Below are 57,174 nucleotides of genomic sequence, written 5' to 3'. Positions count from 1 at the left end.
ACACGTACCAGTCGGTGATCAGGCAGAGCTCCTCGGCGTCGCAGTCGGGATGCGTGTACGCGCACAACAGCGCGTAGTCGTGGGCGTCGAGGTCGGCCTCCTCCCAGATGCCAGACCCTTCGGACATGCCCAGCTCGCGCGCCCACCGTTTGGAATGCGCGCGAGCCTCTTCGAGATGCGGGTTCAGCCGCGCCGGGTACGGCATGTAGAAGTCCGGCAGCTCGAACGGCTGACTCATGGCAACTCCTTCACGTGCGTAGCAGGCCGGCACCGCGCGCACCGGTCAGTGGGCGCGGTGCCGGCCGTCCGGTTCCTCGCTCAGCCGTTCCTGCCGAGCTCGACGTCCTCCAGCACGCCGAGCGCGTCAGGCACGAGCACCGCCAGCGAGTAGTACGCACTCACCAGGTAGGAGATGACCGCCTTCTCGTTGATGTTCATGAACCGGACCGACAGGCTCGGCTGGTACTCGTCGGGGATGCCGGTCTGGTGCAGGCCGACGACGCCCTGGTTCTCCTGGCCGGTCCGCATGAGCAGGAACGACGTCGTGTGCGTGGAGGAGATCGGGATCTTGTTGCACGGGAAGATCGGGATGCCCCGCCAGGACGGCACCTTGTGCCCGAAGGCCTCGATGGACTGCGGGTAGACGCCGCGCTTGCTGCACTCCCGGCCGAAGGCCGCGATGGCCTGCGGGTGCGCCAGGAAGAACGCCGGGTCCTTCCACACCGTCGACAGCAGGTCGTCGAGGTCGTCGGGGGTGGGGCGGCCGGCGCGGGTGCGGATGCGCTGGCCGAAGTCGGCGTTGTGGAGCAGGCCGAACTCCTTGTTGTTGACCATCTCGTGTTCCTGCCGCTCGCGCAGGGCCTCGATGGTGAGGCGGAGCTGCTGGTCGAGCTGGCTCATCGGCTGGTTGTACAGGTCGGAGACGCGGGTGTGCACCCGCAGGACCGTCTGCGCCACGCTCAGCTCGTACTCGCGCGGGCTCTGCTCGTAGTCCACGAACGTGCCGGGCAGCACCGGCTCGCCGCTGTGGCCCGCCGAAAGGTCGATCGCCGCCTCGCCATAGTCGTTCTGGGCGTGCTCCCCACTGGCCGTAAGCCAGCGGTCCAGGTGCTCGCGCAGGCCGGGAGCCTGGTCGGCCAGTTGCTCGAAGTCCTGCCGGGACAGCGTGAGAACGGTGGTCTTGGTCTTGGCCCGCGCGGTGAAGTCGAACTGGCCACCACTCGTCAGTGTCGCCTCGCCGAGATAGTCGCCGTCGGCCAGGACGCCGAGGTTCTGCTCGTCGCCGTACGCGCCGCGGCTCACCTTGGCCACCCGGCCGTGGGCGATCAGCACCAGCCGGTCAACGGGGCGGCCCTCGGAGACGATCTCCTCGCCCGCCTCCACCTCACGCTGGGCGAAGCGGTCGGCCAGCGCCCCGAGCACCTCCGAATCGTCGAAGCCGCGCAGCATGGGCAGCTCGGTCAGCTCCGCGGGGATGACCCGCACGTCCGAACCGGTCGTGCTGAACGTGATGCGGCCGTCACCCAGCTCATACGTCAGCCGACGGTTGACCCGGAACACACCGCCCGAGCACTGCACCCACGGCAGCAGCTTCAGCAACCAGCGGGAGGTGATCTCCTGCATCTGCGGCGGCGTCTTGGTCGTGGTCGCGAGCTGTCTGGCGGCGTCGGTGCTGAGGCTGAGCTGTCCGTTGCCGTTGACGGCCTCGGGCGTGCTCGAGTTGGTCGTTTCGGTCATCGTGCTGCACCACCAATCTGGGTTTGGGACCTAGCCGGGGTTGCGGGTGGATCGGAATTCGAGCGGCAGGGAGAACGTGAGCGTCTCCTTGGCCACGGTCACCGGCTCCACGTCGTCGTATCCGTGGGCGGCGAGCCAGCCGAGTAACTCCTCGACCAGCCGCTCGGGGACGGACGCGCCGGAGCTGACCCCGACGGTCCGCACGCCGTCGAGCCAGCGCTCGTCGGCGTCGTCGGCCCTGTCGACCAGGTACGCCGCGCCCGCGCCGGCGCTCAGGGCCACCTCCACCAGCCGGCGCGAGTTCGACGAGTTGGCCGAGCCGACGACGATGACCAGCTCGCACCGCGGGGCGATCCTGGTGATCGCCTCCTGGCGGTTCTGGCTGGCGTAGCAGATGTCGTCGCTGGGCGGGTCGACCATCTGGGGGAAGCGTTTGCGCAGCTCGGCGACGGCCTGCATGGTCTCGTCCACGGCCAGCGTGGTCTGCGACAGCCAGCTCATCGGGCGCGTGCCGCTCGCCGTCACCTCGTCGGCTCTGGCCGGGTCCACGACGTGGATGCGGTCGGGGGCCTCGCCGAACGTGCCCTCGACCTCCTCGTGCTCGGCGTGGCCGATGAGGACGATCTCGTAGCCGGCCTCGGCCATGCGTACGGCCTCCTTGTGGACCTTCGTGACCAGCGGGCAGGTGGCGTCGATCGCCCGCAGGCCGCGCAGCCCCGCCTCGTCCTTCACCGCCGGCGCGACGCCATGGGCGGAGAAGACGACCAGCGAGCCGTCGGGGACCTCGTCGAGTTCCTCGACGAAGATCGCGCCGCGCCGGGTGAGGTCGTCGACCACGTACGTGTTGTGGACGATCTGTTTGCGCACGTAGACCGGTGGGCCGAAGCGGCTCAACGCCTCTTCGACGGTGCTGATCGCGCGCTCGACACCCGCGCAGAAGCCGCGCGGGGCCGCGAGAAGTACCTGTCCCATTGTGGGGAACCCCCTACTTGGTGCGGTGCGCGAGCTGGTCGGCCAGCACGGCCAGCGCTCTCGCCGTCTCCGGCTCGATCGGCGCCGCGGCCAGCGCGGTCACGGCCTCGCGCACCCGGTCTTCGATCATTTCCTCGACCTCGTCCAGCGCTCCCGTGTCGCGCAGGATCTGCCGCACCTCCTCGGCGCGCTCCTCGGTCAGCTCCGGGTTGCCGTGCCAGTTCTTGAGATGGGCGAGCTGGCCGGCTGTGGCCCGCCGCACGGCATGCGCGACGAGCACGGTGTGCTTGCCCTCGCGCAGGTCATCCAGCGCCGACTTGCCGGTCTCCGACTCCTGGCCGAACGTCCCGAGCACGTCGTCGCGCAGCTGGAACGCCTCGCCCAGCGGCAGGCCGAAGCGCGAGTACGACTCCAGCAGCTCCATCGAGGCCCCGGCCAGCGCGCCCCCGATCTGCAGCGGCCGCTCGACGGTGTACTTGGCGGTCTTGAACCGGATCACCGTGAGCGCCTCTTCCACGCTCGCGCCCGAGCGGAGCTGGGCCAGGACGTCGAGGTACTGGCCGCTGATGACCTCGGTGCGCATGGTGTCGAACACGTGGTGCGCGGCCCGCAGCCGGTGCGGCTCCACCCCGCACGACGACAACATGGTGTCGGACCAGGCCAGGCTCAGCGTGCCGAGCAGGATGCCGCCCGCCTGCCCGAACGCGTCCGAGCCCGGGCCGCGGTGCAGCCCGGCCAGGCTCCTGTGCACGGTGGCCCGGCCGCGCCGCAGCTCGCTGCCGTCCATGATGTCGTCGTGGATGAGCAGGCCGGCGTGGCACAGCTCCAAGGACGCGGCTGCGGTGATGATCTCCTCGCCGTCGCCTCCGCCGGCCCCCCGCCAGCCCCAGTAGCACAGCTGCGGCCTGACGCGCTTGCCGCCGTTGAGGACGAACTCGGTGAGCAACTGGTACGCCGCCTCGACGTCGGGGTCGTCGACGGGAGCTCGCCAGGTCTCGAGAAAACCGGCCAGGCGTCGGTCTATGCGTGATCCAACGTTGTGCTGAGTGAAGCTCACCGGCATGCGCGCGGCTCCTTCGGTCGGCGTCAGCTACCAATAGTTACTCACCCAATACAGAGCGTGTAAAGCACTTTGGCGTGGAGCGTTCGGCCTTTGCTGGACCGGTCCCCGAATCTGGGCGTGTCGGGATGCCACCCGGAGCAGATGCCGATTTGATGGCTTATGTGGGGGTATGCGGCATTTGTGCCTATTCCGAAGGAGACACCATGAAGGCAGTCACCTGGCACGGCAAGCGCGACATACGGGTCGAAGAGGTCCCAGACCCGGCCATCAAGGAGCCGAACGACGCGGTCATCAGGGTGACCAGCACCGGAATCTGCGGCTCCGACCTTCACCTGTACGAAGTGCTCGGGCCGTTCATGGCCGAGGGCGACATCCTGGGGCACGAGTCCATGGGCGTCGTCGAAGAGGTCGGCTCCGCGATCGACAACATCAAGCCGGGTGACCGCGTGGTCATCCCGTTCAACATCTCCTGCGGCCACTGCCACATGTGCGGCATGGAGCTCTACGCGCAGTGCGAGACCACGCAGGTGCGCGAGCAGGGCACGGGAGCGGCCCAGTTCGGCTACACCAAGCTCTACGGCCAGGTGCCCGGCGGGCAGGCCCAGTACCTGCGGGTGCCCGAGGCCCAGTTCGGCCCGATCAAGGTGCCGGAGGGGCCGGCGGACGAGCGCTTCATCTACCTGTCCGACGTGCTGCCGACCGCCTGGCAGGCCGTCGCGTACGCGCACATCCCCGAGGGCGGCAGCGTCACCGTCTTCGGCCTCGGCCCCATCGGCCAGATGTGCTGCCGCATCGCCCGCCACCTCGGCTACCGGGTGATCGGCGTGGACGGCGTCACGCAGCGCCTGGAGATGGCCCGCCGCCACGGCGTCGAGGTCATCGACGCGAGCGAGGTCACCGACGTCCCCGACGAGATCCGCCGGTGGACCTCGGGACGCGGCACCGACTCGGTCATCGACGCGGTCGGCATGGAGGCCCACGGCTCCCCGGCCGCCAAGCTGGCCCAGACGCTCACCACGATGCTGCCCGGCGCGGTGGCCGCGCCGCTCATGTCCCACACGGGCGTCGACCGCCTCGCCGCGTTCAACCAGGCCATCGACTCCGTACGGCGCGGCGGCGTCATCTCCGTCGTGGGCACGTACGGCGGCATGACGGACCCCATGCCCATGCTGCGCATGTTCGACAAGGGCATCACGGTGCGCATGGGGCAGGCCCACGTACGGCGGTGGACCGGCGCGCTGATGCCGCTGGTGACCGACGAGTCGGATCCGCTCGGCGTGATGGACCTCGCCACCCATCGGCTGCCCCTGGAGCAGGCGCCCATGGCGTACGAGATGTTCCAGAAGAAGTCCGACGGAGCCGTCAAGATCCTGCTCCAGCCGTAATCCGGCAGGTCAGAGGGGTTTCGCTGCCCGGTGGGCGGGCAGCGAAGCACCCATGAGAGTTGTCGTGGTGGGGGCAACCGGGAACGTCGGCACCAGCGTGGTTCGCGCGCTGGCCGCCGACGACGGGGTGACCTCGGTCGTCGGGGTCGCTCGTCGGCTGCCCGGTTGGCGGATCGACCGCACCGACTGGCGGCAGGCGGACGTCGCGACCGCGGATCTCACGCGGATCTTCGACGGGGCGGACGCGGTCGTCCATCTCGCGTGGCTGTTCCAGCCCACCAGAGACCCGGCGACGACCTGGCGGGCGAACGTCCTGGGCAGCATGCGCGTCTTCCGCGCCGTCGCCGAGGCGGGGGTGCCCGCGCTCGTCCACGCCTCGTCCGTGGGCGCGTACTCGCCCGGGCCCAAGGACCGGCCGGTGGACGAGAGCTGGCCCACGCACGGCTGGCCGGGGGCCGCGTACGGGCGGGAGAAGGCCTACGTCGAGCGGGTGCTCGACGTCTTCGAGCACGATCACCCGGGCATCCGGGTGGTGCGGATGCGGCCGGGGTTCGTCTTCCAGCGGGTGGCCGCCACCGAGCAGCGCAGGCTGTTCGGCGGGCCGTTCCTGCCGGGGCGGCTGATCAAGGAGGGGCGGATCCCTTTCGTGCCGGACATCCCGGGCCTGCGGCTGCAGGCGCTGCACGCGGAGGACGCGGCGGAGGCGTACCGGCTGGCCGTCACCAAGGAGGTGCGGGGCCCGTTCAACCTCGCCGCCGCGCCCGTGCTCGACCCGCCCGACCTGGCCAGGCTGCTCGGCACCCGAACGGTCGCGGTCTCGCCCACCGTGGCCAGGGCGGTCATGGCGGCGGCCTGGCACCTGCGGCTCCTGCCGGCCGCACCCGGCCTGCTGGACCTGGTCCTGCGGGTTCCGATCATGAAGACCGACCGCGCCAGGGAGGTGCTGGGGTGGGCGCCGCGGCACCCGTCGTGGGAGGCCGTGCGGGAGCTGTTCGAGGGGCTGCACGACGGGGCCGGCATGGACACCGCCCCGCTGGCCCCCGACGGCGGGCCCGTAGGCCGCGTCAAGGAGCTCGCCGCCGGTGTCGGTGGGGCGTCCGGGGTGTAAGTCGTCTCCTCCGGGGGAACGTGACACACGACGCGAGGTCCTGAAGCGCGACCGTCATCCTGTCGGAGGACACGGAGGGAGCGCATGCGGACCCTGATGGCCCAGCCCTTCACTCTCGACGACGTCACCAGGCTGCGCCGCACCGTGGCCGAGTGCGCCAGGAGTTGCGGGCTGAGCAGCCCTCGGCTGGACGACTTCGTCCTGGCCGTGCACGAGAGCGTCGTCAACGCCGTGGAGCACGGGGGTGGGCATGGGTACTTCAAGTTGTGGACGGTGAACGGCCTCATCCGCTCCGAGACCTCCGACGCGGGGACGGGCATCCCCGACGGCTACGTCAACGGCGGCATCAGCCCGCTCGACCTCGCCCAGGGCGGCAGGGGGATCTACCTCATCCAGCGGCTGTGCGACACGGCCGACTTCGACACCGGGCCCGGCGGGACGACGGTCCTGCTCACCATGCGGCTGCCGAGCGGGCCTGATCGCGTCACCCACGAGGCCATGAAACGCATCCGGGTCATGGCCGGCTGCCGCCCCTTCGGCCGCTTCACCGCCTGACAGCCCTTCGCGTCGGCTGTGCGGGTGTGCGGGTAGGCTCGCCACGTGAGCGGCGAAGCGCTTTCCTCCGGGATCATCTCGCCCGTCCGGCGCATCGGCCGGCGGGAGTTCGATTTCGCGCGTCAGGTCGCCATCATGGCCATCATCAACAGGACGCCCAACTCCTTCCACGACCAGGGCCGCACCTACGAGCTCGACAGCGCCGTCGCCGCCGCGTGCCGGGCCGTGGACGACGGGGCCGACTGGGTGGACATCGGCGGGTTCGCCTTCAGCGCGGCTCAGGCGCAGATCGGCGCGAACGAGGAGATCGACCGGGTCGCTCCGGTCATCGCGGAGGTCAGGAAGGCCACCGACGCCGTCATCTCCGTCGACACCCACCGGCCCGAGGTGGCGCGGGCGGCCGTCGAGGCCGGCGCGGACGTGATCAACGACACCAACGGCCTGCGCGAGCCCGGCATGGCGGAGTTCGCCGCCGGGTCGGGGGCCAGCGTGATCGTCACGCACAGCCTCGGCGGCCCCGGCAGGCGCGTGTTCCGGCCGAGCTACGCCGACGTCGTCGCCGAGGTGGCCGGCTACCTGCGCGAGCGGGTCGCGTACGCGCTGGCAGCGGGCATCGCCCCCGACAAGATCATTATCGACCCCGGCCACGACCTCAACAAGAACACCTTCCACTCCCTGGAGATCACCCGGCGACTGGAGGAGGTCACCGCGATCGGCTACCCGACGCTGGTGGCCCTGTCCAACAAGGACTTCATCGGCGAGACGCTCGACCGGCCCCAGGGGGAGCGGAAGGAGGGCACGATCGCCGCCAACGTCTTCGCCATCGTCAAGGGCGCCCGGATCCTGCGGGTGCACGACGTGGCCGCCACCGTCGCGTCCGTACGCATGACCGAGGCCATGCTCGGCTGGCGTGGCCCGCTGACCCCGAGTCACAATCTGGCCTGAGGAGGTCGTTTTGACCGAACGGAAACCTCTGGGCATGCCGTTCGATGTCGACGAGATCGTTTCGGAGTGGCGCGGCACTCAGAGGTGAAGGGGCCCCGACATGCGGGGCCCCTTCGGGTGGTCGAGGGACCCGGGTCAGGCGGGTCCCTCCGAGAGACCCGGGTCAGGCGGGTCGCTCGGGCTCGGGCCGGGGGCGAGGGCCCCCGGCGGTGACGGTGGTCAGTTGACGGGCGGGTAGGCGTTCCTCAGCAGCTCCTGGAACTGCGCCGAGAACCAGCGCCCCGACAGCGGCGCGTTGGGCAGCGCGCCCGTCAGGTTGTTGCCGTTGAGGTTGTTGCCGTGGTACGTCGGGTCGCACATCCGGTCGAACTTCTTGCCCTCGTCGTTCGGGATGTCCGAGCTGGCGCCGTCCGACTCGCCCGGAGGCTTGATCCAGACGTAGGCGTCGAACCCGGCCGCCGGGTTGGCGGTCGGCCGCGCGCCCATGCCCGCGCCGCTCTGGTTGCACCAGTTGCCGGCGTGGATGCGGCGGTCGGTGCGCGACTGGTTGACGAAGTCGTCCAGGACGGTCGAGGTGCTCGGCCCGCTCGGACGGGCGGTGCCGCCCCAGCCGTTGCGCGAGGTGTCGACCAGCATGCCGAGCCCGTTCCTGAAGCCCTTGGAGATGAGGGCGCTGCGCAGGGCCGTGGCGAACGTCGCCTCGTCCACGTACCAGTTCCAGTCCACCCACTTGGACTGCCGGACCGACGTGCCGTTCACGGTCGAGTTGATCGTGAAGTACGGCTCGGTGGTCGCGGAGGTGTTGGCGGTGTTGACGATGAAGCCGTCCACGCTGTCCACACCGGCGGTGGCGCCGGCGACGGTGTTGTAGAAGATGTTGACCGACGGGTTGAAGTTCGAGTCCCAGCCGAGCCAGGCGTGGTGGGCGGCGTCGACGTAGGTGTAGACGTTGGTGATGGCGTGCAGCTTGTTCAGCGCGTAGCGGACGCCGTCGACGTAGGCACCGGTCGAGTTGGCCTCGGCGCACTTGGCGAAGCTGAGGTTGGTGACCAGGTTGGGCAGCGAGTCGGGCTCGATGATCGTGACGATCCGCAGGTTCGAGTACGCGGAGTCGCTCATGATCGCCGAGATCGGGTCGATGTACTCGGTCTTGTAGCGGTTGAGCCCGTTCTCGGCGATGAGCAGCTCGCCGTTGGAGGCCAGCGCCGAGCAGTCGCGGTTGGGCAGGTCGTAGATGACGAACTGGACGGTCAGCGGCGCGGAGCCGTTGGCGGCGTCCTGCCTGACGGCCTCGTCCAGGTGGGCGCGCAGGCCCATGGCGGAGGAGGAGCCGGCGATGGCCGCGATGCGGTCCAGCCAGACGGCGGTGGAGGTGTTGGCCACCGCGGAGCCGCCGGGCTCGGCCTGGGCCTTGGCCCTCCAGTCAGGGTTGACGTAGCCGGTGGCGCCGGCGTAGGGGTTCTCGACGTGGCCGCCGGGGGTGGTGCCGCCGTCGTTGTCGGCCTCGGTGGCGGTGACCGTCCTGGAGGTCAGGCCGGTGGAGGCGACGGTGATGGTGCGGCTGCCGTTGGCCGTGTCGGAGTCCTCGGCGGCGGCCAGGGTGACCGTCTGCGCCGTGCTCCAGTTGGACGGCGTGAAGGTGAGGCTGCCGCCGCTGGAGACGGTGATGTTGGTGTCGCCGGTGCCCGCCGTCGAGGTGACGGTCACGTTCGAGGTCGGCGCGGCGGCCAGGCGCACGGTGTACGAGGCGGTGGCGCCCTCGGGCACGGTCACCGCGGCCGGCGTCACGATGATCGACTGCTCCACCACGGCGTCGTCGTCCACCTCGGTGGCGGAGACCGTGGCCGGGGTGACGCCGGTGCCGCCGACGGTGAAGGAGGCGGTGCCCGCGGTCGTGTCGGAGTCCTGGGCCGCGGCCAGGGTGACGGTCTGGGCGGTGTTCCAGTTGGCCGGGGTGAAGGTCAGCGAGCCGCCCGAGCTGACGGACAGGTCGGTGTCACCGCTGGTCCGCGTGGTGGTGACGGTCACGTTGGCGGACGGGGCCGAGGAGAGCCTGGCCGTGAACGTGGCCGTGCCGCCCTCGTTCACCGCGACCGCGCTGGCCGAGGTGACCACCGACGGGGTGGTCGGGTTCCCGCCGCCACCGCAGGTGACCCCGTTCACGCTGAACGTGGTCGGGTTCGGGTTGCTGCCGGTCCAGGTGCCGTTGAAGCCGATGGACACGGACCCACCGGTGCTCAGGCTGCCGTTGTACGGCATGTTCGTGCCCGTCACGCGGGTGCCTGACTGGCTCCAGTTGGCGCCCCAGCCGGTGGGGGTGTACTTCTGACCGGTGGTCGGGAAGTCGAAGCCCAGATTCCACGACGTAATCGGGTCGCCGGTGTTCTTCAACGTGATGCTCGCGGTGAAACCGCCCTGGCCGGGGCTGCTCGTCCACGAGTTGGCAGAGTAGGTCACGTCGCAGGAGACGGCGGCGTTGGCGGCCGTGCTCTGGCCTACGACGAGCCCTAAGGCCGCGACACTCGCGGCGGTCACGGTCACGGCCCATTTGCGGAGGCCGCGTTGGAGTCTCACGAGCGATCATCTCCAGTATTAGAGGGCTGGGAGCGCTCCCATGGTCTGTCGTGGTTCCATCCATGTACAGAGGGCGATGCTCGCGGAGGTGTCCGCCGCCCCGCATGCTCGTTGAATGCCCCGGAACGCGGATGAAACTTTCATCCCGGGCAGCCTGGTGAGAGGAAACACGGGGGTTACCGAACCGCCATTCCGTTGACATACGCGTGAGGTCACCCACAATCCCGTTTGGGAGCGCTCCCACTCCTCTACTCCCATGGAGACCCCGTGAAGTACAGACCTCCTTCCCTCCTCTCCCGCTTATCACGGCGGCTGGCCGTGGCCGCGACCCTTGTTCTCGTGGCGGGTGTGACCTCGGCCGTGGCGGCCGGGCCCGCGCAGGCTGCCGTGGCGTGCGATGTGACGTACACGGCCAATCAATGGACGAGCAGCCCCGGCCAGGGCGGTTTCACCGCGAGCATCACGTTGAAGAACACCGGTGACCCCATCACCTCGTGGAATCTGGGCTTCGACTTCCCGACCACGGGGCAGAAGTACACCCCCACCGGCTGGGGCGCCAACTGGAGCCAGTCAGGCACCCGCGTGACCGGGACCAACATGCCGTACAACGGCAGCCTGAGCACCGGCGGCTCGGTCTCCATCGGCTTCAACGGCACCTGGACCGGCAGCAACCCGAACCCGACCACGTTCAGCGTGAACGGGGTCACCTGCGGCGGCGCCAACGCCGCGCCGACGGTGTCGCTGACCTCGCCGACCGCGGGGCAGACGTTCACCGCCCCGGCCACCGTGCCGATCGCGGCGAACGCCGCCGACTCCGACGGCACGATCTCGAAGGTCGACTTCTACCAGGGCACCACGCTGCTCGGCACCGACACCTCCGCGCCGTACAGCTACAGCTGGACGAACGTGGCCGCGGGCAGCTACTCGATCACCGCCCGGGCGACCGACAACGGCGGCGCGACAACCACCTCGGCTCCGGTCGGGATCACGGTCTCGCAGAACACGGGCCCCGCGCTCGTGGTGAGCCCGACGACCCTGTCCGTGCCGGAGGCGGGGACCGCGAGCTTCAGCGTGAAGCTGTCGCAGGCTCCCTCGGCCAACGTCACCGTCACCACGGCCCGCGCCGGCGGCGACACCGACCTGACCGTCTCGGGCGGCGCCGGCCTGACCTTCACGCCGTCCAACTGGAACACCGCGCAGAACGTCACGCTCGCGGCGGCCAACGACTCCGACACGACCGCCGGTTCCGGCGTGTTCCGGGTGAGCGCCACCGGCTACACCGCGGTCGACGTGACCGCCACCGAGGCGGACGACGACGTCGGCGGCAACAACCCCTACGTCCAGCGCTTCGTCGAGATGTACAACGAGCTCCACGACCCGGCGAACGGCTACTTCTCGCCCGAGGGCGTGCCGTACCACTCGATCGAGACCTTCATGGTCGAGGCGCCGGACCACGGGCACGAGACCACGTCCGAGGCCTACAGCTACTACCTGTGGCTGGAGGCGGTCTACGGGCAGGTCACCGGTGACTGGTCGAAGTTCAACAACGCGTGGACCTCGATGGAGAAGTACATCATCCCGGCCACGGCGGACCAGCCGACGAACTCCTTCTACACGCCGAACAAGCCGGCCACGTACGCGCCGGAGTGGAACCAGATCAGCAACTACCCGACCGCGCTCGACTCCGGCGTCACCCCCGGCGTCGACCCGATCGCGAGCGAGCTGCAGAGCGCGTACGGCACCCGCGACATCTACGGCATGCACTGGCTGCTCGACGTCGACAACACCTACGGCTTCGGCCGCTGCGGCGACGGCACCACCAAGCCCGCCTACATCAACACCTACCAGCGCGGCCCGGAGGAGTCGGTCTTCGAGACGATCCCGCAGCCGTCCTGCGACACCTTCAAGCACGGCGGCACCAACGGCTACCTGGACCTGTTCATCAAGGACAGCTCCTACGCCAAGCAGTGGAAGTACACCAACGCCCCCGACGCCGACGCGCGCGCCGTGCAGGCCGCGTACTGGGCGCAGACGTGGGCCAAGGCGCAGGGCAAGGAGTCGCAGATCTCCGGGTCGGTCGCCAAGGCCGCGAAGATGGGCGACTACCTGCGCTACGCGATGTACGACAAGTACTTCAAGAAGCCCGGCTGCACGAGCCCGCAGTGCGCGGCCGGCACCGGCAAGGACGCCTCCAACTACCTGATGAGCTGGTACTACGCCTGGGGCGGCGCGACCGACTCCAGCGCCGGCTGGGCGTGGCGCATCGGCTCCAGCCACAACCACTCCGGCTACCAGAACCCGCTCGCGGCCTGGGCGCTGGCGAACGTGACCGAGCTGAAGCCCAAGAGCAGCACCGGCGTGGCCGACTGGAGCACCAGCCTCACCCGGCAGCTGCAGTTCTACGGCTGGCTGCAGTCGGCCGAGGGCGCCATCGCCGGCGGTGCGACCAACAGCTGGGAGGGCCACTACGCGTCGCCGCCGAGCGGCCTGCCGAAGTTCCACGGCCTGACCTATGACTGGCAGCCCGTCTACCACGACCCGCCGTCGAACCAGTGGTTCGGCTTCCAGGCGTGGACGATGGAGCGGGTGGCCGAGCTGTACTACGCCTCGGGCAACGCCGACGCCAAGGCGCTGCTCGACAAGTGGGTCACCTGGGCGATGGCCAACACCACGATCAACGCGGACGGCTCGTACCAGATCCCGTCCACGTTGCGGTGGACCGGTCAGCCCGTGGGCAACTTCACCGCCACCTCCGGGATGCCGCCGGCCAACCCCGGCCTGCACGTGACGATCGCCGACTACACGAACGACGTGGGCGTGGCCGGCGCGTACGCCAAGACGCTCATGTACTACGCGGCCAAGGCGAACAACACGGCGGCCAAGAACATGGCCAAGGCGCTGCTCGACGGCGTGTGGAAGAACCGTGACGCCAAGGGCGTGTCGGTCCCCGAGACCAAGACCGACTACAACCGCGTGGACGACCCGGTCTACGTGCCGTCCGGCTGGAGCGGCACGATGCCCAACGGCGACGCCATCAACTCCAGCTCGACGTTCATCTCGATCAGGTCCTTCTACAAGAACGACCCGGACTGGCCGAAGGTCGACGCCTTCCTGAAGGGCACGGGCCCCGCGCCGGTCTTCAACTACCACCGGTTCTGGGCGCAGGTGGACGTCGCCGTCGCCCTGGGCGAGTACGGACGGCTCTTCCCGTGAGAAAGGCACTGATCGCCGTGGCGTCGCTGGTCCTGCCCCTGTGTCTCGCAGGGGCCGGGCCGGCGGCCCACGCCGCCGCGCCCGCGTTCGCGTACGGCGAGGCGCTGCAGAAGGCGCTGTGGTTCTACGAGGCCCAGCAGTCGGGCGACCTGCCGAGCTGGAACCGCGTCGGCTGGCGCGGCGACTCCGGCATGAACGACGGCAAGGACGTGGGCGTGGACCTCACGGGCGGCTGGTACGACGCGGGCGACCACGTCAAGTTCGGCTTCCCGATGGCGTTCTCCACCACGATGCTGGCCTGGGGCGCGGCTGAGTACCGCGACGCGTACGCGGGCTCCGGCCAGCTCACGCACCTGCTCGACAACCTCAAGCACGTCAACGACTACTTCATCAAGGCCCACCCGTCGCCGAACGTGCTCTACGGCCAGGTCGGCAACGGCGGCACCGACCACGCCTGGTGGGGCCCGGCCGAGGCCATGCAGATGTCGCGGCCCGCGTACAAGATCGACGCGTCGTGCGGCGGGTCGGACCTGGCGGGCGAGACGGCGGCGGCGATGGCCGCCTCCTCGATCGTCTTCCGCCCGACGAATCCGACCTATGCCGACACGCTGCTGACGCACGCCAAGCAGCTGTACTCCTTCGCCGACACCGTCAGGAAGAAGTACACCGACTGCATCACCGACGCGCAGGGCTACTACAACTCGTGGAGCGGCTACAACGACGAGCTGGTGTGGGGTGCGATCTGGCTCTACCGGGCCACGAACGACGCCTCCTACCTGGCCAAGGCCGAGACCGGGTACGACAACCTCGGCAACGAGCCGCAGACCACGACCAAGTCGTACAAGTGGACGATCGCGTGGGACGACAAGTCGTACGGCGCGTACGTGCTGCTGTACAAGCTGACCGGCAAGCAGCGCTACCTGGACGATGCCAACCGCTGGCTCGACTGGTGGACGGTCGGCGTGAACGGCGCGAAGGTGGCGTACTCGCCGGGCGGCCAGGCCGTGCTGGACCGGTGGGGCTCGCTGCGGTACGCGGCCAACACCGCCTTCGCCGCGTTCGTGCACAGCGACACCATCACCGACGCCACGCGCAAGGCCCGCTACCACGACTTCGCGGTGCGGCAGATCAACTACGCGCTCGGTGACAACCCGCGCAACTCCTCGTACCTGATCGGGTTCGGCGCCAACCCGCCGAAGAACCCGCACCACCGCACGGCGCACGGCTCGTGGACCGACCAGATCACCAACCCCGAGCAGACGCGCCACACCCTGTACGGCGCGCTCGTCGGCGGACCGCCCGACCCGAACGACGCCTACACCGACAAGCGCGACGACTACGTCATGAACGAGGTCGCCACCGACTACAACGCCGGCTTCACCAGCGCGCTGGCCCGACTCTACAAGGAGTACGGCGGCGCGCCCGCGGCGAACTTCCCTGCGGCGGAGACCCCGGACGGCCCCGAGATCTTCGTCGAGGCGGGCGTGAACGCCTCGGGCGGCAACTTCACCGAGATCAAGGCCATCGTCCGCAACCAGTCGGCCTGGCCCGCCAGGGTCCTGTCCGACGGTTCGTTCCGCTACTACTTCACGCTCGACGGCACGACGACGGCCTCGCAGATCACCGTGTCGTCGGCCTACACGCAGTGCAAGGCGCCCACGCTGCACGCGGAGCAGCGAACGCTCAGGCCCGAGAGCGGTAGCTTGCGTGACCAGCGAGGGCCAAGTGAGCGCGACCATCAAACCGCGAGCGGCACCACGTACTACGTGAACATCGACTGCTCCGGGCAGGCCATCGCCCCGGCCGGGCAGTCGCAGCACCGCAGGGAGGTGCAGTTCAGGATCGCCAGCACGGGTTCGTGGGACCCGGCGAACGACTGGTCGTACCGGAACATCCCCACCACGCCCGGCGCGACGCCGGTGCGCACCGGGAACATCACTCTCTACAGCGGCGCGACCAAGATCTGGGGTGAGCCCCCTGGTCCGGAGGAGCAGGACACGACCGCGCCCAGCAAGCCGGGCAAGCCCGCGGTATCCGAGGTCACGGGCTCGACCGCCAAGCTGAGCTGGACCGCCTCCACGGACAACGTGGGCGTGAGCGGCTACGACGTCTACCTGGGGTCCCAAAAGGTGGGCACGTCCGCGAGCGCGTCCTTCGACCTGAGCGGGCTCACCCCTGCCACTTCCTACACCGCCTCCGTGGTGGCGAGGGACGCGGCGGGCAACACCTCGGCGCCGTCCGACGGCACCTCGTTCACCACGACGAACACGACCCCGCCGCCCACCGGCGGGTGCGCGGCGACGTACAAGGTGACGAGCTCGTGGAGCGGCGCCTTCCAGGCCGAGGTGACGGTGAAGAACAACGGCACCTCGGCGACCACCGGATGGACGGTGGCCTGGACGTCGGCGAACCAGATCACCCAGCTCTGGGGAGGCAGGCACACCCAGTCGGGCTCCAGCGTCACCGTCAGGAACGAGGCGTACAACGGGGCGCTCGCCCCGGGCGCCACCACCACGTTCGGCTTCATCGCCAACGGCACACCCACCGTCCCCGCCCCCGTCACCTGCACTCCCGTCTGAGTGAAGACCCCGCCCCCGTCGCAGTGGCGGCGGGGGCGGTTCCACAGCTCAGTGAAAGGCAGCTCATGAGACCACTGATCACCGCGCTGGCCTGCCTCCTCGCCTTCTTCGTCGCCCCTGTCGCCCCGGCGAACGCCGCCGTCGGCATTCACGTCAGCGGCGCGAAGATCGTTGAGGCCAACGGCCAGGAGTTCATCATGCGCGGCACCAGCCACGCGCACACCTGGTTCGCGACGCAGACGAAGGCGTTCGCGGACATCAAGTCGCTGAAGGCCAACACCGTGCGGGTCGTGCTCAGCGGCGGCCGCTGGACCCCCAACAGCGTCTCCGACGTGGCCAACGTCGTCTCCCTCTGCAAGCAGAACAAGCTCATCTGCGTGCTGGAGAACCACGACACCACCGGGTACGGCGAGCAGAGCGGCGCCTACACCCTCGACCAGGCCGCCAACTACTGGATCAGCGTCAAGTCCGCCCTGGTCGGCCAGGAGGACTACGTCATCGTCAACATCGGCAACGAGCCGATCGGCAACAACGCCGTCACCCCGGGCTGGGCCGCCGCCACCACGGCCGCGATCCAGAAGCTGCGCAGCAACGGCTTCCAGCACGCGCTGATGGTGGACGCGCCCAACTGGGGCCAGGACTGGCAGTTCGGCATGCGCGACAACGCGCGGGCGGTCTTCGACAGCGACCCGGCCAAGAACACGATCTTCTCCGTCCACATGTACGGCGTCTTCGACACGGCCGCGGAGATCAACGCGTACATGGACGCCTTCAGGACGGCGGGGCTGCCGCTGGTCGTCGGCGAGTTCGGCTTCAACCACTCCGACGGCAACCCGGACGAGGACACGATCATGGCCCAGGCCGTGAGCCGCGGCCTGGGCTACCTCGGCTGGTCGTGGAGCGGCAACGGCGGCGGCGTCGAATACCTCGACCAGGTCACCAACTTCGACGTCACCCAGCTCACCTCCTGGGGCCAGCGGCTGTTCAACGGCGCCAACGGCATCGCCGCCACCTCCAAGCAGGCCTCGATCTACGGCGGCGGCACCACCGACCCGACCCCGCCGAGCACGCCCGGCACCCCGTCGGCGTCCGGCATCACCTCGTCGGGGGCGAACCTGTCCTGGACGGCCTCCACGGACAACGTGGGCGTGACCGGCTACGACGTCTACACCTCGTCCGGCACCTCGCTCGGCTCGACCGCGACGAACTCGATCACGCTGACCGGGCTGTCGCCGGCGACCACGTACCAGGTGTACGTGAAGGCCAGGGACGCGGCCGGCAACCAGTCCGCCGCGTCGCCGACGGCGTCGTTCACCACGCTCAGCGGCGGCGGCACCGGAGGCGGCTGCACGGCCGCCGGAACCGTGCAGAGCCAGTGGAGCACCGGGTACGTCCTGCAGCCCGTGACAGTGACCAACACCAGCACCTCGACCAAGTCGAGCTGGACGGTGACCTTCACGCTGCCGGCCGGCCACACGGTCACCGGGTCCTGGAACGCCGCGGTGACGGTCAGCGGCCAGACCGTGACGGCCAAGAACCTGAGCTACAACGGCACGCTCGCGCCGAACGCCAGTACGAGCTTCGGGGTGCAGGCCGGCCGCCCGAGCGGCAACACGTCCGTGCCGTCCGGCTACACCTGCGCCAACTGAACCGCCCGTCCAACGGCTGCGTATGAGGAGGTGAGGCGGAAGAACATCCCTGCCCAACGACCATCCCGCCCGGATGGGACGGACGCGGCCGATACCTCCAGTCGGCCGCGTCCGTTTTCGTGGCCGCCGGGCGCTCCCTCGCGCTATTTCGCCTGGGTCTTCGTGGCCTCGGCGAACCTCTGGCGGGCGGCGTCGATCGCGTCCTCGTCCTGGAACTCGGCGAAGGCCGCCTCGTGGTAGCGGGCGGGGATGAGCCGCCTGACGCGGTCCGGATAGCCCGCGCCCGCCTCCGGCATCCGGACCAGGGGAGGGATGCCGATGCTCACCGCGATCGGGCCCGCGGCGCGCACGGAGGTCGCCCAGTCGGTGCCCGCGCCGGTGACCGCGCACATGTGGCGGGCGTACACCCACTTCACCTCGACGAGGGAGGCGGCGTCGGGCGGATCGAAGCCGAAGGGTTCCACGGCGCACACGACGCGCGAGTCGAAGTCGTGGCCGTGCGCGTGGTGCTCGTCGAGCGAGGACTGTTCGAGGACGCGCGTCACCTGGGCGGCGAGCTCCTCGTTCAGCCGGGCCGACGGCTGGTGGGCGGCGAAGAACATCACCCCGGCCAGGGTCAGGCCGGCCAGGGTGACGAGTGCCGCGGCAAGCCCGCGACGTGACTTGATCACGGGCTGGTGCAGGTCAGGGCCGGAGCCGGGTTGGGGATCGAACCGGTGGCGTTGAAGCCGAACGTGGTCGTCGCGTTCGGCGCGAGTTGCCCGTTGTAGGTGGCGTTCTTGACCACCACATTGGGCGGTTGACCGGACAGCACGCCGTTCCATGGCGAGCCGTCGAATCCCTGGCCGCCGGAGTAGGTCCACTTGACGGTCCAGCCGTTGATCGAGGAGGTGCTCGTGTTCTTCACGGTCACCTCGCCCTGGAAGTGGCCGGCCCAGCCGGTGTCCGTGGCCTTCCACGTGGCGGTGCAGGCGCCCGGGTTGACCGTCGGGGTCACCGTCGGGGTCGCGGTGGGGGTGCTCTGGCCCGGGCCGACGCCGGTGACCTCGCCGTTGCCGCCGTCGAAGGTGACGTCGGAGCAGCTGTAGAAGTTCTCGTTGCTGTCGGAGCGGATCCAGTGCGTGAAGATGATGTGCCGGCCGGACTTGCCGGACGGGAGTTGGGTGTTCCAGTAGTAGTAGTTGAGCGCGCCGGCGGGGCCGGTGTCGGGCGGGTTGGTGACGCTGCCGAACGGCTCCAGGTCGGACCACTTCAGCGGCCCGTTCGGGTTCCAGCCGTTCTTGGTGATGTAGTAGTTGAAGGCGCCGGGGTGCTTGGCCCAGTTGCTGTGCCGCATCTGGATGGTCGCGCCCGAGGTCAGATGGGTCAGCGGCCAGTCGTTGCGCACCGCGTTGTAGGCCGAGAAGTCGTAGGGCCCGCCGGTGCCGCCGCTGCAGATCTGCCCGTCGGGGATGAATCCGGTGGTCCGGCCCGCGCCGTCGGAGCGCAGCACCGCGAACCAGTTGTACAGCGGGGTCGTGCCGCTCTGCGAGACGGCCGCCGCGCACGCGGGGTTGTAGGGGATGATCTGGCCGTTGTCCCGCAGGCCGTCCTGCCAGCACAGGAACGTCCTCGCGCCGGGGAACATCGTCACCCCGTGCGCCAGTGCCTGCGTGGGCACCATCAGGACAGTCGTGATCAGAACCATGACGGCGGTGATCGCCGCCGACTTGAATAACCTCATGGGGATTCCCTTGCGCTGACGACTGAGGAAACCTGCCCACGAGCGGCCCGCCCGGCCAGCGCATTGAATCACGCGGCGCACAGCCTGGACAACGCGCCGTGAAACTTTCATTCGATCTTGGTCATGGCCCGTGCAGGCGCTAGTCTGGGAGCGCTCCCATCAGGGGATGTGGCACGCGGCGTACTTTGCGAGGGGTACGGGCCGCGGACTAGAGGGGTACGGCGGGTGCTGCCGTACCCCTCCTCAATCCCGGTCGAGCGCGGCGTCGATGTCGTCGAGCCTGGCCTGCAACTCGCTCAGGCAGGCAGGCGCGAGCCGCCCCTCGCCGAAGCGGACGGACAGCTTCTGGCGCAGGTTGTCCGTCCTCGACACCGAAGGGCCGTGCGGTCCCACCGCGGCGTGCAGCACCTGTTTGAGGTCCAGCACCACGTCCGCGTCGGTCGCACCGCACGGCGTCTTGGCCTCCAGCACGGTCCTGAAGTCGTCCACGGCCTGCTCGACGGTGTTCGCCGCGGCCGGCGTGCTCTCGATCAGCCTGGCGGTCGGCGACGTCTTGACCGCCGTCTCCGTCGGCTGCTCCTGGTGCTGGAGCCCCGTCTGCTGGAACCACAGCAGGGCGGAGAGCGCGACGGCCGCCGAGCCGGCGACCGTGAGGCCGCGTCTGACATGCCGCCCCAGACTCGCCGCCCCGAGCGCCGAGGTCAGCGCCGAGACGATCTCGGCCGCGGTCGGCCGCCGGCCCGGCTGGCTCGCCAGGCAGCGCTGGCAGAGCGAGGCCACGGAGTACGGCACGCCGGCGACGCGGGGCGGCGGATGCGTCCTGCGCGCCGCCTCGATCTCCTCCCATGTCGTCTCCGGGTACGGCCGGCGCCCCGTGAGCATGGTGTGCAGCAGCACGCCGAGGGCGTACACGTCGACCGCGGGATGGGTCGGCGCGCCGAGCAGCCGTTCGGGGGCGACGTAGGGAGGGGTGCCGCGGTCGTCGTCGGGATCCCCGGCCCAGGCCGCGATCCCGAAGTCGAGCAGCTTGGGACCGTCGGCGGTGAGCAGCACGTTCTCGGCCGTGACGTCCCTGTGGACCAGGCCGCGGGCGTGCCCGGCCATCAGGACCCGGGCCAGCCGCAGCGCGATGGCCGCGGCCTCGGTCCACGGCAGCGGCCCCTGCTCGATGCGTTCGGCCAGCGGCGTGCCGTCGAGCAGCGGCATCACCACGTAGGCGGCGACGCCGCCGTTGGTGGTGACGGTCTCGCCGTAGTCGTAGATGTCGATGGAGTCGGGATGGATGAACCGGGCGGCGGCGCGCGCCTCGCTGCGGGCGCTGACGCGCTCGCCGCCGCCGGCATGGAGTGAGGCGGTGAGCACCTTGACGGCGATCATCCGGTGCAGCGACTGGTCGAAGGCACGCCAGATGACCGACATGCCCCCGCGGGCCAGCGGATCCAGCAGCAGATACCTGCGGGCCAGTATGTCCCCAGGCTCAAGCCGACTCACGGACGACCAGTTCCGTGGGGAGTACAGGGTCGATCCCCGCGGCGCCCGTCAGGAGCAGCCGGGTGGCGACGGTGGCGAGCTCCTCGACGGGCTGGCGGATGGTGGTCAGGGCCGGGGCGACGTGCCTGGCGACCGGGGCGTCGTCGAACCCGATCACCGCCACGTCCGCCGGCACCTTGCGTCCGGCTCTGCGCAGTGCCTGGATCGCGCCTGCCGCCATCAGATCGGAGGCGACGAAGACGGCGTCCAGCCCTGGGGCGTGGCGTAACAGCCACTGCATGGCGTGGGTGCCGGAGGCCGCGGTGAAGTCCCCGTAGGCCACGGGGACGTCGGGGGCGCCCGCTGCCTGAAGGGTGCGTATCAGGCCCTCTAATCTGTCGCGGGCGCCGGGTAAGGACGGTGGTCCGCCGATGGCGGCGACATTACGGCGGCCGGTCAGCAGGAAGTGCTCGGCCGCCTGTCGTCCGCCGTCGAGGTTGTCCACGTCGGCGTACGGGAGCTTGAGGTCGTGGGGCGGGCGGCCGATGTTGCGTACGGGGACGCCCGAGGTGGACAACTTGATCGCCAGGGGATGGCGCTCACGCGCGCCCACGATCAGCACCGCGCCCGACAGCGCGGGCAGCGTGGACGACGTGGGCGTGACGGTGGTCACCATGAGGTGGGTGCCGTGTTCGGCGATCACGGCTCCCGCGGCGGACAGGAGTCGTGCGTAGTAGGGCTCGGAGAACAGGCGTGGGAGGTGGTCGCAGATCACCGCCGTGACGCCGTCGGCCAAGGTCTTGGCGGCCGTTCCCCGGGGGGCTCGTTGGCGGACGTATCCCATGCGGGACACGGCGTCGTAGACTTGCCGGCGGGTCGAGGTACTGACCCGCACCGAGCCCGTGAGGACTCGAGAGGCGGTCGCGGGGGAAACCCCTGCAGCGGCCGCCACCTGTGCCAGTGTGGGCTGCTCGGTCATGGAGCACCTCGCGGAAAGATCCTGGGAGCGCTCCCACGTTACCAATGTTTCGGCGCTGTTAATAGGGCCTTTGCAAGGAGTGCGTCCCACTGTACGGACGCACTCCGAATTTGCTCAGCTAGAGGCCCTGGTAACCGACAGTTGTTTTTGCGCCGAACGCTGATCACGCAATATTTGCGTGTCTGATTTCTCCGTATCCGGTCAGTGGGTCACCGTCGTGTCGATCTGCGCCTCGTCCAGGCCGCCGTCCGTGTCGTCCTGCTCGGGGCGGGGCTGCTGGGGCTGGCAGCTGGCGCCGCAGCCGCCGAAGCGGGCGGTGTTCACCGGGGTGAATTCCGTCGCCGGGATGCCCTTGAGCGCGGACAGCATGGTGTCCTTCCAGATCGGCCCGGGGATGGAGGCCCCGAAGACCGAGCCGTAGAACCGGCCGCCGATGGTGATGTTGTTCAGCTTGTGCGTCACCGCGCCGCGCGGGTCACCGATGCTGACCGCCCCCGCGAGGTCGGGGGTGAACCCGGCGAACCAGGCGGTGGACTGCTCGTCCGTGGTGCCGGTCTTGCCGGCGGCCGGCCGGCCGATGCCGCCGACGCCCTTCATGGTGCCCTTGGTGAACACGCCGGAAAGGATGCTGGAGGCGGCGTCCGCGACCTCCGGGTCGAGCGCCTGCTTGCACTTCGGCTTGTAGTTCGTGACCTTGCCGTAGCGGTCCTTGATCGAGGAGATGGCCATCGGCGCGCAGTACTTGCCGCGCGCGCCGATCGCGGCGTAGGCGTTGGCCACGGTCACCGGGTCCATCTCGTTGATGCCGAGCGTGAACGTCTCGAACTCCTGCAGGTCCTGCCCGTCGGAGCGCTCGATGCCCAGCGACTTGGCCGTCTTGACCACGTTGCACAGGCCCACCTTCTGCTCCAGCGCCATGAAGAAGGTGTTGACCGAGCCCCAGGTGCCGGTGGCCAGCGACTTGAAGCCACCGCCGCCGCCCTCGGCGTTGGTGACGGTGAAAGAGGGCTCGCCCATGTTCTGGCCCTTGCAGTTCTTGAACGACCAGTAGGCCGGAGCGCGGTAGCCGCTGCCCACCGAGATCCCGTCGTTGATCTTCATGCCCTGCTTGAGCGCGGTGAGCAGGGTGAAGGTCTTGAACGTCGAGCCCGCCTGGAAGCCGGTGCCGCCGCCGTGCAAGGCGTTGGCGACGAGGTTGTAGGACATCTCGTTCTTGCGCTTGCTGGTGCCGTACTTGCGGCTGGCGGCCATGGCCTTGATCGCGCCCGTGCCCGGCTGGACGAGCGCCTCGGAGGCGACCGGGTTGTCGGAGGCGAACACGTGCTTCTTGATGGCCTGCTCGGCGGCCTTCTGCATCGTGGTGTCCAGCGTGGTCTGGATGGTCAGGCCGCCCCGGTTGAGGAACGCGGTCCTGGCCTTCTTCGTCTTGCCGAAGTCCGGGTTGCTGAGGATCTCGTTGCGGACGTACATGCAGAAGTACGGGTAGTCGCTGGCCCCACACCCGCCGGGCAGCGGGGTGCCCTTGTAGCCGAGCTTGGTGGCCTTGGCCTCGGTGGCCTGCTCCGGCGTGATCTTCTTCAGCTCGGCCATCCTGTTGAGCACGACGTTGCGCCGGTCCAGCAGCCGGGCCCTGAACTCCTTGCCCCGGCCAGGGTCGGTCTGAAGCGGGTCCTGCACGGCGCCGGCCAAGGTGGCGGCCTGGGGCAGGGTCAGCTCGGCAGCGGTCACGCCGAAGAAGCGCTTCGCGGCGGCCTCGATGCCGTAGGCGCTGGCGCCGAAGTACGCGATGTTCAGGTATTTCTCGAGGATCTCGTTCTTGGTGTACTTCTCCTCGATCGCCATCGCGTACCGCAGCTCGTTGAGCTTACGGGCGTAGCTGGCCTCAAGGGCCGCGTTCTTCTCCTTGGTGGTGCTGGCCGAGTTGAGCAGCACCTGCTTGACGTACTGCTGGGTGATGGACGAGCCGCCCTGGGCGATGCCGCCCGAGGTGAGGTTCTTGGCCAGGGCGCGGATGGTGCCCTCGATGTCGATCGGGCCGTGCTCGTAGAAGCGGTAGTCCTCGATCGAGATGATGGCCGTCTTCATGATCTCGGCGATGTCGTCGAGTTTGACGTTCTCGCGGTACTCCTCGTAGAACGTCGCGATCGGCTTGCCCTTGGCGTCGAGCACCGTCGTCTTCTCCGCGAGGGGCGGCTCCTTGAGGTCCCGCGCCTTGAGGCCCAGGTCCTCCGACGCCGAGACGAACATCGCTCCGGTGCCTCCGACCGCGGGCAGCGCGATGGCCGCGGCCACCACACCGGCCGCTGCCGCCGCCCCGGTCAGGCGCGCGATACTCGACAAACGGGAACCCATGGTGGTAAAACCTTCCCCTCGTGGCATTAGGGGCATCCTAAACCCCGCCATGACGTGCTCTCGGTAAAAGCTTGGACGCCGCCGGCGGCCGGTTTGTTCGCGCGGAAGCCCGTTTTTTCTAAGTCTGGCCGCATAGCGCCGGATCGTGCCGGGTGGGGCCCCTGCGGCACGTGTGACGATCTTCAGTTTCTGCCAGGTGCGGGCAAAGAAGCGTGTTGACGAGCGGGTGGGTGTCCACCGGTCTGGCAATGTCTGTTTCCTGCCGGTCGTGGTGGGGGGACTTATGCGTCGTGTCGGAGATGGCGAGCATTTCGATCGGTTGCTCGCCGCTGCCAGGACATATTGGGGCGAGAGCCCCAGCGGTGAGAGCTGCGTCGTGGCCGAGGCGTTCGACCAGGACATCCGGGTCGTGGTACGGACGCTCATGGTCGCGAAGGCGGTCTGCGAGCTGCTCTCTGCGCGGCTGTTCGCGCTGGTCGAGCCGGAGTGGCGGGGGCTGGCGGAGGTGTTCGGGGCCGAGGGGGACGGGCGACCGCGGGTGCCGCCGGCCGCGCTGGTGACCAGCCGGGCGGACCCGTACGTGACCAGGGATATCCCGGTCGTGCACGTCCACGGGACGGGGTCGCTGAAGGCGTACGCGATCTTCCCCGACCAGGGGCCCTGCTCGTTCCGCGAGGAGCTGCCCGCCCGGGTCGGCGCGTTCTTCGGGCGGCACGTGTGGCCGTTCAGGGACACGATCAGGCCGGGCGCGGAGCGGACGGCCTGGCGGGCCAAGAGCGGCTACCAGGTCCGCACGGAGACCGAGCGCCGCCAGCTGCGCAACTACGGCTGCGCCCGCCTGGGCCTGGACCCGCAGCGACCGACCGTCGCGGTCCTCGGCCACACGCCGGGGGAGGACAGCGACCTGTTCCGGTCGACGGTGGACTACGCCTCGTCGGACCCGTCGGCGAACTGGCTGTTCCTCGACCCCGTCGGCTATCCGCACTCCCGCGTGCGGTGCGTGACGGGCGCCCTGTCCACGAACCTCCTCTGGAGCATGGCGGACGTCTGCGTCACGTTCAGCGACAGCGACCTGCCCGCGTTCGGCATCCCGGTCGTCCAGGCGGGCTGGTCGGTGGGGAGCGCCTGCGGCGCCACGCACGTGGCCCGCGACTCGTCGGACATCCGCCTGTGGCTGGACGAGGCCATCGCCAAGCACGAGAAGGGCGAGTCCATCCTGGAGCCCGACCAGCGCGACCGCGCCCGCCTGTGGCTCTGGCTGCGCCGCTGCGGCGCCGACGTGCCCACCCAGCTCCTGCCGCACTGGGAGTACGGCGTCGACTACGCGCGGGCGCTCGCCGTGAACCTGTGGCACGTGGAGCGCGACGGCGACCCGCTCTACAGCGCGGTCGCCCGCATGTGGACCAGGCGCGAACCCATGCTCACGCGGTTCGACTTCCACGACCCGGCGGGGCCGTTCATCAGGAACAGCTTCGACCGGTTCCCGCGGTTCGGCGATGTCGTCCGCCACGAGGAAGACCCCATGAGCAGCTTCCACGACCAGGAAGAGTCGTCATTCACGAGGAGCACCCCATGAGCACCCCAGGATCCGCCACCGAGCTGGACCAGCTGATCCTCCCCGCGATCCCGCCCGTCCACGTGCGCAGCGGCCAGATCCCCGCGCTGCAGGTGACCGACAGGCTGCAGCGGGGCACCTCGATCGTGGGCAGGTTCGAGACCTCGGGGCTGGCCGGGTTCAAGGTCTCGGCGCAGGGGCGCTCCCTCCGGGTGCTGGTGTCGCTGTCGACCGACGACCGGTCCGTGAGCGGCTGGTACGCCGGCAAGACCGACCTGGTCGGCTCGCAGCCGCGCCTGGTGCAGGTCCGCTCCCAGGGGCGGCTGCGCCAGTGCGTGCTGCTCAGGGGGCGGCGGGCGCACGGCCAGGTGGCCTTCGACCTGACCGCGGAGGAGATCCCCGACGACGGGCTGATCTGCGTCGAGGTGCTGGACATCATGGAGGGCGACGGGGTCTGCGAGGAGGCGCGCCAGGCCGTGTCGGGCCACGTCATGCCCGACGGCGTGGCCGGGCTGCGGCTGGACAAGGTGGTGTTCGAGGAGCCGCCGGCGATGGACTTCGACCCCGACACGCTCGACGGCTTGCGCTGCGAGGCGTCCACGCTGATCAGCGCGGGCGGCGTGGTCAACCGCAACCGGCAGGGCACGCGCGTGCTGCGCTCGGGCATGTTCGTGGTCAACCCGGTGCTGAAGGACACGTTCGGGTCGAGCGGTCGCGTCATGTTCAGGCTGGGCACCAAGGCGGAGCCGGCCAGCCTCATCCCCGCGACGTGGCGGCGGGTGAACAGCGAGCTGCGCTGGATGCGCCACGCCACCAGGAAGCTGCTGGGCATGGCGGCGCCGCCGGTGGAGCGCGTCATCAGCATCAGGGACGGGGACGTGGAGCTGCCCGAGCAGCGCACTGACGGCAACTTCACCGAGCTCATGCTGCCCTGCCCCACGAGCTCGCCGTTCCTGGTGGTCATGGGCCAGTGCCTGGGCGCGGTGCCGACGCTGGAGTCGGCCGCCACGCACTAGTACGGGTGTGAACTATCCCGGCTCGAATAAAATGCGGGGTCATGGGCGACGCTGTCGAACGGATCATCGGGGAGTGGCGGCGCGAGCGGCCTGACCTCGACCTGACGGCCATGGGTGTCTTCGGGCGGCTGGCCCAGGTGATGCGTGTCCTGGAGCCGCGGGTCGACCGGGTTCTCACCAGGCGCGGGCTGCGGCAGGGGGAGTTCGACGTGCTGGCCGCGCTGCGCCGGGCCGGGCCGCCGTACACGCTGATCCCGTCGGAGCTGTCGGCGGTGCTGATGATGTCGCGGGCCGGCATGACCAACCGGCTCGACCGGCTGGAGGCGGCGGGGCTGGTCGAGCGCAGCCTCGACCCCGCCGACCGGCGCAGCTTCCGCGTCCGGCTGACCGACGAGGGCCTGCGGGTCATCGACGAGACGCTCACCGAGCACGCCGCGAACCTGGCCCGCCTGGCCGCCCCGCTCACTCCCGAGGACACCGAGGCCCTCGCCGCGATCCTGCGCAAGCTGCTGGATGGGCCACTCGGCCGTGAGGTCTAAAAATTGGCAATAATCTGTGATATCGCCGCTCAAGGGGAAGTCATCCTTATGTGAGGAACGGCTTGCGCATAGAGACGATCCGGCACCTCCACTGCACGGTCCTGCGCGCCCGCGGCGAACTCGACCACGCGGGCCGGGTCCGCTTCAGCGCCTGCGTCAACGCGGTGTGGGACTGGACGGCGGGGCCCGTACTCGTGCTCGATCTGGCTGATCTGGACTTCTACGACTCGTCCGTCATCGGGGTGCTGGCCATGGCGATGCAGCGGATGGAGGAGCAGGGGAGCGGCCGGATCATCCTGGTCCGGCCGTCGGACCACCTGCTGTCGGTGCTGCGGCTGACGGACCTGCTGTCGCGGGTGGAGCTGCGGGAGAGCGTCGAGGAGACGGTGGCGGAGCTGATGCTGCGATCGGGAGCCGACGGCTCGCCGACGTCTCCCCGATCGCGCTTCACCGCCCCCGGTCCAAGCCCCTGACCGGACCTCAGAGTCCGTACTCCTCCAGCAGGCGCAGCCACACTTCGCTGACCGTCGGGAAGGACGGGACGGCGTGCCAGAGGCGCTCCAGCGGCACCTCGCCCGTCACCGCGATCGTGGCGCTGTGCAGCAGCTCGGCCGTGCCCGGCCCGACGAACGTGACGCCGAGCAGCACCTTCCTGTCCTCGTCCACCACGGCCCTGGCCCGGCCGCGGTAGCCGTCGCCCAGCAGGTAGGCCCCGGTGACCGACCCCAGGTCGTAATCCACCACGCGCACCCGGAACCCGTCCTCCCGGGCCACCGCCTCCGTCCTGCCGACCGCGCAGACCTGCGGATCGGTGAAGACGACCTGCGGCGCGCCGAACCCGTCGGCCAGATCCCGCATCGCGGGCAGCTCGTCGCCGCGCGCCCGCGCGGCGATCACGTCGCCGCAGATCCTGGCCTGGTACTTGCCCATGTGCGTGAGCAGCGCGCGCCCGTTGACGTCGCCGACGGCGTACAGCCAGCCCTCGGGGACGCCGGTCGCCCGCATGCTGTCGTCCACCTCGACGTACGCGCCGTCGGCCAGGCCGACCGTGCTCAGGCCTATGGTGCCGGTGGCGGGCCGGCGGCCGGTCGCGACCAGCAGCTCGTCCGCCTCCACCGGGGGCCCCTCGGACAGGTGGACCGTCACCTTCCCACCGGGCTCGGGGCGCTCGACCCTGACGGTGTCAGTACGGGTGCGTACCTCGATGCCCGACTCCGCGAACGACTCGGTCACCAGCTCTCCCGCGAACGGCTCCATCCTGGCCAGCAGCCCGCCGCCGCGCACGAGGACGGTGGTCTGCCGCGCGCCGAGACCGTGCATGGCCTGCGCCATCTCGCAGGCGACCACGCCGCCGCCGAGCACGGCCAGCCGCTCGGGGACGGCGCGGGCCGCGGTCACCTCGTGGCTGGTCCAGGGCTCCGCCTCGACCAGCCCGGGAACCCGGGGGAGGGCGGCCGTGCTGCCGGTGGCCAGGACGACGGCCTGCCGGGCCGTCAGCACCCGCTCGCCGCCGTCCTCGGTGGTGACGCGCACGCGCTTGGGGCCGTCGAGCCGCCCGTGCCCGCGTACGAACTCGGCCGGCACGCTCTCGATCCACCGCACCTGCCCGGCGTCGTTGTAGTTCGAGACGGTCTCGTCGCGCCGGGCCAGCACGGCCTCCGCGTCGACGGGGCCCAGCGAGAGCCCCGGGACCCGCGCCACCTCGCCCATCAGGTCGACCGGCCGCAGCAGCGCCTTGCTCGGGACGCACGCCCAGTAGGCGCACTCGCCGCCGGCCAGCCGATCCTCCACGATCGCCGCGGTCAGGCCGCCGTGGACGGCCCGGTCCACGACGTTCTCGCCGGCGGGACCGGCACCGATCACGATGACGTCGAACTCGTCAGCCACCACGCCTCCAGAAGCGCTCGCCATATGAGATGAACTCTTTCATGCCCTCCGCGGGGATTTCGCGCAAGCCCGGCCGTTCGGCGCCTCCCCTGTCGCTTACATCCCTCCTCCACCGCCTGTCACATTCGTCTTCACGTCTCGTTCACCCAGGGGTCGTAGCGTGCCCGCATGGCGGATCGTTACCCGACGTCGGTGCCGTACCGGCAGCGGACGGACGGCTACAACACGTACCGGATCCCAGCGGCGGTGGTGACGAAGGCGGGCACCGTGCTGGCGTTCGCGGAGGGGCGGCATGCCTCGGCCGGCGACTCCGGTCACATCGACGTCGTGCTCAGGAGGTCCACGGACGGGGGCAGGACGTGGGGGCCCCTGCAGGTGGTCGCCACGGAGTCGCGCCGGGGCACCGCAGGCAATCCCGCGCCCGTGGCGCTGGCCGACGGCCGGATCGTGCTGGTCTTCGTCCGGCAGGGGCCGCAGGCCACCGAGGACAAGATCAGGCGCGGCCAGGTGCCGGCGGACGCCGGGCGGCGGGTGTTCGTGCAGGTCAGCTCGGACGACGGGGCCACCTGGCCGGCGCCCCGTGAGATCACCGGCAGCGTGAAGCGCTCCGAGTGGCGCTGGTACGCGACCGCTCCCGGGCACGCCGTCGCGCTGCGGAGCGGCCGGATCGTGGTGCCCGCCAACCACTCGCTGCCGCCCTCCGGGGCCGACAACGGGACCGAGGGCAAGTACAACGGCGGCCACGGGCTGCTGAGCGACGACGGCGGCCAGACCTGGCGCATCGGGTACGTCGACGACAACCCGGACGGGTACGTCAACGTCAACGAGACCACGGCGACCGAACTGCCGGACGGGCGCCTGTACCTCAACACGCGCACCGAGTCCACCGCCCCGGGCACCAGGGCCGACGCCTACTCCGCCGACGGCGGCCAGACGCTCCTGCTGCCCTTCCGGCCCCAGGCGGGGCTGGTGGGGCCGGTGGTGGAGGGCAGCACGCTGTGGTGCTCGTCGCCGGACGTGCTCCTGTTCTCGGGCCCGGCGGCCCCGGACGCGCGGGCGCTGATGACGGTACGCGCCAGCGACGACCTGGGCGTGACCTGGCGGGTCGCGCACACGGTGTCGGGCCTGCCGGCGGCCTACTCCGACCTGGTCCGGGTGGACGGGGACACGGTGGGCCTGCTGTTCGAGACCGGCGACTTCGGCCCGTACGAGAGCATCGCCTTCCGCCGCCTCCCCATCGCCGAGCTCGCCGCCAGACCTGACCAGCGCTGACCCGACCAGCGCTGACCCGTCAGGCGCGGAGCGGGTTGGGCAGCCTGGTCCAGCTGTCGCCGGGCGGCGCGCCCTCCAGGCGGGCGAGCAGGTGGGCCTTGACCGTGAGGTGCGGGCCGAACAGCGCCCTGCGGTCCTCGGCGCACGGGAACTCCGCGGAGCGCGCGGCGGTGGCCACGACGTCCCACAGCCGGGACTCGGCGGCCCGGTCGCCCTGGCAGAACAGCGCGATCAGGCTGCCGAACGTGGTGCCGACGAGCCCGCCGAAGAGCTTGGCGTGCAGCATCCCTGGGTCGTCCGTGAGCAGCCTGGCGCTGACCGGCGGCACCTCGATCCCGTTGCGGGCGAGCCGGGCCGGGCTGATCCTGACGTCGGCCAGGTCGCGGTAGACCAGCCGGCGCGGGAGAGCGTCCCGGTCGAGCTCGACCAGCAGGTTCTGGCCGTGCGCCTCCAGCGCCACGCCGAGCGCCAGCAGGCCCAGGGCGTCCCGCCAGACCAGGCGGGCGAACGCGGCCAGCCAGGCCGCCGGGTCCCGCACCGTCGCGCGGGTGACGGCCCCGACGGGGATCGCGTTCCCGGTCGGCTCGCGGAGCAGGGCGGACACGTCGGGGCTGTGCTCGCCGTTCACCCTCCCGGCGGCGCCGGCCAGGTAGCGGGCGATGCCGAGCCGCCCGCCCAGCCGGGCGGACAGGGTGGAGAGCAGGTCCGACAGGTGGACGCAGTCGCGGACCGAGTCGGGGGAGATGTCCCTGACGCCGGAGGTCATCCGGGTGCTGAAGGCCGTCTTGACGTGCGGGCCGCCGTCGAGGGGGGCGAGGGTCCGTACGGACATCAGCGGGCGGGCCGGGACGGCGCCCGTGACGTGCGGTCGCAGGCCCAGCGCGGGCAGGACGTGGGCGCTCTGCCAGGGGTGCACGGGGAGCAGGAGCCGGTCGCCGTCCATGAGCGCGGCCGGCCACGGGCCCGAGACCAGGCAGTCCGCGGCGGGCAGGGCGAGCAGGTCCAGGTGGACGACGGCGCGGTGCTCCGGCATGTAGGCGAGCTGCTCCGCCACGGAGACGCCGGGGCGGCTGCGGCAGCCCGGGTGGTACGGATGGCCGTCCACCACGCTCTGCTCGTACTCCTCGGGGGTGGCCGGGACGCGGGCGGGCTCCGCGCGGGACAGCGCCAGCGAGGCCACGCTGTTGTCCAGGTCCTCGACCAGCCCGGCGGTGCCGGGCAGGCCGAGGGCGGCCAGCAGCTCGGCGGGGTGTGTGTGGGGGTGGCCGTCCAGCCAGAGCGCCGGCTCGCCCCCGAGGTCGTACGGCTCCCGCGCCCGCCCCGTGAGCACGCGTCCGTCCGGCAGCGTGACGTGGGCCTGGTCACGCGGGCCCTGGAGCCCGGGGAGCGGTTCGTGGAGGAGGCCGCGCCAGAGGCGACCGAGGACGGCGGCCCGCGCGTCAGGAAGGGCCGCGATGTACGCCGCAGAAAGGTCCGGACGCACCAGGGAAAGGTCGGCCGCGAATTCCGCCTCCCAACGCCTCATATTTCTCACCATTTCCAGAAAACACGCCCATTAGCTACCCTGTTGGCATCAATAGGGACAAATGGTAGGGATAAGGTCGCCATGGCAGCTACCGACGGCCTTCCTCCTTTTCCACGAGAGGCACAGAAAGGCGCCGCTGCCCTCGCGATGACGGCACTGCTCAACTGCCTGATCCGCGAAGTGGCCAGGCCCGCGTGTGCCGGCGGCTTCCTGCTGCCCGCGACCGATCAGGTCCTGCGCGTCGCCGGAGGGCGGTTCCCGGACCGGGCCGAGCACCGCACGCCCGACGGCTGGCGCCCGCTCTCGCTGGACGACCTGGTCGCGCTGACTGCCGCCGAACTGCGCGCCGGGACCGGGGTCGCCAACGACACGCTGCCCGCCGAGATCACGCACAGCCGGGACGTCATGGCCGCCCTGCTGGCCGCCAGGCGGGCCGCGACGCCGCCCGCAGACCTCTACCTGCGTTCCGAACAGGCCCTCGTCGCGGGTCATCGCTACCACCCCGCGCCCAAGGCCCGCGGCGGGGGCGGGCCCGCCGCCTGGCTCCCGTACTCGCCGGAGGCGCACGCGAGCTTCGCGCTGCCGCTGCTCGGCGTGCCGGCCGGGCAACTGGTGGAGGTGGGGGAGACGGGCGCGCTCGACCGGCTGGGGCCGCCTCCCGGCGACGGCCTGGCGCTGCTGCCCGCGCATCCCTGGCAGCTGGAGCTGCTGGGCGGCCCGCCGCTGCGCCACGTGGGCGTCACCCGGGTGCTCGCGTCGCCGACCTCGTCGATCCGTACGGTGTATCTGCCCGAGCTGGACCTGTTCTGCAAGTTCAGCCTGGACGTGCGGATCACGAACGACGTACGGCGGCTGTGGTTGCGCGACCTGACCAGGCTGAGCGCGGTCGCCGACATCGTCGGGCAGGCGTTCGACGACCTGCCCGACCACGTGGCGCGCCCCGCCGTGCTGCGCGACCGCGGCTACCGCAGCGCCGAGCTGGACGGGGACGGCGGCGAGGCGCTGGCGGTGATCGTCCGCGACGGGCTGCGCGAGCACGTGCGCCCGGGGCTGACGGTGCTGCTCGCGGCGGGGATCAGCGAGGGCTTCCCCGGCAACCCGCTCGACGGGCTGGGCGAGGAACAGGCGCTCGTGTGGTGGGAACGCTACCTCGACCACGTGGTGCCCCCGCTCCTGCACGCCTATTTCCGCCACGGGGTCATGCTGGAGTGCCACCTGCAGAACGTGCTGATCGCGGTGGACGAGCAGGGGTTCCCCGCGCAGGCCGTCCTCCGCGACCACGAGGGCGTCAAGCTCGTCGCGGAGCGGCACCCGCCGCTGAAGGGCGTCGGCGGGGCGCAGGCGTGGGAGCGGCTGGTGTACTGCCTGGTGACCAACAACCTCTGCGAGATCGCGGGAGCTCTCGCCGAGCGCCATCCGGGGCTGCGAGGGGAACTGTGGGCACGGGCCAGGACGGTGTTCACCGCGTGCGCCAAGGACCACGGCGACCCCGACCAGCTGCGCGATCTGCTGGCCGCCACGCAGATCCCGGCCAAGGCCAACCTGCTGCTGCGCTGGCTGAACGCCGGGGGCGGTGACATGAGGTCCGTGCCCGTGCCCAACCCTCTGGCCCAGTGAACGCATAGCGGGGCGGTGGAGAGGCGTCTGAGAGGGTGACGTCTATCCCTGGAGGTGATCGTGGACGCCGCGGACGAGCAACGTTTCCGCGAGTTCGTCTCAGCACGCTCTCCCGCACTCATGCGGCTCGGGTTCCTGCTCACCGGCGGTGACCAGCACGCGGCCGAGGATCTGGTGCAGACCGCGCTGGCGAAGCTGGCGGCCAAGTGGCGGCGGGTGGAGGCGCCCGAGGCGTACGCCAAGCAGATCATGTACCGCCAGCAGATCAGCTGGTGGCGGGCGGGCACGCGGCGCGGCGAGGTCGTGCAGGCGGCGCTGCCCGAGCCGGCCGAGCGGGACCTCAACCACCAGAGCGAGCTGCGCATGGTGTTGCGGTCGGCGCTGGCGCGGCTCACGGCGCGGCAGCGCACCGTGCTGGTGCTGCGGTATTTCGAGGACCTGCCCGAGCAGGAGGTCGCGCGGGCGCTGGGCTGCTCCGTCGGGACGGTCAGGAGCACGGCGCACAGGTCGCTGGCCCGCCTGCGCGAGATCGCCCCCGAACTGGCCCAGGAACTGGAGGTGGCCAAATGACTCAAATGCTTCGCGACACGCTGAGGGAGTGGGCCGACGAGACCAAGGTGCCGCACGATCTGGCCGACCGGGCGCTGCGGAGGCGCGCCTGGAAGCCCGTCGGCGTGGCGGTGCTGGCCGTGGGGCTGGTTACGGCGATCGCCGTGTTCGCCGTGGGCCTGCGCGGCACCGGGCCGGACGTGCGCGACCCGCAGGCCACCATGCGCGCGGCCACCGGCGTCACGCTGCCCCCGCGCCCGTCGCCCGCGCCGACCGACGTGCGGGCCGACACGGAGCACAGCCCGCCGGTCAAGCTGATCGCCGCGGGACGCATGGCCGTGTCCGCCTACTACACCACCCGCCGGGAGCGGGTCTCGGACGACGAGCAGCGGCTCGTGTACAGGTGGTCGCTGTACGACCCGCGGACCGACGGCTATGAGGAGACCTCGTGGGCCTGGGTGGACGTGGCCCCGGGGCTGCAGGTCGCCGCCGTGCTGGAAGGGGAGCTGATCAGCAGGCGGCTGGGCATCCTCGACCTGAACACCCGGCAGATCCTGAAGTGGATCGACCTGGAGCACCCGGTGGGGTCGGTCACGTGGTCCCCCGACGGCACCAAGGTCCTGGCCACGGCGTACTCCGGCTACCCGAACATCCTGCGGGGGAAGGGCGACCAGGCGGGCCCCGTTCCCGGGAGCAGCCCGCGTACCGGCTACTACGTCGTCGACGTCGAGGCGGGCACGGCCGAATACCACGAGCTGCCGCCGATGACCGACTGGCGTGACAACGAGAAGATCTTCAACATGAGCGGCCGCCAGGACCTCGGCTGGAGCCTCGACGGCACGTTGATCTGGGCGCCCACCAGCACCACTCCGGACCGGGTCTTCTACACCCTGGACGGCGAGCAGGCGGAGTGGCCCAAGGGGGACCGGTACGTGGACTACTCGCGCATCTCGGCGCTCTCCCCGAACGGCCGCCTGGTCCTGGGCCCCGACGGCCTGCCTACCAAGATCACGGACGCGGGGACGGGCCAGGTCGCCGGGCAGCAGCGGGTGCTGCAGCTGCACGCCTGGGCCGACGACGACAACGTCATCGCCATGGGGTGCGCCGGGTCGTGCGAGAGCGAGTTCAACAACGGGCTGGTCCTGGTGAGCGTGGACGGCCAGCGGATGACGCAGCTCGGCGCGAACCGCCGGTCCGACCAGGACGGCTCCTGGCAGTGGGTGCTCACGCCCAGATAACTGGATCGATCGTTCTCGAATGTGCTAGCTTGGTGCCGTGGCGAGGAGCAAGGAGTTCGATCCCGAGGTCGCGTTGCAGAAGGCCCTGGAGCTGTTCTGGGAGCGCGGATACGAGGCGACGTCGATGGCGGACCTCGTGGAGCACCTCGGGATCGCGCGGGCGAGCATCTACGGCACCTTCGGCGGCAAGCGCGAGCTCTACCTGAAGGCCCTGGAGCGTTACCTGGACCAGCACAACGTGGTCGAGCGGCTGGCCCGGCCGGGGCCCGCGCTGCCCGCCGTCCGGGCCTTCCTCGACTCGTACGTCGCGGAATGCCTGGCCGACGAGCTGCGGCGGGGCTGCATGGTGGTGAATACAGCGGTGGAGTTCGCCTCGCGCGACGCCGCCGTGTCCCGCAAGGTGACGGAGAGCTGGGCGGGGCTGGAGGCCGTGCTGGCCGCCACCCTGGTCAGGGCGCGCGCCCAGGGCGAGATCCCGGCGGGCAAGGACCCGTACGCGCTGGCCAGGTTCCTGCTCGTGCTGCTCCAGGGCATCAGGGTGCTCGGCAGGGCGGACCCCGATCCGCGCCGCCTGCGTGACGCGGTCGACCAGGCCATGGTGGCCGTTCAAATTTGAGAACGATTGGTATTGAATAGATGAGTCGCTTTGAGGGCAAGGTCGCCCTGGTGACCGGTGCGAGCGGGGTCCTGGGACGGGCCGCGGCGCTGGCGTACGCGGGTGAGGGCGCTTCCGTGCTGGTCGCGGGGCGCGACCAGGCCAGGCTGGCCGAGGTCGTGAAGCTGATCGAGGAGCGGGGCGGGCGGGCGAGCGCGTTCGCCGTGGACGTCACCCGGTCGGCGGAGGTCGCCGCCATGGTCGAGGCCGCGGTCTCCCGCTACGGCGGGCTCGACGTCGCGCTCAACGCGGCCGGCGTCTTCGGCATGCTCGCCCCGCTGGCCGACTACGACGAGGACGTCTGGGACACCGCGCTGGCCGTGAACCTCAAGGGCGTGTTCCTGTCGATGAAGCACGAGATCGCCCACATGCGCGCCAACGGCGGCGGGACCATCGTCAACGTGGCCTCCAACCTCGGCGCGCACTGGCGGCTGCCCGGGGCCGCCGCGTACGCCGCCTCGAAGGCCGGGGTGAGCTTCCTGACCCGCACCGCCGCCCGCGACCACATCGCCGACGGCGTGCGGATCAACGCCGTCAGCCCCGGCCCGATCGACTCGCCCATGGCGACGCGGCCCGGCGAGACCCGGGAGGAGCGGGACGAGCGGATGAAGGGCGCGCTGCCGATCGGCCGGGTCGCCACGCCCGAGGAGGTCGCCGCGGCGGCCCTGTGGCTGTCGTCGCCGGAGTCGAGCTTCGTCGTGGGCCAGGACCACGTGATCGACGGCGGCGCCACCGCCTGAGCCGGGGCAGCAGTACGGCTCGCACCCTCTGGCAGAGGGCGCGAGCCGTACGGAAATGGTTCAGACCCGGCTGATGCGGACCGCGTCGGCGACGACGTAGCCCGTGCCCGAGGTCCAGCGGCTCACGCCGACGGCGTTGTACGTGCCGGCGTTGAGCGAGAAGGTGCCCAGGCTCTTCCAGGCCCCTCCACCGGAGCGCTGGTCGACGTAGACGGTCTGGTTGCCGCCCGACGCCGCCACGATGTACGGCGCCGAGCTGTTGTACCCGGGATCATCCGGATACCAGACCTCGACCCGGTACGTCCCCGCGCTGGGGATGGTCGCCGAGTACCACGCCGGGTCGCTGGCGGCGACCGGGTCGGCGAAGCGGTAGTCGTCGCCGTAGCGCTGGCTGGAGTAGGTGGAGGTGCCCCAGTTGGCGCTGGCGGTGAACTGGCCGGAGGTGGTGTTGTCGATGGTCGTCGACCACGACGGGGTGCCGCCACCGGTCACGTAGTTCATGTACGTGGTCCAGTTCCAGTTCGGGCCCGGGTCGGTGTGGGTCGCGCCCGGGACCTGGTTGTGGCCGATGATGTGGCTGCGGTCCTTCGGGATGCCGTACTTGTCGCAGATGGCCTTGGTCAGGGCCGCGGAAGCCCGGTACATCGCGTCGGTGAACCACGAGGCGTCGTCGACGAAACCCTCGTGCTCGATGCCGATGGACCTGGTGTTGTAGCTCCAGTTGCCGGCGTGCCAGGCGATGTCCTTGTCACGCACCATCTGGGTGATGGCGCCGTTGGAGGACTTGACCACGTAGTGGGCCGAGACCTGCGCGGCGGAGTTCTGGAACCAGGAGATGGTGCCGGCGTACGAGCCCTGGGTGACGTGGATGATCACCCGGTCGATGGCATAGGCCGACGGACGGCTGGAGGCGGTGTAGTTGCTGGAGCTGGCGGCCACCCACGCGGCCGGCGGGTAGTCGGGGCTGGCCACTTCGGCCTGCGCGTTCAGCTGGCGGGCCTTGGCGAGCTCGCCGCGGTCGGCGGTGACCTCCTGCGGCTTGACCTGGACGCCGCGGAGGTCGATGCCGAGGCCGAGCTGCTCGTACACGGCGTCGGCGTAGAGGCGGGCCAGCTCGGGCGAGGAGGCGTTGCCGTACTTGGCCACGGCCTGGTACCAGCGCCCGGCGTCCTTCCTGGCCGTCTCGTCGAGGCCCAGCCCGTCGGCGTGGGCACGCAGCACGGCCGCGCCGCCGAGGATGTTCGCCTCGTCGTCGGCCTTCAGCTTGTCGACCGGGAGCTTGGTGAGCTCGGCGGCCTTCTCGAGCGAGTGGTTGGTCGGATTGCTGACCAGGTGCATCACGCCGTATCCGCCGCTGGCGCTGGGCTCGCCCTTGTGGCCGTCGAGGTGCGTCTCGGCGTAGGCGAGCGCGACGAGCACGTCGCGGGGGACGTCCTGCGCGGCGGCCGCCTTGGCGAACGCCGCCTGGAGCGGGCTGTCCTTGGCCACGGCCAGGGCGGGCTGGCCTGCGGCGATGAGGACGACGGCGAGTATCGAGGTGGCGAGGGCCGCTAATCGCGTGCGGGCGAGAGTCATGGGTGCTCCTCGTTGGTGGTAAGCGCGTGCACCGTGGGCGCGCGGGACCGCTACCTCCGGTGGACCGCTAGACGCGCCCACCGTATGGCACCTCCTGACTTATGTCGATAATTGACATTACTCGCGTGTTAGGTGAAACTTTTCTCCCCCTTGACGGCGGTTGTCCGGTGTAGTCTGTTCGGAGTCCCGAGATTGGGCCCCCACCGAAGTTGTGAAGACTATTGCGCTTTCATCTGAAGGCGCTGAAACTTCTTTTCGTGATCGCGCTGCGCACCGCCCTCGCGGCCCTCGCCGTACTCTCCCACCTCGTGACCTTCACCTCCTCCGCCGCCGCGGCCGCCGCGGCCGCCTGCACGACCGACCCCGCCACCCCGAAACGCCAGCTCAGGGCCATGTGGATCTCGTCGGTCGCGAACATCGACTGGCCCAGCGCCACCGGGCTGAGCGCGGCGAAGCAGCAGGCCGAGTTCCGGGCGTGGCTGGACCTGGCCGTGCAGAAGCGGATGAACGCCGTGGTCGTGCAGATCAGGCCCACGGCCGACGCGTTCTGGCCGTCTCCGTTCGAGCCGTGGTCGGAGTGGCTGAGCGGCACCCAGGGCGGGAACCCCGGGTACGACCCGCTGGCCTTCATGGTCAACGAGGCGCATGCCCGCAACCTGGAGTTCCACGCGTGGTTCAACCCGTACCGGATCGCGAACCACGCCGACCCGAGCAAGCTCGTGTCCACGCACCCGGCGCGGCAGCACCCCGAGTGGCGCTTCGCGTACGGCGGGAAGCTCTACTACAACCCGGGCATCCCGGCGGTACGCGCCTTCATCCAGGACGCGATCATGGACGCCGTCTCCAAGTACGACGTGGACGGCGTGCACCTCGACGACTACTTCTACCCCTATCCGGTCGACGGCCAGACCATCCCCGACGCGAGCACCTTCGCCCAGCACGGCGGCGGGATCGGCAACATCGCGGACTGGCGGCGCAACAACGTCAACCTGCTCGTGCAGGAGCTGGGCCAGCGCATTCACGCCGCGAAGTCGCACGTGTCGTTCGGGATCAGCCCGTTCGGCATCTGGCGCAACTCCGGGACCGACCCGCTGGGCTCGCGTACGTCCGGGCTGCAGTCGTACGACGCGATCTACGCCGACAGCCGCAAGTGGGTCAAGCAGGGCTGGGTGGACTACATCGCGCCCCAGATCTACTGGCACATCGGCTTCTCCGCCGCCGCCTACGAGGTGCTCACGGCCTGGTGGTCCGACCAGGTGCGGGGCACCGGCGTGCAGCTCGTGGTCGGCCAGGCCGCCTACCGCGCCGGAGCCTCCGGGCAGGACGCCGCCTGGCAGGACCCGGCGGAGCTCAGCGACCACCTGACCGACAACCGGCGGCACCCCGAGGTGGCCGGGGACATCTTCTTCAGCGCGAAGGACGTCAAGGCGGACCGGATCGGGTCGTTCACCCGGGTGATGAACGCCCACTACACCCGGCCCGCGCTGCTGCCCGCCCGCGGCTCGGCGGCGGCGCCGGCGGCGCCCGCGATCACCTCGGCCACCCAGGGCTCGGGCGGCGTCCAGCTCGCGTGGACGGGCTCGGGCACCTCCTACGCGGTGTACCGGGTGAACGGGTCGCAGTCGGCCGCGGACCCGTGCTTCTTCGCCGACGCCCGGAACCTGGTCACGACGACCAGGAAGACGTCGTTCACGGACCCGGCCGCCGCCTCCGGGGCGTTCACCTACTACGTGACCGCGCTCAACCGCACGCACCAGGAGAGCCAGCCCAGCGCGGGCAAGCCCGTGGGGTCGTCCGGCGAGGCGTTCAGCGTCGTGATCGACAACTCGGACGCGGGCTTCACCGCCAGCGCGAACTGGGGCACCTCCGCCTTCTCCGGGCAGCTGCACGGCACCGACTACCGTTTCGCCGACCCGGTCTCGGCCAGCGATCCCGCCTGGTATCAGACGACCATCCCCAGCACCGGTACGTATCGGGTGGAGGTGTGGCATCCGGCCGACTCCGGCTACAACAGCGCGACGCCGTACATCGTGGCCGCCTCCGGCGGGAACCAGACGGTCACCGTGGACCAGCGCACCAGCGGCGGGCAGTGGCGGGTGCTGGGCACGTACACGCTGGCGGCGGGCACGTACAACGTGGTCGGAGTGAGCCGGTGGACCTCGGGGACGGGGTACGTCATCGCCGACGCCGTCCGCATCACCAAGACCTGACCCCGCACGGTCGGAGGCTGGGCAGGGCCGGTGCGTGATCGTACGATGAGCCGGTGGACGGTGTCCGTCCGCGGCCGATCGACGCGGTCGCGGTCCTGGCCGCGGGAGGCTTGACGCTGGCGACCGGCTACACCGGCCCGGTCCTCGTGGTCCTGCTCGCGGCGGCGGTGCCGGTGCTCTGGACGCGCAGGGCGCCGCTCACCGTCGCCTGGGTCAGCGCGGGCACGGCGATCGCCCTGCCCGTGCTCTCCGTGATCTGGCACGTGCCGTTGCCGGACGGCGCGCCGATCTGGCCGCCGACGTGCGCCTTCGCCGCGTACGGCGCGATGGCGTACGCGGCGGGGCGATACCGCGGCATCCAGCGCTGGCTGCCGGTGATCATCCTGGCCCTGGCCGTCCTGTCGCTCCCCGACCGTCTCCCGCTGATCCTGCGCACCGAGACGGCGCTCGCCCTGGCCACCCTGTACGGCATGTACGTGGCTGTCAGGGAGCGCCTGCGCCGCGAGCTGGCGGAGCGGACCCAGCGGGTCGAGCGCGAACGGCTGGCGGGCGAGATGCACGACGTCGTGACCCACCGGGTCAGCCGGATGGTCCTGCAGGCCGGGGTGCTCGCCATGGCGGCGGGAGACGAGCGCGCGCGGGCGGCGGCGGAGGAGATCCGGGCGACGGGGTTCGAGGCGCTGGACGAGCTGCGCCACATGGTGGCGCTGCTGCGGCGCGGCACCGGGGAGGGGTTCGACCTGGGGCTGCCGCTGCCCGACCTGCGGCCGCTGGTCACCGAGTCGGCCTGCGCGGGCGTGCCGGCGGAGCTGGTGGTGGACGGCACGCCGGTGCCTGTCTCGGGCGTGGTGGGGCGGACCGCGTACCTGATGGTCGAGGAGGCCCTCACCAACGTCCGCAAGCACGCGCCCGGGGCGGAGGCGCGGGTGCGGGTGCGCTATCTCCCGGGATCGGTACGGATCGCCGTGCGCAACACCCCCGGCCAGCCGGACGCCTGGGTCGGCGGCGCCGGGCCCGGGATGGGGCTGCTGGACCTGCGACGGCAGGTGGAGCTGGTGGGCGGCACCCTGGAGACCGGGGAGGACCGCGACGGCGGCTTCCGCGTCGAGGCGACGTTCCCCACGCCCGCGTGAACGACGGGTCAGCCCCAGTCGTTCAGCAGGCGCTCGAACTGGGCGTTCGCCTCCGCAGGGTCGTAGCCGGGCAGGGCCTCGCGCATGAAGTCGTGGGTCTGGCGCTGGGCGTCCGCGCACGCCTCGCCCACCGCGGCGAGCGTCTGCTCGGCCAGCTCCTGGCTGCCCAGGCGGGTCGCGCGAGGGCCGTACCGGACGTTCAGGACGCGCCCGTTGACGTCGACCTTCGCCTTGACCTGGCCGGAGGCCGCCTCGCCGGTGCCGACGATCTTGTCGAGCTCCTCCTGGGCGGTTTCGAGCCAGGCCAGCATCCGCTCACCCTGCCGGGTGACCTCGTCCAGGTCCTGTTCCCTGATGTTGGCCGGGTCGTAGGGATGGCGGTACACGCTTGCCTCCGAGCTCAGAGAAGATCGCGGGCCGCCTGCTCGACCCGCTGGCGTACGAACGTCTCGTCGAGGGGTTCGGGCAGGTCCGCTGCCCCCATGGCTCCGTCCGCGATCTCCTGCGCCTTGCGGGCCGCGTCCTCCTGGGCCGCCTGGAGCACGGCGGTCACCTCGCGTCCGAGCGTCGCCTCGTCGAGCCGCAGAACGCGCGGGTCGATGCGCAGGCGGGTCAGGCCGCCCTGGCCGTCGGCGGCCGCCTCCAGCAGCCCGTCCTTGCTCCTGGCCAGGCCTTCCACCTGCCGGATCGCGGCCTGCGCCGTGCGCAGGTCACGGATGACCCGCCGGCCCTGGGCGGCGTACTCCTCCAGGTATTCGGCGTCGTGGTCGGGTGAGGGGAAGGACATGGCGACCTCCGGGTGGTCAGGAGAGCAAACCAGGTCGCCAAGTCTAGACATACACCGACAAGATCATTACTGAGCGATGTAGCTCTCATTAACAGGAAGTGTTGCCCGCGCGGCGATATGCCCCTATATGGTCATTTGACATGACGGGACTTGAGATAGCTCTGGGGGCGGTGGGGCAGGATGCCTCCCGGATCAGGACCCACGGGGAGGACTACGGCGCCTCTCTCGCGCCGATGCACGGACGTGGGGATGGCGTGTCGTCCTGGGGGGACGACGGCCTCTTCGCCGTGTTCACCAGCACGTACGCCGAATCCCGCGCGGTGTCCATGGCCGCGCTCTCCGGGCTCTCCCAGGAGATGAGCGCGACCGGCGAGGGCCTGCAGGCCGTGGTGAAGAACACGGGCGAGACCGAGGCCGCCAACGTCGAGGCCGTGCAGAACCTGGGCCGCACGTGGGTGTGACACTTCCCCCGGAGGCCGCCGGGGTCATGCAGATGCTCGGGCCCTACCCGACCTTCGACGAGGACGACGCCAGGCGGGAGAGCGGCGCCGTGCGCCTGGCCCACGCCAACACGGTCCCCGCCGCGGCGGGGGCCGACTCGTCGGTACGCGCCACGCAGCAGGTCTACCGAGGCGAGTCCGCCACCGCCATGCAGGACCACTGGGAGCGCACGGGGACGCAGAACGGCCACGTCGCCCAGGCCAACGCCGCGCTGAAGCTGGCTCCCGCGGTGCTCGAAGGCGCCGCGGGGGTGGTGTCGGCGGTGAAGGTCGCGGCGGGCACCCAGGCGATCTACACCTCGGTCGAGCTGACCAGGCTGCTGGCGTTCGGCGGGGCGCTGGGAGTGACCGCCGCCACCGCGCGCGTGCTCATGCGCCGCAAGGTCGTCGGGAAGATCCTGCGCGAGGGCAGCGAGGGCACCGGCAAGGTCATCGCCCCCATCGTGCGCCGCCGCATCACCGATCCCATGCGCCGCGTCCTCGACGACCTGCGCCGTCCCGGAGGTCCGGGCGGGCCGCGTCCGGCGCTCGCGGGCGCCGGCGGCCGTACCGTCCCCTTACGGCCGGGCACGTCGGGCCCCCGTTCCGTCCAGGACGGCATGGCCCAGATGGCCCGCGGCGGGAGGAAGGGCGGCGGGGGGCGCGGTGGTGGTGGCGGTGGCGGTCGCAGCAGCTGGCGCGACAACAACGGAAGAAAACTCCACGGACCGGTCCCCAACAACACGCAAGGCATGACGCCGGAGCAGGCGCGAGAGCTGGAGGGGAAGCTGACGGAGAGCCTCGGCGAACGGAAGCTGGAGCGGAGCTGGTTCGGCGGCAAGTCCGACCCAGGGCACGAGGCGAGGATCGAACAGGAAGAGAAGGCACTGGACATGGTCAAGAACTTCCTGAAGAGGAATAAGTAACAGCCGATGCAGACGCAAGCAGGCGACGACCTGATCCAGCGCATCCGCGCGCATTCGCACGCCGACGACGTCGTCGGCCCGGCGGCCAACGACCTGCTGAGCGAGTTGTACGAGGGATACCCCGTCGGGAACCTCGCCGGGCTCCTCCACAGCGGCGACGACTCGGCCGTGCGGACGGCGACCTGGCTGCTGTCGGAGCTGGGAGAGCTCGCCGCCCCGATGATGGACGAGATCCCCGCACTGCTCGCCCACCCGTCCGCCCAGGTGCGGTTCTATGCGGTCGAAGTCGTCCTGGTCAACGGCGAGGCCCGGCACGGCCCGACCATCGCACAGGTCATCAACCTGAGCACGGACTACGACACCGGCGTCCGCTGGCGGGTTCTCGGGTTCCTGGCTGCCGCCTCGACGGACCAACTGGTGGCCGGGGCGGCGAATCTGGCGGCCGGTCCGGTCAAGGAACTGGCCGAGTGGCTGATCCGCCTGGACTTCGAGGAGCCCGACCCGCGCGAGGTCCTCGCCCGGCTCGAAGGGCCCGACCCGACGGCCCGGCTCTTCGCCGCGGCGGCCGCCGGGCGCCTGTCCGAGGAGGACACGGGCCTACTTGAGCACGCGGTCAACGCGGAGGACGAGGAGATCCGTACGTTCGCCCAGAGTTGGCTGAGCGGGTCGGACTGAGCCTGTCCCGTCCCAGGGGAGACCTGGGTCGGATGCCGGGGTCCTCCCAGGGAACGATCGGAAGAGTCCTGTGGAAGGATGCCCGGAGCCGCTTCGCGGGCGAGTGTTGACATATGAATCGACTCGCCCGGACGGCCGCGCTCCTTCTCGCGGTCGTCCTGCTCGCCTCGTGCGGGGCCGGGGGCACTGTCACCCCGGCCAGTCAGGCCGGTCATACCGGACACGCCGCCAAGGCCACGGCGGCGGCGGCCCCGCTGCGGGCCGGTGAACGGTTCGTCAACCTCACGATGGCGGAGCCGTACACGCCGAACCCGCCCAACGGAGGCACGGACGACTACCGCTGCTTCCTCATCGACCCCAAGCTGGCGGGCAAGGTGTACCTGACCGGCACCCAGTTCCAGCCCCAGAACCTCGACCTCGTCCACCACGCGATCTTCTTCAGGATCGCCCCCGAGCACGCCGCCCAGGCGCGCGCCATCGACGAGCGCACCCCCGGCCAGGGCTGGACGTGCTTCGGCGACGACGGCGTCGGCGACTCCTCGTGGGTGGCGCACTGGGCCCCCGGCACCAGCGAGACGCTGCTCAACCCCAAGTACGGCTACGAGCTGCCGCCGGGCAGCCGGCTCGTCATGCAGGTCCACTACAACCTGCTGGGCGTGGAGGGCAAGCCGGGCACCGACCGCTCGGGCATCCGCCTCCGCGTGACGGACCGGACCCTGCAGCCCTTGGAGACCGCCCTGTTCCAGGCCCCGGTCGAGCTGCCCTGCACGCCGAAGGAGTCGGGACCGCTCTGCGACCGGGCCGCCGCGGTCAAGGACGTCGGCGCCAGGTTCGGCGAGGAGCTCACGAAACAGGTGGCGATCCTCGGCAAGTACTGCGGCCCGACCAAGCCGGGGCCGACCCAGCACTGCGACATGCCCGTCGAGGGCGCCGCCACGGTTCAGGCCATGGCGGGTCACATGCACCTGCTCGGCCGCTCCATCAAGGTCGAGCTCAACCCCGGCACCGCGAAGGCCCAGACGCTCCTGGACGTGCCCGAGTACAACTTCGACGACCAGGCGCTGCGGGTCCTGCCCAAGCCCGTCACGGTCAGGCGGGGCGACGTCGTACGGGTGACGTGCACGCACGACGCGGGCCTGCGCGCCCAGCTGCCCCAGTTGCAGAAGCTGCCGCCCCGGTACGTGGTGTGGGGCGACGGGACCAGCGACGAGATGTGCCTGGGCATCGCCATCGTGACGCCCGGCGCCGCGTGACCTTCCCTTGCCGAGGCGGCGAGCAGGGGGAGAACGAAGCGCCTCGCCGCCCCCCGCTGCCGGGTTCGCCCCGGCGGCGGGGATATACCCCTCAGACGCTGACGGGGCCCTGCTCCTCCCACCGCGTGAGCACCGCCCGATGCCTGGTCTGCCGGCCGGTGCCCGGGTCGATCGCGAAGTCGCCGAACAGGGTGGCCGTCTCCAGGCCGGCGGCGGCCGACCACAGCTCTTCCCGCCCGGTGCCACCTGCCCGGACGGCGCAGTGCGTCGCGATGATCGCGGCGGCGACCCCCTGGACGGCGAGGTAGTTCGGCGGCACGCCGGTCCTCCTCTCGTAGGCGGCGACGAACTCCGCCTCGGAGACCCCGAGGGCCACCTCGCCCCCGCCACCGGGGAACCACTGGCCGACGCCGTAGATCCCGATCGGATCGCCGACGGACGCGCCGAACTCCCGCACCCCCGCGGCCACGGCGCAGACGACCCGCGGGCGGTGGGCCCGCCTGACCACCTCGACGTCCTCGTCGAAGGAACCGGCGCAGAAGAGATTCCAGGAGTCGTCCACCAGGCCGCCGAGGACCACCGGGATGCCCACCTCGTGCGCGGCCCGCGCGGCGCCCTCCGCGACCTGCAGGGCGAAGCGCCCCTTGCCGCACACGATCCGGAGCGGGCTGAGGTCGCCGCTCTCCGCGAGATGGCGGACGAACGGCTCGGCGTACCGGCCGGCCGGCGTCTGGACGGAGACGACGTAGCCGGGGTTGGCCGCCTGCACGTCGTCCCCCGAACCGCCGTGGTTCCAGATCAGCCGGTCGAGCGCCGCGCCGATGCGCCCCGCCCGCCTCATGAGCTGCGTCGAGTACGGCCCCAGCAGGAGGTCGCACTGCCCGGCCAGCCGGGGGAGCACGACGTCCAGGGAGCCGGGCTCGCTGTGGTCGTCCTCGACGACCAGCTCCACGGACGGGTCGAGGGACTGCCACACTTCCAGGCCGATCCGGACCTGCCCGCCGAAACGGGCGTGCTTCCCGGACAGGGAAGCGGGCACCCCGATGCGGAGCCGCGAGGCGTGGGACGTCATCCCATCCTCACTCCCCAGCCAGCGGGACAATAACCCTGACCTGGGCTTTCAGTGGGTTCGGCGGCCTCGTGAGCGGATAGGGACCACCACGTGAACGAGGAGATTCTCAAGGCCGAGGGGCTGCGCAAGACCTTCCCCGGCGTGGTCGCCCTCGACGGCGTGGACCTGAGCCTGCGCACCGGCGAGGTGCACGTCCTGCTGGGCGAGAACGGCGCGGGCAAGAGCACGCTGATCAAGATTCTCTCGGGCGCCTACCACCCCGACGCGGGCCGCGTCCTGATGGACGGCCACCCGGTGCGCCTCCGCACCGCGGGCGACGCGCGGCGGCTGGGGATCTCCACCATCTACCAGGAGTTCAACCTGGTCCCTCAGCTCTCGGTCGCCGAGAACCTCGCGCTCGGCCGCCCGCCGCGCAGGTTCGGGTTCGTGGCCACCGGGCGCATGGAGCGGCAGGCCCAGGGCCTCCTGGACCGGGTCGGTGTGGACGCGCACCCGCGCACGCCGGTCGCCGGGCTGGGCATCGCGCGCATGCAGATGATCGAGATCGCGAAGGCGCTGGCCCTGGACGCCCGGGTGCTGATCATGGACGAGCCCACGGCCGTGCTCACCACCGGCGAGGTCGCCCGGCTGTTCACGATCGTGCGGCAGCTCCGCGACGAGGGCGTGGCGGTCGTGTTCATCACCCATCACCTGGAGGAGATAGCCGAGCTCGGTGACCGGGTGACCGTGCTGCGCGACGGCAGGTCCGTGGCCCAGGTGCCCGCGGACACCGGCAGGGACGAGCTGGTCGCCCTCATGGTCGGGCGTCCCGTCGATCAGCAGTACCCGCGGCGGCCGGCCAGGCGGGGCGATCCGCTGCTCAAGGTGTCCGGGCTGACCCGCGGGGGCGCGTTCCGCGACGTGTCGTTCGAGGTGCGGGCCGGCGAGGTGGTCGGGATGGCCGGGCTCGTGGGCGCGGGCCGCACGGAGGTGGCGCGGGCGGTGTTCGGGGCCGACCGCTACGACGCGGGCGAGGTCACCGTGCGGGGGACGCGGCTGCCGCCCGGCGACGTGCCCGCCGCCATGGAGGCGGGGCTCGGCCTCGTCCCCGAGGACCGCAAGGGCCAGGGCCTGGTGCTGCGGGCGGACGTCGCCGAGAACCTCAGCCTGGTCACCATGCGCGAGGCCACCAGGGCGGGGTTCGTGGAGCGTTCCAGGCTGCGCTCGGCCGCCGCGAAGGCGGCCGAGCGGCTCGGCGTCCGGATGACCGGGCTGGACCAGGAGGTCCGCACGCTCTCCGGGGGCAACCAGCAGAAGGTGGTCATCGGCAAGTGGCTGGCGGCGGACGCGCGCGTGCTCATCCTCGACGAGCCCACGCGCGGCATCGACGTCGGCGCCAAGGTCGAGATCTACGAGCTCGTCAACGAGCTGACGGCGGCGGGGGACGCGGTGCTGATGATCTCCAGCGACCTGCCGGAGGTCCTCGGGATGAGCGATCGGATCCTGGTCATGGCGCGGGGCCGGCTCGTCGGCGAGCTGCGCGCGGCCGGGGCCACGCAGGACGACGTGATGAGCCTGGCCGTGGCTGAGGTGGAGGGTCCTCGTGCGGAGTGACGTGCTCCTGGGCCGCCGGTCGCCGGTGGCCGCGTGGTTCGCCGAGAACGGCGCGCTGGCGGCGCTCGTGGTGCTGGTCGTGGCGCTGTCGCTGCTGTCTCCCGACTTCCTGAGCGTGACGAACCTGCTCAACGTCGGCGTCCAGGCCGCCGTCACCGCGATCCTGGCGTTCGGGCAGACGTTCGTGATCGTGACGAGCGGCATCGACCTGTCCGTGGGCTCGGTCGCCGCGCTCTCCGCGATCGTCCTGGCCTGGACCGCCACCGTCGCCGGCCTCCCGTGGCCGCTGGCCACGCTGGTGTCCCTGGCGGTCGGGGTGACGTGCGGGCTGGTCAGCGCGGTCCTGATCGCGTACGGCAAGCTGCCGCCGTTCATCGCCACGCTGGCCATGCTCGGCATCGCCCGTGGCCTGGCCCTGGTCATCTCGGAGGGCAGCCCGATCCCGATGCCGGACGCCGTCTCGCACCTGGGCGACACGATCGGCGGTTTCCTGCCGGTCCCGGTGATCGTGATGGTGGTCATGGGGGTGATCGCGGCCGTGATACTCAACCGCACGTACGCGGGCCGCGCCATGTACGCCATCGGCGGCAACGAGGAGGCCGCCCGCCTGTCGGGCATCCGGGTCTCCCGGCAGAAGATCGTCACGTACGCGCTGGCCGGCGGCTTCGCGGCGGTGGCCGGGATCGTCCTGGCCAGCCGCCTGGCCTCCGCGCAGCCTCAGGCGGCGGCCGGCTACGAGCTCGACGCCATCGCGGCCGTCGTGATCGGCGGCGCCAGCCTGTCCGGAGGGAAGGGGCGGGCGCTCGGCACGTTCGTCGGCGCGCTGATCCTGGCCGTCCTGCGCAACGGCCTGAACCTGCTGTCGGTCTCGGCGTTCTGGCAGCAGGTCGTGATCGGCGTGGTCATCGCGCTGGCGGTGCTCGTCGACACCCTGCGGCGCAGGGCGACCACCTAGGGGGAAAGATCATGCGGATGCTCATCGCGGGTGCCGCGCTCGCCTGCCTGACCGCGTGCGGCGGCGGGGGAGACGCGGGCGACGTCAAGATCGGCATGTCGGTGTCGACGCTGAACAACCCGTACTTCGTGCGTTTCCGGGACGGCGCGCAGGCCGAGGCGAAGAAGCTGGGCGTCACGCTGACCGTCACCGACGCCCAGAACGACGCCTCGCAGCAGGTGAACCAGGTCCAGAACTTCACCAGCCAGAACATGAAGGCGATCATCATCAACCCGGTCGACTCCGACGCGGCCGCCCCCGCGGTCAAGGCGGCCGACCGGTTCGCCATCCCGGTGATCGCCGCCGACCGCGGCGTCAACGGCGCGGCGGTGGCCCAGACCGTGGCCTCCGACAACGTGGCCGGCGGCCGGCTCGCCGCCCAGGAGCTGGCCAGGCTGCTCGGCGAGAAGGGGAACGTGGCCGTGCTCCAGGGCGTGCCGGGCACCTCCGCCGCGCGCGACCGCGGCAAGGGGTTCGCCGAGGGCGTCGCGGCGTACCCGAACATCAAGGTCGTGGCGCGGCAGCCGGCGGACTTCGACCGGACCAGGGGCCTGGACGTCATGACGAACCTGATCCAGTCGCACCCCGACCTCGCCGGCGTGTTCGCCGAGAACGACGAGATGGCCCTGGGCGCGATCAAGGCCCTGGGGGCCCGGGCCGGGCGGCAGGTCAAGGTGGTCGGGTTCGACGGCACGCCCGACGCGATCAAGGCGGTGCGGGCCGGCACGCTCTCCGCCACCGTCGCCCAGCAGCCCGGGCTGCTGGGGCAGGAGGCGGTGGACGCCGCCGTGAAGGCCGCCAAGGGGGAGCGCGTCCCGAAGACGGTGGCCATCCCCGTGAAAGCGGCCACCAAGGAGAACGCCGACCAGTTCGGCTGAGCCGTTCGGCGCTGCCATACGTCAAAGTAGGTGTGAAGAAGATGTGGCGAATCGTGCTCGTGCCGGTGCTCCTGCCGGCCCTGACCGTGCCCGCGGCCGTGCCCCCGGTCTCGGCTGCGGCGCAGGCGGCCGTCGCGCCGAAGAAGGTGCTGGTCGAATACTGGAAACAGGGCGGGTTCGCGGGGCTGAACGACCATGTGATCGTCTACGGCAACGGCTGCGTGCGGCTCAGCCGCCGTACGGGGCCGACCGTCGACAAGTGCCTCACCGGCAAGGAGGAGCGCAAGCTGCGCACGTACCTCAAGAGCCTCAAGCTCGGGCGGTCCGAGGGCAACCCGCCGGGGGCGGACTTCCTCAAGTACACGCTTGTTTATAAGAAGCATAGCGTCAGCCGCTACACGCTCCCGCCGAGCTGGCAGCCGGTCGTGCAGCACCTCGACAAGATCATGGTGAAGTACTGGGCCCCGGACTGAGCCGGGTCTCCATCAAGTGGGCCGTGCGCCGCGCGATACTGCCTCGGGTACGCCAGCAGCAGCCGGCGGTAGCGCCGTTCGAGCGAGGTCATGGGCCGGGGTGCGGTAGCGGTCATGTGATGGGGCGCAGCACGAGCGCGGCGGCCTCGTGCATGCGCCTGGCCTCGGCCTCGACGAGAGTGCGTCCCTCGTCGGTGATCCGGAAGTAGCGGCGGTTGCGGCCGTTGACCGTCTCCTCCCGGTCCACGGCGATCACGCCCCGCTCGTTCAGGCGCTCCAGGATGCCGTAGAGGGTGCCGACCGACGGCTGGACCCGGCCACCCGACAGCTCCTTGATCGACTTGCTGATCGCGTGGCCGTGCAGCGGGCCGGCGCGTAGGGCTGCGAGCACGAAGAACATCGGCTCGCTCACTTCTGAGGTTCCCCTGGGCATGGCCCAGATTATTCCGTTCAACGGAGCGTCCGCAACGCCCGGCGGCCCCCGTGCTGGGACCGCCGGGCGGGCGGGGTCACCCGCAGCGGTCGCCGTTCAGGTGGAAGACCTCGGGGGACGGGTTGGGGCCCGAGGGGTTCGTGGCCACGAAGCCGAACGTCGCGGATCTGCCCGGCTTGATCCGGCCGGAACTCCTGGCCGTCACCACCGAACCGGACTGCGACAGTTGCGCGCCCCAGTCCTGCCGGACGCGCTGGCCGCCCAGGAAGGACCAGCGCAGGGTCCAGCCGTCCATGGTCTGCCCGCCGGTGTTCTCGATCGCGATCTGGCCGGTGAACGTGCCCGAGCCGTGCGCCGTGTAGCGCACCCGGCAGCCGGTCCGCCCGCTCTTGTCGGCCAGGAACGAGGAGACCCAGGCCAGCGGGGAGTTCCAGTTGATGGTCAGCTCGTTCGTCGCCCACGACTCGATGTCGTCGATGTAGCAGAACTGCGGCTTGCAGCCCTTCAGCAGTCGCTGCGCGAGCGGGTCCTGGATGCCCGAATTGGGGCCGCCGGACAGCGTGCCGCGCGGCGGGTTGGGCAGCGCCGGGTCGAGCTGGTGGGCGTACCAGCGGCTGTGCTGGTTGTGCGAGGCCACCTCGCCGTAGCCGGTCACGTACGACTGGTTGAGCGCGTTGCGGCCGAGGAGGTAGTCCATGCCCTCGCGCACGGCCGAGCGGTACTTCTCGTGGCCCGTCAGGTCGTACGCGGTGGCCAGGACGACCAGGTTGTTCAGCACCAGGTTGTTCGAGCCCCAGTCGAAGTCCGGCGGGTCGTACGGCAGCCCGTACGGGTGCGCCCGCTGGATCGCCAGATACTTCTCGGCCCCTTCGACCACGGACTGTCGCACCCGAGCCCGGCCGGGAAGGGCGTTGGGCACCGTGGCCAGGTCGAGGCGGCCGAGCTGGGCGGTGTTGCCCCAGTCGAAGCCCCGGTCACGCCAGATGTCGCCGGTGTGGTGCGGCGAGGCCAGCACGAAGTCCCTGAACTCCCGCTCGCCCGTCGTGATGAACAGCTCCGCCGCCGCCCAGTAGAACTCGTCGCTCACGTCGCCGTCGTTGTAGGCGCCGCCGCCGGTGCCGTCGTTCGGGTCGGCGTACCTGGCCGGGTTGTCCTTGGCCGCCGCCCACGCCCTGCGCGCGGCCTTGAGGTTCCTGGCCGCGAACGCCGGGTCGTACGGCGCGAACAGCCTGGCCGCCTGGGCCGCCGTGGCGGCGAGGTTGAGCGTGGCGGCCGTGGAGGTGGGGTGCAGCTCGCGCGGCTGCGGGTCCAGGTGCGGCAGCAGCGGCAGGCCCGTCCAGTTCCGGTCGTGGATCTTGTGGTGGGCCATGCCCGCGAACGGCTTGCCCTCCGGCACCTGCATGCTCAGCAGGAACTCCTGCTCCCAGCGGGCCTCGTCCAGGATGTCCGGCCGGCCGTTGCCGCTCTCCGGGATGGCGAGCTGGCCGTCCTTGAAGGCCGCCTTGTCCCGTTCGTACGCGGCCATGAGCTGGTAGACCGAGATGCCGCCGTTGACGACGTACTTGCCGTGGTCGCCGGCGTCGTACCAGCCGCCCTTGACGTCGAGCGAGTAGTCGCAGACGCCGGGCTGGCACGGGACGCTCACGTCGCCCTGGTTCGGCGCGACGCCGGCGTGCCCGGCGGGCCGGGCGTAGCCGGGCCTGAGGCTGTCGAGGATCTCGATGCCGCTGCGCTGGGTGTAGTAGAACTTCAGCGCGTCCGTGGGGAGCCGGTCGTAGATGTCCGCGGCGAGGTCGAAGGGCCGGCTCGTCTCGCCGTCGGCCGTCAGCGTGTACCCCGTGCCGGGCTCGCGGTAGGAGCCGAAGTCGAGCGTGTGCACGTTCTGGCCGGAGCTGGCGTCCACGCCTCTGGGGGTGGTCCTGCCCTTGGCGACCGTCTGCTTGTCGGCGTTCCTGAGCTCCCAGTCCAGGGCCGTGGTCGCGGCGGTGACCACGGTGGCCTTCTTGGGGCCCTGGGGGAGGTAGCCGACCATGTTCACGCGGACGCGCGGGCCCGTGTCCGGCTCGTACACCTCGGGCTCCGCGCCGCCCTTGAGCGACACCTCGTCCATGCAGAACCTCCATGGCTCGGCGCTGCCGCCCAGCTGGAAGACGACCTGGGAGTTCGGCAGCGAAACGGGGGCGGTGAACGTGTAGGAGTAGTCGCCGCCCGAGACGCTCAGCTCGGGGTTCGCCGACAGATACTGCGTCCACGGGTCCACCGGGAGCTGGATCAGCGCCTTGCCGACCTTGGCGGGGACCGCCGAGGCGCTGAACCGGTACGCGTACGTCTCGCCCGCTACCAGCGCGATGTCGTTCTGGCCGATGATCACGTCCCACGGGTTGGCGGTGCCGCCGGGGATGTCGGCGCAGAGCCGGCCCGCGTCTATGGCGAGGGTGGTGTTGCCGGTGCTCCACCAGGGGGCGGTGCCGGCGTCGAAGGTGCCGTTCACGATCTGCTCGGGTCCCTCGTCCGCCAGCGCGGTCGTGGCGGGGGACAGGGCGACCATGGTGAGGAGGGCCAGTAAGGCGGCCCGGCTTCGGGTCATGGAGGTCCTTCGGGGGGTGGGAGCGCTCCCAATCGGGGCTCTCCGATCCTCCTTTCTCGTCGCCGTCCCGTCAACGGCCTGCGGAAACTGTGAAACTTTCAGGCGGGGCGACGCATCGGCCAGAACAGGGTCCCGTCCGGCAGCGCGAACGGCTCGCCCTGCCGGTAGCCGTGGCGCGCGTACAGGTCGCGGTTGCGCGGGTCGCTGGCCTCCAGGTACGCGGGCACGCCGCTCAGCCGGGCGTGGTGGTAGCGCAGCAGCGCCGACCCGAGCCCCTCGTTCTGGCGGTCCGGGTGGACCGCCAGAAAGGCCAGATGGTGGTACGGCTCCACCGGATGGTTCGCCTCGAACAACTCGTCGACCACGCGGAAGCGCTCGGCCCACTCGCCCGTGGTCTCGGCCAGGCGGCGGTCGTAGTCGGGCGGCCCGGGCAGCGGCGCGGTGCGCGGGAACCAGACCGCGACCGCGGGCCCGTCGTCGATGAGGTGGATCTCTCCGTGCTCGACGGCGTGGTCGACCAGGATCCGGAAGTTGGCCGTCATGACCCGGTGCCGCTCCCTGCGCTCCGGCACGAGGTAGTGCGCCACCCTCAGCCCGGAGAACGCGGTCGCGATGAGCTCCGCCACCCGCCCCGCGTCGTCCGCGGTCGCATGGCGGATGACCGGCCGCATCGCCCACGTCTGCTGTTTCATCGCCCAGGCCCCTCTCGTCTCGTCACACGCCGTCCTGGGCGGTCGCCGCCTTGGCGCCCATCCCGACCAGGGATCAAACGGCAGGTTGTCCGGCACGCAGGATGAACGCCCATATCACCCCAATTACCGCAGCTACCCCGTAAACACCGGGCAGAATCCACGTCAGCGGATCACCCTGGGGTACGTTGAGCGGCGCTGCGAAGTTCGTCACGGCCGGCGCGAGCGCGGTTGCGACCACCTGGCGCGCGAACGTCTACCCGCCCGGCTCTCTGGCGAAGGAATCCCTGGCTCCGGGGTAAAGCCTCGCTGCGACACGAAGACGCAGGTCAAACGGGTCTTGGGTTTGCCGTGCGGCACCCGGTACGGTCGGGATCATGAGGGCGTACCGGACCGGATTCGTGGCGGTCGTCACGCTGGCCGCGCTGACCACCGCGTGCGGCACCGCCGTGCCCGTCTCGCAGGAGGTGGCGCTGCCCGCGAAGCCATCCGCCGGCCGGTCGCAGGGCGGCGGCGCGCTCGCGGGCAAGATCGTGGTGATCGACCCCGGCCACAACGGCGGCAACGCCGCGCACCCCGCCGAGATCAACCGGCCGGTCGACATCATCACCGGCAAGAAGCCCTGCAACACGACCGGCACGCAGACGAACGCCGGATTCCCCGAGCATGCCTTCACCTGGGACGTCGCCAACCGGCTCAAGCCGATCCTGGAGAAGATGGGCGCCAAGGTCGTGCTCACCAGGCCCGACGACAAGGGCGTCGGCCCGTGCATCACCGAGCGGGCCGCCATCGGCAACGAGGCCAGGGCGGACGCGGTCCTGTCGATCCACGGCGACGGCGCCACGCCGAGCGGGCACGGCTTCCACGTGATCCTGCCGGGGCTGGTCTCCGGGCACAACGACCAGATCGTCAAGCCGTCCCAGCGCCTCGGGGTGGACATCAGGAACGCCTACCGGGACGGCACGGGCCTGCCGTACGCCGACTACACCGGCGTGGACGGCCTGCAGACCCGCACCGATCTGGGCGGGCTCAACCTCTCGGTGCGGCCCGCGGTGTTCATCGAGTGCGGCAACATGCGCAACCGCGGCGACGCGGCCAAGATGTCCAGTCCGGGCTTCCGCGAGCGCATGGCCGTCGCCCTGGCCGCCGGGCTCAGGAAGTTCCTGAGCTAGTACTACTCCAGTGACACAGTGAACTTCTTGATCGGACGCGCTCTCTAATCCGGTGTTCGATCTATGAAGGGAACCCACGTGTTCATGTCCGCGAAGACGATCGTCGCCGCGTCCCTCCTTGCCGCCGGAACGCTCGCCACCGCCGCGCCCGCGCAGGCGGCCACCGAGACGCCGCAGAGCGTCTGCGGCAACGGTTTCCGCGTGGTGAAGGACGGCGTCCGGACGATCAAGGACAGGCAGGGCGTCGAGCTCGGCAAGGTCTTCCTGCTCTACAACAGGAGGACCGGCTACAACTGCGCAGTGACGTTCCGGACCCTGTTCGACACGGACCACGCCAAAGCCCGGATGAGCGCCACGCTGACCATCCAGACCACCACTCCTCCGCTGACCTCCTCCGGGACGACCTTGGGCGTCTACAGCAGGCACACCAAGCCGGTGAAGTTGTTCGCGCGCGGCCTGTGCGTCAAGTACTCGGGCACCATCCAGAGCGTTGCCCCCGCCTGGGCGGGGAAGGGCGGTCGCGACAAGTGGGGTAACTGCGGCAGGTAACCCGGTTCGGGGCGATGTGCTCACACCGCCCCGAACGACCGGCGGTGAGCCGGCTCCCCAGCGAGCGTCTTGCGAGGGGCAGCACGACTGCCGCGCGTTTCCTCCTCCAGATGCTCGAACAACTCCGGCAGGGTCGCGCCGCAGCGTACGTTGGACAGTGGGCTGTGCTCGGGCACCAGAACGGTGCGGATGGCGATGTAGCCGCCTCCGGCGCCTTCGATGATCTCCCAACCGGGAAATCTCCCGGTCGCCGTCACGGCATGCTCGCTGAGATGTCGGCCCACACGACGCGATGGCCCTCCTCGGTGACGTGCGTGCCGCATCTGGCGCTCAGCCGGGTCACGATGCCGAGGCCGCGACCCGACTCCTCCATGGGGCACAACTGGCGAGGGACGAAGCATGGCTCCGGTTCTGGAGTGCCTGGGTCGATCACCTCAAGGCGGACGAAGCCGTCGCCGAAGCCCAGCCGGACCTTGACCCAGTCGCGCCGCCTGCCGCCCGGGACGTGCTGGATGACGTTGGCCACCAGTTCGGAGACGATCTGGAGCGCGTCGGAGCGGACCGATGGAGGGCTGTCGGTTAGCCAAAGCCCGGTCGCCTGCCGCGCCTGCCACGACGTCTTGTCGTTGCGGCGCAGCGTCGTATCGCGCCATAGGACGACATCGGCGAGCTCTGCTGATGTGATTCTTGCCCGCACAAAATCACCGCCTTTGTTCTGTTGCGCCGATATTTGGCTCGGACAACAGGCTGAGCATGTGTCTGGAAGCACTCCCCAGAGTGCCGCCGCAGGGCTATCTTG

General features: G+C 70.7%; 50 protein-coding genes (1 of these 50 running past the window's edge). 29 read left to right on the top strand and 21 right to left on the bottom strand.

All coding sequences use genetic code 11. From position 1 onward, the window contains the following. The 4 genes from ACIBQ1_RS25440 to ACIBQ1_RS25425 all read right to left on the bottom strand — a co-directional run. Positions 1–238 carry the beginning of a germacradienol/geosmin synthase gene (locus ACIBQ1_RS25440; protein ID WP_397281249.1) on the bottom strand. Its footprint begins 1,910 nt before the window's first position, so the window shows 238 of its 2,148 coding nt (coding positions 1–238); the start codon lies at positions 236–238; its stop codon lies off the left edge, out of view. 80 nt (positions 239–318) lie between these two features. After that, positions 319–1,737: a family 2B encapsulin nanocompartment shell protein gene (locus ACIBQ1_RS25435; RefSeq protein WP_397281247.1), complete on the bottom strand. Its 1,419-nt coding sequence runs from the start codon at positions 1,735–1,737 to the stop codon at positions 319–321. Positions 1,738–1,767: 30 nt separating this feature from the next. Continuing rightward, positions 1,768–2,709, bottom strand: coding sequence for a 4-hydroxy-3-methylbut-2-enyl diphosphate reductase (locus tag ACIBQ1_RS25430; RefSeq protein ID WP_397281246.1), 942 nt, complete (start codon positions 2,707–2,709; stop codon positions 1,768–1,770). Between the two features lie 13 nt (positions 2,710–2,722). Beyond that, positions 2,723–3,766, bottom strand: coding sequence for a polyprenyl synthetase family protein (locus tag ACIBQ1_RS25425; RefSeq protein ID WP_397281244.1), 1,044 nt, complete (start codon positions 3,764–3,766; stop codon positions 2,723–2,725). A gap of 209 nt (positions 3,767–3,975) precedes the next feature. Here ACIBQ1_RS25425 and ACIBQ1_RS25420 point away from each other — a divergent pair, with 209 nt between their 5' ends. The 4 genes from ACIBQ1_RS25420 (at position 3,976) to folP (ending at position 7,765) form a co-directional block, all read left to right on the top strand. Continuing rightward, entirely contained in the window at positions 3,976–5,157 is a 1,182-nt protein-coding gene (locus ACIBQ1_RS25420) for a zinc-dependent alcohol dehydrogenase (protein ID WP_397281243.1), read from the top strand. Between the two features lie 52 nt (positions 5,158–5,209). After that, complete coding sequence (locus tag ACIBQ1_RS25415) at positions 5,210–6,265, top strand: NAD-dependent epimerase/dehydratase family protein (RefSeq protein WP_397281242.1); 1,056 nt, start codon at positions 5,210–5,212, stop codon at positions 6,263–6,265. 84 nt (positions 6,266–6,349) lie between these two features. Continuing rightward, positions 6,350–6,820, top strand: a complete 471-nt coding sequence (locus ACIBQ1_RS25410) for an ATP-binding protein (RefSeq protein ID WP_397281240.1) — start codon at positions 6,350–6,352, stop codon at positions 6,818–6,820. 45 nt (positions 6,821–6,865) lie between these two features. Next, positions 6,866–7,765 carry a dihydropteroate synthase gene (folP, locus tag ACIBQ1_RS25405; RefSeq protein ID WP_397281239.1) on the top strand — a complete coding sequence of 300 codons (900 nt, stop codon included), beginning with the start codon at positions 6,866–6,868 and terminating at the stop codon, positions 7,763–7,765. A gap of 219 nt (positions 7,766–7,984) precedes the next feature. Here folP and ACIBQ1_RS25400 read toward each other — a convergent pair whose 3' ends face one another. Then, positions 7,985–10,339 carry a glycoside hydrolase family 6 protein gene (locus ACIBQ1_RS25400; protein WP_397281236.1) on the bottom strand — a complete coding sequence of 785 codons (2,355 nt, stop codon included), beginning with the start codon at positions 10,337–10,339 and terminating at the stop codon, positions 7,985–7,987. 267 nt (positions 10,340–10,606) lie between these two features. On the opposite strand from ACIBQ1_RS25400, the gene ACIBQ1_RS25395 reads away from it, so the two are divergent. The 3 genes from ACIBQ1_RS25395 (at position 10,607) to ACIBQ1_RS25385 (ending at position 17,780) form a co-directional block, all read left to right on the top strand. Continuing rightward, a complete protein-coding gene (locus ACIBQ1_RS25395; protein WP_397281234.1) occupies positions 10,607–13,552 on the top strand; it encodes a glycoside hydrolase family 48 protein in 2,946 nt (981 codons plus the stop codon). Beyond that, complete coding sequence (locus ACIBQ1_RS25390; RefSeq protein ID WP_397281507.1) at positions 13,495–16,131, top strand: glycoside hydrolase family 9 protein; 2,637 nt, start codon at positions 13,495–13,497, stop codon at positions 16,129–16,131. Before ACIBQ1_RS25395 ends, ACIBQ1_RS25390 begins: the two co-directional genes overlap by 58 nt. Before the next feature lie 65 nt (positions 16,132–16,196). Continuing rightward, positions 16,197–17,780: a cellulase family glycosylhydrolase gene (locus tag ACIBQ1_RS25385; protein ID WP_397281232.1), complete on the top strand. Its 1,584-nt coding sequence runs from the start codon at positions 16,197–16,199 to the stop codon at positions 17,778–17,780. A 143-nt stretch (positions 17,781–17,923) separates the two neighbouring features. Here ACIBQ1_RS25385 and ACIBQ1_RS25380 read toward each other — a convergent pair whose 3' ends face one another. From ACIBQ1_RS25380 to ACIBQ1_RS25360, 5 genes are all read right to left on the bottom strand, one after another. Next, on the bottom strand, positions 17,924–18,451 hold the full coding sequence (locus ACIBQ1_RS25380) for a hypothetical protein (protein ID WP_397281230.1): 528 nt from the start codon (positions 18,449–18,451) through the stop codon (positions 17,924–17,926). After that, complete coding sequence (locus ACIBQ1_RS25375; RefSeq protein WP_397281229.1) at positions 18,448–19,503, bottom strand: lytic polysaccharide monooxygenase; 1,056 nt, start codon at positions 19,501–19,503, stop codon at positions 18,448–18,450. The genes ACIBQ1_RS25380 and ACIBQ1_RS25375 overlap by 4 nt, the downstream gene beginning before the upstream one ends. Before the next feature lie 243 nt (positions 19,504–19,746). Further along, positions 19,747–20,994, bottom strand: a complete 1,248-nt coding sequence (locus ACIBQ1_RS25370) for a serine/threonine-protein kinase (RefSeq protein ID WP_397281227.1) — start codon at positions 20,992–20,994, stop codon at positions 19,747–19,749. Next, a complete protein-coding gene (locus tag ACIBQ1_RS25365; RefSeq protein ID WP_397281225.1) occupies positions 20,981–21,952 on the bottom strand; it encodes a LacI family DNA-binding transcriptional regulator in 972 nt (323 codons plus the stop codon). The genes ACIBQ1_RS25370 and ACIBQ1_RS25365 overlap by 14 nt, the downstream gene beginning before the upstream one ends. 201 nt (positions 21,953–22,153) lie before the next feature. After that, the gene (locus tag ACIBQ1_RS25360) at positions 22,154–24,304 is read right to left on the bottom strand and encodes a transglycosylase domain-containing protein (RefSeq protein WP_397281223.1); all 2,151 of its coding nucleotides are present in this window, start codon (positions 24,302–24,304) and stop codon (positions 22,154–22,156) included. 283 nt (positions 24,305–24,587) lie between these two features. On the opposite strand from ACIBQ1_RS25360, the gene ACIBQ1_RS25355 reads away from it, so the two are divergent. The 4 genes from ACIBQ1_RS25355 to ACIBQ1_RS25340 all read left to right on the top strand — a co-directional run bounded on the left by ACIBQ1_RS25355 (position 24,588) and on the right by ACIBQ1_RS25340 (position 27,887). Beyond that, entirely contained in the window at positions 24,588–25,880 is a 1,293-nt protein-coding gene (locus ACIBQ1_RS25355) for a hypothetical protein (protein ID WP_397281221.1), read from the top strand. Further along, the gene (locus tag ACIBQ1_RS25350; protein ID WP_397281219.1) at positions 25,877–26,875 is read left to right on the top strand and encodes a hypothetical protein; all 999 of its coding nucleotides are present in this window, start codon (positions 25,877–25,879) and stop codon (positions 26,873–26,875) included. The genes ACIBQ1_RS25355 and ACIBQ1_RS25350 overlap by 4 nt, the downstream gene beginning before the upstream one ends. A gap of 41 nt (positions 26,876–26,916) precedes the next feature. After that, positions 26,917–27,414 (top strand): MarR family winged helix-turn-helix transcriptional regulator, encoded by a 498-nt coding sequence (locus tag ACIBQ1_RS25345; RefSeq protein WP_397281217.1) that lies wholly within the window; start codon positions 26,917–26,919, stop codon positions 27,412–27,414. 62 nt (positions 27,415–27,476) lie between these two features. Further along, positions 27,477–27,887, top strand: coding sequence for an STAS domain-containing protein (locus ACIBQ1_RS25340; protein WP_397281215.1), 411 nt, complete (start codon positions 27,477–27,479; stop codon positions 27,885–27,887). Between the two features lie 7 nt (positions 27,888–27,894). Here ACIBQ1_RS25340 and ACIBQ1_RS25335 read toward each other — a convergent pair whose 3' ends face one another. After that, a complete protein-coding gene (locus ACIBQ1_RS25335; RefSeq protein WP_397281214.1) occupies positions 27,895–29,301 on the bottom strand; it encodes a dihydrolipoyl dehydrogenase family protein in 1,407 nt (468 codons plus the stop codon). A 168-nt stretch (positions 29,302–29,469) separates the two neighbouring features. Here ACIBQ1_RS25335 and ACIBQ1_RS25330 point away from each other — a divergent pair, with 168 nt between their 5' ends. Then, complete coding sequence (locus tag ACIBQ1_RS25330) at positions 29,470–30,573, top strand: exo-alpha-sialidase (protein ID WP_397281213.1); 1,104 nt, start codon at positions 29,470–29,472, stop codon at positions 30,571–30,573. Positions 30,574–30,592: 19 nt separating this feature from the next. On the opposite strand, the gene ACIBQ1_RS25325 is transcribed toward ACIBQ1_RS25330, so the two are convergent. Beyond that, positions 30,593–32,098: an IucA/IucC family protein gene (locus tag ACIBQ1_RS25325; protein WP_397281211.1), complete on the bottom strand. Its 1,506-nt coding sequence runs from the start codon at positions 32,096–32,098 to the stop codon at positions 30,593–30,595. 147 nt (positions 32,099–32,245) lie between these two features. Here ACIBQ1_RS25325 and ACIBQ1_RS25320 point away from each other — a divergent pair, with 147 nt between their 5' ends. From ACIBQ1_RS25320 to ACIBQ1_RS25300, 5 genes are read left to right on the top strand one after another with little or no spacing between them, the layout of a single operon-like run. After that, complete coding sequence (locus ACIBQ1_RS25320) at positions 32,246–33,715, top strand: IucA/IucC family C-terminal-domain containing protein (RefSeq protein WP_397281209.1); 1,470 nt, start codon at positions 32,246–32,248, stop codon at positions 33,713–33,715. A gap of 60 nt (positions 33,716–33,775) precedes the next feature. Then, a complete protein-coding gene (locus tag ACIBQ1_RS25315; RefSeq protein WP_397281207.1) occupies positions 33,776–34,285 on the top strand; it encodes a SigE family RNA polymerase sigma factor in 510 nt (169 codons plus the stop codon). Next, positions 34,282–35,502 (top strand): hypothetical protein, encoded by a 1,221-nt coding sequence (locus ACIBQ1_RS25310; RefSeq protein ID WP_397281206.1) that lies wholly within the window; start codon positions 34,282–34,284, stop codon positions 35,500–35,502. Before ACIBQ1_RS25315 ends, ACIBQ1_RS25310 begins: the two co-directional genes overlap by 4 nt. A gap of 37 nt (positions 35,503–35,539) precedes the next feature. Further along, entirely contained in the window at positions 35,540–36,118 is a 579-nt protein-coding gene (locus ACIBQ1_RS25305; RefSeq protein WP_397281204.1) for a TetR/AcrR family transcriptional regulator, read from the top strand. A 20-nt stretch (positions 36,119–36,138) separates the two neighbouring features. Continuing rightward, positions 36,139–36,897: an SDR family NAD(P)-dependent oxidoreductase gene (locus ACIBQ1_RS25300; RefSeq protein ID WP_397281202.1), complete on the top strand. Its 759-nt coding sequence runs from the start codon at positions 36,139–36,141 to the stop codon at positions 36,895–36,897. Positions 36,898–36,957: 60 nt separating this feature from the next. Here the strand turns inward: ACIBQ1_RS25300 and ACIBQ1_RS25295 are convergent, their stop codons facing one another. Beyond that, complete coding sequence (locus ACIBQ1_RS25295; protein WP_397281200.1) at positions 36,958–38,472, bottom strand: N-acetylmuramoyl-L-alanine amidase; 1,515 nt, start codon at positions 38,470–38,472, stop codon at positions 36,958–36,960. Between the two features lie 257 nt (positions 38,473–38,729). On the opposite strand from ACIBQ1_RS25295, the gene ACIBQ1_RS25290 reads away from it, so the two are divergent. Together ACIBQ1_RS25290 and ACIBQ1_RS25285 are read left to right on the top strand one after the other, a co-directional pair. Continuing rightward, positions 38,730–40,682: a family 10 glycosylhydrolase gene (locus ACIBQ1_RS25290; RefSeq protein ID WP_397281198.1), complete on the top strand. Its 1,953-nt coding sequence runs from the start codon at positions 38,730–38,732 to the stop codon at positions 40,680–40,682. 53 nt (positions 40,683–40,735) lie between these two features. Next, positions 40,736–41,815: a sensor histidine kinase gene (locus ACIBQ1_RS25285; protein ID WP_397281196.1), complete on the top strand. Its 1,080-nt coding sequence runs from the start codon at positions 40,736–40,738 to the stop codon at positions 41,813–41,815. A gap of 8 nt (positions 41,816–41,823) precedes the next feature. On the opposite strand, the gene ACIBQ1_RS25280 is transcribed toward ACIBQ1_RS25285, so the two are convergent. After that, entirely contained in the window at positions 41,824–42,201 is a 378-nt protein-coding gene (locus ACIBQ1_RS25280; protein WP_397281194.1) for a YbaB/EbfC family nucleoid-associated protein, read from the bottom strand. Positions 42,202–42,215: 14 nt separating this feature from the next. Beyond that, the gene (locus tag ACIBQ1_RS25275; protein WP_397281192.1) at positions 42,216–42,602 is read right to left on the bottom strand and encodes a YbaB/EbfC family nucleoid-associated protein; all 387 of its coding nucleotides are present in this window, start codon (positions 42,600–42,602) and stop codon (positions 42,216–42,218) included. A gap of 140 nt (positions 42,603–42,742) precedes the next feature. Between ACIBQ1_RS25275 and ACIBQ1_RS25270 the strand changes: the two genes are divergently transcribed. The 4 genes from ACIBQ1_RS25270 to ACIBQ1_RS25255 all read left to right on the top strand — a co-directional run bounded on the left by ACIBQ1_RS25270 (position 42,743) and on the right by ACIBQ1_RS25255 (position 45,935). Next, positions 42,743–43,063, top strand: a complete 321-nt coding sequence (locus tag ACIBQ1_RS25270; protein WP_397281190.1) for a hypothetical protein — start codon at positions 42,743–42,745, stop codon at positions 43,061–43,063. Next, positions 43,060–44,007: a hypothetical protein gene (locus tag ACIBQ1_RS25265; protein WP_397281188.1), complete on the top strand. Its 948-nt coding sequence runs from the start codon at positions 43,060–43,062 to the stop codon at positions 44,005–44,007. The genes ACIBQ1_RS25270 and ACIBQ1_RS25265 overlap by 4 nt, the downstream gene beginning before the upstream one ends. A gap of 6 nt (positions 44,008–44,013) precedes the next feature. After that, on the top strand, positions 44,014–44,682 hold the full coding sequence (locus tag ACIBQ1_RS25260; protein WP_397281187.1) for a hypothetical protein: 669 nt from the start codon (positions 44,014–44,016) through the stop codon (positions 44,680–44,682). A 113-nt stretch (positions 44,683–44,795) separates the two neighbouring features. After that, a complete protein-coding gene (locus tag ACIBQ1_RS25255) occupies positions 44,796–45,935 on the top strand; it encodes a monooxygenase (protein ID WP_397281185.1) in 1,140 nt (379 codons plus the stop codon). Positions 45,936–46,026: 91 nt separating this feature from the next. Here the strand turns inward: ACIBQ1_RS25255 and ACIBQ1_RS25250 are convergent, their stop codons facing one another. Then, positions 46,027–47,007 carry a hypothetical protein gene (locus tag ACIBQ1_RS25250; RefSeq protein ID WP_397281184.1) on the bottom strand — a complete coding sequence of 327 codons (981 nt, stop codon included), beginning with the start codon at positions 47,005–47,007 and terminating at the stop codon, positions 46,027–46,029. A gap of 90 nt (positions 47,008–47,097) precedes the next feature. Between ACIBQ1_RS25250 and ACIBQ1_RS25245 the strand changes: the two genes are divergently transcribed. Genes ACIBQ1_RS25245 through ACIBQ1_RS25230 form a run of 4 tightly spaced genes read left to right on the top strand, consistent with a single transcriptional unit; the run spans position 47,098 to position 50,945 of the window. After that, positions 47,098–48,600 carry a sugar ABC transporter ATP-binding protein gene (locus ACIBQ1_RS25245; RefSeq protein ID WP_397281182.1) on the top strand — a complete coding sequence of 501 codons (1,503 nt, stop codon included), beginning with the start codon at positions 47,098–47,100 and terminating at the stop codon, positions 48,598–48,600. Then, the gene (locus ACIBQ1_RS25240; RefSeq protein WP_397281180.1) at positions 48,590–49,555 is read left to right on the top strand and encodes an ABC transporter permease; all 966 of its coding nucleotides are present in this window, start codon (positions 48,590–48,592) and stop codon (positions 49,553–49,555) included. The genes ACIBQ1_RS25245 and ACIBQ1_RS25240 overlap by 11 nt, the downstream gene beginning before the upstream one ends. An 11-nt stretch (positions 49,556–49,566) precedes the next feature. Continuing rightward, positions 49,567–50,472, top strand: a complete 906-nt coding sequence (locus tag ACIBQ1_RS25235; RefSeq protein ID WP_397281178.1) for a substrate-binding domain-containing protein — start codon at positions 49,567–49,569, stop codon at positions 50,470–50,472. 41 nt (positions 50,473–50,513) lie between these two features. Next, positions 50,514–50,945 carry a hypothetical protein gene (locus ACIBQ1_RS25230; protein ID WP_397281176.1) on the top strand — a complete coding sequence of 144 codons (432 nt, stop codon included), beginning with the start codon at positions 50,514–50,516 and terminating at the stop codon, positions 50,943–50,945. Positions 50,946–51,057: 112 nt separating this feature from the next. Here the strand turns inward: ACIBQ1_RS25230 and ACIBQ1_RS25225 are convergent, their stop codons facing one another. From ACIBQ1_RS25225 to ACIBQ1_RS25215, 3 genes are all read right to left on the bottom strand, one after another. Then, the gene (locus tag ACIBQ1_RS25225) at positions 51,058–51,378 is read right to left on the bottom strand and encodes a PadR family transcriptional regulator (RefSeq protein ID WP_397281174.1); all 321 of its coding nucleotides are present in this window, start codon (positions 51,376–51,378) and stop codon (positions 51,058–51,060) included. A gap of 76 nt (positions 51,379–51,454) precedes the next feature. Beyond that, a complete protein-coding gene (locus tag ACIBQ1_RS25220; RefSeq protein WP_397281173.1) occupies positions 51,455–53,965 on the bottom strand; it encodes a glycoside hydrolase family 9 protein in 2,511 nt (836 codons plus the stop codon). Positions 53,966–54,063: 98 nt separating this feature from the next. Beyond that, positions 54,064–54,657, bottom strand: a complete 594-nt coding sequence (locus ACIBQ1_RS25215; RefSeq protein ID WP_397281171.1) for a GNAT family N-acetyltransferase — start codon at positions 54,655–54,657, stop codon at positions 54,064–54,066. A 374-nt stretch (positions 54,658–55,031) separates the two neighbouring features. Here ACIBQ1_RS25215 and ACIBQ1_RS25210 point away from each other — a divergent pair, with 374 nt between their 5' ends. Together ACIBQ1_RS25210 and ACIBQ1_RS25205 are read left to right on the top strand one after the other, a co-directional pair. Beyond that, the gene (locus ACIBQ1_RS25210) at positions 55,032–55,826 is read left to right on the top strand and encodes an N-acetylmuramoyl-L-alanine amidase (protein WP_397281169.1); all 795 of its coding nucleotides are present in this window, start codon (positions 55,032–55,034) and stop codon (positions 55,824–55,826) included. 84 nt (positions 55,827–55,910) lie between these two features. Further along, entirely contained in the window at positions 55,911–56,375 is a 465-nt protein-coding gene (locus ACIBQ1_RS25205; protein WP_397281167.1) for a hypothetical protein, read from the top strand. 20 nt (positions 56,376–56,395) lie between these two features. Here the strand turns inward: ACIBQ1_RS25205 and ACIBQ1_RS25200 are convergent, their stop codons facing one another. After that, positions 56,396–56,632 carry a hypothetical protein gene (locus ACIBQ1_RS25200; protein WP_397281165.1) on the bottom strand — a complete coding sequence of 79 codons (237 nt, stop codon included), beginning with the start codon at positions 56,630–56,632 and terminating at the stop codon, positions 56,396–56,398. Then, the gene (locus tag ACIBQ1_RS25195; protein ID WP_397281163.1) at positions 56,629–57,072 is read right to left on the bottom strand and encodes an ATP-binding protein; all 444 of its coding nucleotides are present in this window, start codon (positions 57,070–57,072) and stop codon (positions 56,629–56,631) included. Before ACIBQ1_RS25195 ends, ACIBQ1_RS25200 begins: the two co-directional genes overlap by 4 nt. Between the last annotated feature and the right edge of the window lie 102 nt (positions 57,073–57,174).

Source organism: Nonomuraea sp. NPDC050153 (assembly GCF_044460125.1).
Classification (GTDB): domain Bacteria; phylum Actinomycetota; class Actinomycetes; order Streptosporangiales; family Streptosporangiaceae; genus Nonomuraea.
The sequence above is the reverse complement of the archived record's forward strand: the minus strand, read 5'-3'. Positions and strand labels throughout refer to the sequence as shown.

Bases quoted from the DNA above. Each gene is read 5' to 3' on its own strand.
- ACIBQ1_RS25415 (WP_397281242.1), top strand. From the start codon at position 5,210: ATGAGAGTTGTCGTGGTGGGGGCAACCGGGAACGTCGGCACCAGCGTG.
- ACIBQ1_RS25235 (WP_397281178.1), top strand. From the start codon at position 49,567: ATGCGGATGCTCATCGCGGGTGCCGCGCTCGCCTGCCTGACCGCGTGC.
- ACIBQ1_RS25260 (WP_397281187.1), top strand. From the start codon at position 44,014: ATGCAGACGCAAGCAGGCGACGACCTGATCCAGCGCATCCGCGCGCAT.
- ACIBQ1_RS25310 (WP_397281206.1), top strand. From the start codon at position 34,282: ATGACTCAAATGCTTCGCGACACGCTGAGGGAGTGGGCCGACGAGACC.
- ACIBQ1_RS25230 (WP_397281176.1), top strand. From the start codon at position 50,514: ATGTGGCGAATCGTGCTCGTGCCGGTGCTCCTGCCGGCCCTGACCGTG.
- ACIBQ1_RS25365 (WP_397281225.1), bottom strand. From the start codon at position 21,952: ATGACCGAGCAGCCCACACTGGCACAGGTGGCGGCCGCTGCAGGGGTT.
- ACIBQ1_RS25430 (WP_397281246.1), bottom strand. From the start codon at position 2,709: ATGGGACAGGTACTTCTCGCGGCCCCGCGCGGCTTCTGCGCGGGTGTC.
- ACIBQ1_RS25435 (WP_397281247.1), bottom strand. From the start codon at position 1,737: ATGACCGAAACGACCAACTCGAGCACGCCCGAGGCCGTCAACGGCAAC.
- ACIBQ1_RS25220 (WP_397281173.1), bottom strand. From the start codon at position 53,965: ATGACCCGAAGCCGGGCCGCCTTACTGGCCCTCCTCACCATGGTCGCC.
- ACIBQ1_RS25225 (WP_397281174.1), bottom strand. From the start codon at position 51,378: ATGCCCAGGGGAACCTCAGAAGTGAGCGAGCCGATGTTCTTCGTGCTC.
- ACIBQ1_RS25250 (WP_397281184.1), bottom strand. From the start codon at position 47,007: ATGACGTCCCACGCCTCGCGGCTCCGCATCGGGGTGCCCGCTTCCCTG.
- ACIBQ1_RS25275 (WP_397281192.1), bottom strand. From the start codon at position 42,602: ATGTCCTTCCCCTCACCCGACCACGACGCCGAATACCTGGAGGAGTAC.
- ACIBQ1_RS25295 (WP_397281200.1), bottom strand. From the start codon at position 38,472: ATGACTCTCGCCCGCACGCGATTAGCGGCCCTCGCCACCTCGATACTC.
- ACIBQ1_RS25330 (WP_397281213.1), top strand. From the start codon at position 29,470: ATGGCGGATCGTTACCCGACGTCGGTGCCGTACCGGCAGCGGACGGAC.
- ACIBQ1_RS25300 (WP_397281202.1), top strand. From the start codon at position 36,139: ATGAGTCGCTTTGAGGGCAAGGTCGCCCTGGTGACCGGTGCGAGCGGG.
- ACIBQ1_RS25345 (WP_397281217.1), top strand. From the start codon at position 26,917: ATGGGCGACGCTGTCGAACGGATCATCGGGGAGTGGCGGCGCGAGCGG.
- ACIBQ1_RS25360 (WP_397281223.1), bottom strand. From the start codon at position 24,304: ATGGGTTCCCGTTTGTCGAGTATCGCGCGCCTGACCGGGGCGGCGGCA.
- ACIBQ1_RS25320 (WP_397281209.1), top strand. From the start codon at position 32,246: ATGACGGCACTGCTCAACTGCCTGATCCGCGAAGTGGCCAGGCCCGCG.
- ACIBQ1_RS25210 (WP_397281169.1), top strand. From the start codon at position 55,032: ATGAGGGCGTACCGGACCGGATTCGTGGCGGTCGTCACGCTGGCCGCG.
- ACIBQ1_RS25410 (WP_397281240.1), top strand. From the start codon at position 6,350: ATGCGGACCCTGATGGCCCAGCCCTTCACTCTCGACGACGTCACCAGG.
- ACIBQ1_RS25375 (WP_397281229.1), bottom strand. From the start codon at position 19,503: ATGAGGTTATTCAAGTCGGCGGCGATCACCGCCGTCATGGTTCTGATC.
- ACIBQ1_RS25385 (WP_397281232.1), top strand. From the start codon at position 16,197: ATGAGACCACTGATCACCGCGCTGGCCTGCCTCCTCGCCTTCTTCGTC.
- ACIBQ1_RS25270 (WP_397281190.1), top strand. From the start codon at position 42,743: ATGACGGGACTTGAGATAGCTCTGGGGGCGGTGGGGCAGGATGCCTCC.
- ACIBQ1_RS25205 (WP_397281167.1), top strand. From the start codon at position 55,911: ATGTCCGCGAAGACGATCGTCGCCGCGTCCCTCCTTGCCGCCGGAACG.
- ACIBQ1_RS25325 (WP_397281211.1), bottom strand. From the start codon at position 32,098: ATGAGGCGTTGGGAGGCGGAATTCGCGGCCGACCTTTCCCTGGTGCGT.
- ACIBQ1_RS25420 (WP_397281243.1), top strand. From the start codon at position 3,976: ATGAAGGCAGTCACCTGGCACGGCAAGCGCGACATACGGGTCGAAGAG.
- ACIBQ1_RS25255 (WP_397281185.1), top strand. From the start codon at position 44,796: ATGAATCGACTCGCCCGGACGGCCGCGCTCCTTCTCGCGGTCGTCCTG.
- ACIBQ1_RS25350 (WP_397281219.1), top strand. From the start codon at position 25,877: ATGAGCACCCCAGGATCCGCCACCGAGCTGGACCAGCTGATCCTCCCC.
- ACIBQ1_RS25215 (WP_397281171.1), bottom strand. From the start codon at position 54,657: ATGAAACAGCAGACGTGGGCGATGCGGCCGGTCATCCGCCATGCGACC.
- ACIBQ1_RS25355 (WP_397281221.1), top strand. From the start codon at position 24,588: ATGCGTCGTGTCGGAGATGGCGAGCATTTCGATCGGTTGCTCGCCGCT.